Genomic DNA, 56,240 nt, shown 5'->3' with positions numbered 1-56,240 from the left:
GGGGCCCAGCTCCGGCAGGCGGAACGGGGCGCCGTAGTTCTCCGCCACGTACAGGCGCGAAGGCCCGTCCACCGCCACCTTGAACACGATGCCGCGCGGCACCAGCACGATCTGGCCAGGCGCTGCTTCCAGCACGCCCATCTCGGTCGTCACGCGGATGGCGCCCTGCTGCGGCACCAGCAGCATCTCGCCATCGGCATTGACCAGCGCACGCCGCTCCATCGAGCGGTTGATGAGCACCAGGTGCGCGGCCATGCCGCTCTGCGTATCGGCGTCGCCGTTGACGGCCACGGTGCGGATGCCGTCGATGAAGTCGGTGGGCTGGTCATCGCCCGGAATCGCCACCGGATGCCAGCGCATCGGGTTGGGCGGTGCGTCCACACCCTCCTTCGCGCCGGTTTTCCAGTAGGCATGCGGCAGCGGCTCGAAGCCACCGGTGACCACCGACGGCTGGCGCCGGTAGACCCAGCTTCGGCGGTTCTCGTGGCGCGGCGCGGTGAAGGCGCTGCCCGAGATCAGCTCGGCATACAGGCCCAGGGCCACCTGCTGCGGGCTGTTGCGGCCCTGCGGCAGCGCGCCGGCCACCGCCTCGGTGGCGAACTGGTTGCCGAAGCCGCTGAGGTAGCGCAGCGGCGATGCTTGTTCACTCATGGATGTGCCTCGTGGAATCAATTGCGGTCACTGCGCCCTGGCGCGCCACGGCCAGCGCCTGCTTCAGCACCGCCATCGATCCGATGTGGTTGGCCAGCAGCAGCACCAGCCGGGCATTGAGCGCATGGCTCTCGGCCTCGGGCAGGTCGCGGTGGATCTCGATCAGCGCCTCGTAGAAGTCGTCGGGTGCGTCCAGGTGCGGCTCGGTGATCAGGGCAGCGGTGTTCATGCGGCGCTCCTTTCGGTCTGCGGGTCCACCATGCGGCCCAGCGCGCGGGCGCGCGCGGCCAGCACGGCGGTGGCGGTGGGCGCGCGCCAGCGGGCGCACACGTGCTGGTCGGGGCGGATGAGGTAGGCGCTGCCCGGCGTGGCGTCGTAACGCTGCCAGGCCAGCGCGGTGGCCTCGCCCGCCGGCACGGCCAGCAGGCCCAGGTCGGGCAAGTCGCGCGCCCAGCCGGGCACGCTGCCGAACACCAGCAACGTGAAGCCGCTGCCCAGCCCGCGCAGCAGCCAGCGACCCTCGGGCAGCGGCGCATCGGCGGCCACCGCGCCGGGCCGCATCGCGCCGGCGAAGGTGTCCACGTCCGGCGTGTTCAGCGATGAGCCGTCCAGCGTGGCCGGCACCGACAGCCGCCCGCTGTTGACCAGCTTGCGCGCAAACGGCTGCGTGCGCGCCAGCTGCAGCACCGCATCGCGGAACAGCCGGCTCACCGCGCTCTTGGGCGTGATGAAGTCGGTGGCGCGGGTGGAGTGGAGGATGTTCTCGTCGGCCGCGTATTCACGCTCGGCGCCATAGCTGGCGATCAGCGCATCGGCGCCCTCGCCCGCTTCGCCCTGCAGCACCGCGGCCAGCTTCCAGGCCAGGTTCTCGGCGTCCTGCACGCCGGAGTTGGCGCCGCGGGCGCCGAAGGGCGACACGCCGTGCGCCGCATCGCCCGCAAACAGCACCCGCCCGTGGCAGAAGCTGCCCATGCGCCGGCAGCCGAAGGTGTAGACGCTGGCCCACTCCAGCGTGAAGGGCACGTCCGGCCCCAGCAGCCTGCGCACCAGCGGCACGATGTTCTCGGGCTTCTTCGCCTCGTCGGGGTCGGCCTCCCAGCCGAGCTGGAAGTCGATGCGCCACACGTCGTCCGGCTGGCGGTGCAGCAGCACGCTCTGGCCGGGGTGGAACGGCGGGTCGAACCAGAACCAGCGCTCGGGCGGCTGCTGGCGGCCGGTGATCTTCACGTCGGCGATCAGGAAGCGGTCCTTGAACACACGGCCGGTGCTGCTCTGGCCGATCAGCTCGCGCACGGTGGAGCGGCTGCCGTCGCAGGCGGCCACCCAGTCGGCGCGCAGGCGGTAGGGGCCGTCGGGCGTGTCCACCGTCAGCAGCGCATGGTCGGCCTGCTGCTCGATGGCGCTCACCGCGTTGTCCCAGCGCAGGTCGATCAGCGGCAGCTGCGCGGCGCGCTCGGCCAGGTAGCCCTCGACGTAGTACTGCTGCAGGTTGATGAAGGCCGGGCGCTCATGGCCGGCCTCGGGCAGCAGGTCGAAGGCATACACCGGCTCGTTGCGCAGGAACACGCGGCCGACGTTCCAGGACACGCCCTTGTCCACCATCGGCTGGCCGCAGCCCAGGCGGTCGAAGATTTCCAGCGTGCGCTTGGCAAAGCAGATGGCACGCGAGCCGACGGACAGCTGGTGGTCGTTGTCCAGCACCACGACCGGCACGTTGCGCTGCGCCAGGTCGATGGCCAGGGCCAGGCCCACCGGCCCGGCACCCACCACCACCACCGGATGGCGCGCCGGCTCGGCGGCGCTCTGGTCGGCATGCCGCCGATACGGGAACTGCAGGGTCTGGAAGTCCATGGCCTTGTCCTCGTGGTCGTGCGGTGCTCAGCCTTCCAGCGTCTTCCACATCTGGGTGTCGCGCTCGGCGGTCCAGATGCGCGGGTCGGGGTACTGCGTGGCCTCGTCGTAGCAGCGGGTGACGTCGAAGGGCATGCAGTGGTCGAAGATCACCCAATGGCCGTACTTGGGCTTGAGCGCCGCGTAGGTCTGCTTGTAGACGGTGTTCAGGTCCTGGCCCGCGGCCACGCCGGCCTGCACGTTGGCCCACACGTCGGCGATGAAGTCGCGCGTGCCGGCCAGGCCCTGCTGCACCGCCTCCGGCGTGGTGAGCGCGGCGCCGCGGCCGGGCACCAGCTTCTGCGGCTGCAGCGCGGCCAGGTTGTCCAGCGTCTGCGGCCAGTCCTTGAAGTAGGCGTCGCCGGCATAGGGCGTGGCATCGAACTCGACCAAGTCGCCGCTGAACAGGATCCTCTGCTGCGGCAGCCAGGCCACGGTGTCGCCCTTCGTATGGCCACGGCCCAGCTGCAGCAGCTGCACTTCCAGGCTGCCCAGCCACAGCGTCATCCTGCCGCTGAAGGTGATGGTGGGCCAGGTGAGGCCGGCCGGCACGCTCTCCACGTTGCGGAACAGGCGCGGGAAGCGGCCGATCTCGCTGGCCTTGTCCTGCTCGCCGCGCTCGACGATGAGGTCGCGTGTGTCCTGGCTGGCGATGATGTGCTCGGCACCGTAGGCGCTGGCGCCCAGCACGCGCACCGCGTGGTAGTGCGTCATCAGCACGTACTTGATCGGCTTGTCCGTCACCTCGCGGATGCGGCGGATCACGTCCTGCGCCATCACCGGCGTGGCCTGGGTGTCGAGCACCATCACCGCGTCGTCGCCAATGATCACGCCGGTGTTCGGGTCGCCTTCGGCCGTGTACGCATAGGCGTTGTCGGACAGCTGGGTGAAGCTCACCTGCTTTTCTTCGAGATCGGCTTGCGAGGCGAAGGCTTTGCTCATGGTTTGACCTTGGTTAACGAGTTCAACGATGTCTAACTGATTTGACTGTAGTCAATCCGTTAGATAATGTCTAACTCATTCGCATAAGTAGAAACACGAGCATGGACGACGCCGACGAGGGACGCGGGCCGCGGGGCATCCAGAGCATCGAGGTGGGCGGCCAGCTGCTGCTGGCGCTGGCCCATCACGGCCGGCCGATGCCGCTGAAGGACCTGGCGCGCGAGGCCGGCATGGCACCGGCCAAGGCGCACCCGTACCTGGTGAGCTTCGGCAAGCTCGGGTTGGTAGAGCAGGAGCCGGGCAGCGGCCGCTACGGCCTGGGCCCGCTGGCGCTGCAGCTGGGGCTGATCAGCCTGCAGCAGTACGACCCGGTGCGGCTGGCCACGCCGCTGGCCGACGAGCTGGCGCTGGCCACTGGCCACACGGTGGCGCTCGCGGTGTGGGGCAACCGCGGGCCGACCATCGTGCGGGTGGCCGAGGCGCCCTCCCCGGTGCATGTGGCGATGCGCCACGGCACGGTGATGAGTGTGCGCGGTACCGCGTCGGGCTGGTTGTTCGCCGCCTTCCATCCGCGGGCGGAAGTGGCGCCGCTCCTGGCGGAGGAAGCGCCGGCGCCGGGTTTCGAGGCGCAGCTGGAAGAGGTACGGCGGCGCGGCCTGGCACGTGCGGTGGACTTGTCGCTGCCGGGCGTCAGCGCCCTGGCGGCGCCGGTGTTCGACGGCCGCGGCGCGGTGGTGCTCAGCATCACCGCAATCGGCCCCAGTGCCACCTTCGACAGCGACTGGGACGGCCCGCTGGCGACGGAACTCAAGCGCGTGGCCGACGGCCTGTCGCGCCGGCTGGGCTGGCAGCCCGGCTGAGCCGGGCGCAGCCGCCTCAGGCCCCGCAGCCCGGCCTGAACCCCGGCGCCCGAGCCTCGGCCGGCGCTGCCCTCAGCACCTGCGCCCGCATCGCCTGCAGCTCGGGCAGCAGGTAGCCGGCTTGGCGCTCGCGGGCCAGCGCCAGCGCTTCTTCGAGCGTGGCCAGCGCCTGCGCGTGCAGGCCCAGCCGCAGTTGCGCCTCGGCCAGGAAGGACAGGAAGGTCGGCTGCACGCTGGGCTGCACCACCGCCGAGGCGGCGACCGCTTGGGCGATCGGCTGCAGGCCGCCGGCATCGCCTTCCTGCGTGCGACACCAGCCCTGCAGCAGCGCGCCCACCGCCTGCCACAGCGCCAGGTCGTGGCGCTGCGCCACGGCCAGCAGCGCCTCGCACAGCGGCCGCGCCGGGCCGGGCTGGCCCAGGTGGCGGTGGGCCACGGCGGCCATGGCCAGGGCGAAGGCCAGCGTCTGCGCGTGGTCGAGCCGCCGGGCCGCGGCCACCGCGCGGGCAGCCTCGGCCTGGGCGGCCGCGGCGCGGCCCTGCAGCGCCAGCGTCCACGCCCGCAGCGCGCGGGCGGCGATGCCGCCATGCTCGCCGAAGCGCAGCAGCAGCGGCTCGGCGGGCAGGTGCTCGCCGGCCTCGGCCGCAGCCTGCAGCACCGAGTCAGCCTCGGCCAGCCGGCCCAGGAACAGCAGGTTGTTGCCGCGGGCGTAGGCGGCCTGCAAGGCGGCGGCCTCGTCACGCGCGCGGTCGGCCTCGGCGGCCAGTTCGTCCGCCAGCCGCAGCGCGGGGATGGGCTCGTCCGGCCCGCTGCGGCTGCCCAGCCACAGGCCCCACAGGGCCTGGAAGCGCTGGGGCTGCGCACCGTCCGGCGGCAGGCTGGCCAGCGCCTGCTCGAAACAGCGCCGCGCGGCGCGGCTGCCGTAGCCCTGCAAGGCCAGCAGGCTGGTGCCCAGCTGCAGATGCAGCGGCGCCAGCAGGCGCTGCCGCAGCGCCGGCGGCGCATCGTCTGCCGCCAAGGCCTGCAGGCCCAGCGTGAGCAGGTGGCGCGCCTCGGCATGCGCCGACTGGCTGGCCGCGCGGCAGCCGGCCTGCCACCAGTAGTGCGCCGCCGCCGCATCGCCGCTGGCATGCAGGTGCCAGGCCAGCAGCGCCGGCTCGTTGGCCACGCGGCGCGGAAACAGCCGCTGCAGTGCATCGGCCGCGCGGGCATGCAGCGCCTGCCGCTGCATCGTGCCCAGCGATTCATAGGCCGCATCGCGCAGCAACGCATGGCGGAAGTGCCAGTGCGGTGCTGGCGCCGGCTGGATGAGGCCGCCGTCGGCCAGCGCCTGCAGCGCGGCCGGCCGATCGGCCTGCGCCCGGCCCTCGTCGGCCACCGCCCACAGCAGCGGCTCGTCCCAGCGGCTGCCCAGCACTGCCGCGCACTGCGCCAGGCGACGCTGCGCGGGCGGCAGGCGCTCGAGCTGCTCGGCCAGCAGGTCCCACAGCGTGGCCGGCACACGTTCGTGCGGTGCCTGGCACAGCGAGCGGGCCAGCTCCTGCGCAAACAGCGGCACGCCTTGCGCCCGCGAGAGCACCTGCCGGCGGGCTGCGGCGCCTTCGGGCGCATCAGGCAAGGCGTCGATGAGCTGCGCCATGCCGTCGTCGCACAACGGGCCCAGCGCCAGCACCTGGACGCCCGGCGCCAGCTCCGTCGGCGGCGGCCGCCGGGAGCTGAGCACCAGCAGGCCGGGGCCGCGCCGGGCGGGCGGCTGCGACAGCCACAGCGCGAGCATGGAGCACAGGGAGGCATCGGCCCAATGCAGGTCCTCGATGACCAGGAGATGCGGCCGGCCGCACAGCAGGCCCTGGTACAGCGCGATCCACAGCCGATGCAGGCTGCGCTGCTCGGCCGCGCCCGGCGGCTGCAGAGCATCGCCGCCCATGCGCTTGCCGGGCCACAGCCACTGGGCCAGCGGCGCGGCGCCCTCGCCGGGCTCCAGCCCGGCGCGCTGGAGCAACCGTTGCAGCGCGGCCCGGGCCTGCGCCTCGGTGCGGCGGCTGCCCAGGCGGCGCCGCAACGCGTCCACGGCCGCATGCCAGGGGCTGTGGCGCATCTCGGGCCGGCATTGCAGGCGCAGCACCGGCACGGCCGGGCGCGGGCCAGCCACCGCCACCTGGTGCTCCAGCGCCTGCAGCAGGCGCGTCTTGCCCAGGCCGGGCTCGCCCTGCAGCCAGACCGCCCGGTACTGCGTCTGCGCCGCCGTCCAGTGCGCCAGCAGGCCGTCCAGCTCGGCCTGCCGACCCACCAGAGGCGGCAGCGCATCGGCCGCAGCCGGTCGGCGGCGCGGGCCCGCCAGCAGCAGGCCGCCGTGGGCCGCGGTGGCAAAGCGGTGGTAGCGCTGGCTCTGTGCCTGCAGCGCGAGGCTGACCAGGGCGGTGCCGGCCCGCGCCGCCACGGCCAGGCGCCGGGCCTCGCGCGACAGCGTGCCCATCACGTCCGGGCTGGCCTGCCCCGGCGGCGCATGCACCCAGCCCACATGCAGGCCCAGGCGCGGCAGCAGCAGGCCATCGGCGGCGCCCAGCGCCATCAGCGCCAGGGCGCCGTCCAGCGCAAGGCGGGGTGCCTGGTCGGTGGCCGCCGGATGGCCGAAGAAGGCCAGCAGCTCCCCGGCCTGGGCATGCAGCACGCAGCCGCCGTGGGCCTGCAGCAGGGCCTGGGCCCGCGCCTGCAGCCCCAGCAGGCGGGCAGCGAGCGCCTCGACATCCGCCGCTGCGGGGCTGCCGGTGGTGGGTCCCACCACCTCCCATTCGCACACCAGCGCCACCACGCGGCGGCGCTGCGCCGGTGACGGGGCCGGCGGCGCCGGGGCCAGCGCGGCGGGCTGGCGCAGCGCCGCGGCCAGGGCCTGGGTCTCGGGCTGCGGATCGACGCCGAGCTCCTCACGCAACCGCTGGCTGAACTGCCGGTGCAGGGCCAGCGCCTGGGCCGGCTGCTGCGCAGACAGGGCCTGCATCGCGCAGCGCAGCGCCGGCTCGCACCAGGGGTCCAGCGCCAGGGCGCGCTGCGCGCAGTCCAGCGCGCTCGACAGCTCGCCCTGCCGCAGCAGCCAGGCGGCCAGTGCCACCAGGTGCTCCAGCGCCTGGTGATGCAGGGCCTGCCGGCGGGGCGTCAACCAGGCGTCGAAGCCCGGGGCGTCGTCCAGGTGCACGCCATGCAGCAAGGGGCCGCGGTACAGCGACACGGCCTGCCGCAGGGCCGCCAGGCGGCGCGGGCCGTCGCTGGCCCGGGCGGCGGCTTCGGCCTGCTCGAAGGCCAGGCAGTCGATCTGCCAGGGCAGGCCGGTGGCCAGGGCGATGCGCCGGCGGTCGGCGGGCAGCACGGTGCCGATGGCGGGCGCCCACAGGGGGGCCAGGCTGCGCTTGAGGTCGAACAGGGCGCGGCGCAGGTTGGCCAGCGCCTGGGCGGGCTGCGAGTCGGGCCACAGCATGGTGGCCGTGGCCTCGCGCTCCAGCGGGGTGCGCTGCAGGCACAGCAGCGCCAGCAGCGCGCGGGCCTTGTCGTAGGGCAGGATGACCGGGTGCCCGGCAGCGTCCAGCAACTCGAAACCGCCGAGCAGTTGCAGCCGGGGCACCGCGGCAGCGGACGGAACAGGACGCATGGGCGGTACGGGTGGCCCACCCAGTATCCGTGCTGCACAGCAGCATCGCGCCGTGAGCGCGGCGGCGAAAATTTGCGCCGCCGCGCCGGGCACAAGGCGGTCAGTACATGTCGAACATGCGCTGGATTTCCTTCGGATCGCTGGTCTTCGTCAGCGCCAGCATCAGCAGGATGCGCGCCTTGGGCGGGTTCAGCGTGTCGCCGGAGATGGTGCCGAACTTGTCGTCGTCGAACTCCATGTTGCGGGTGATGATGCCCAGCGACGCACGCGGAGAGCGCACCACCGCCACCTTCCTGGCCACCGCATCCAGGATGCCCGGCTGCACCGCGGCGCTGACCGAGGCGGTGCCGGCGCCGGCATGCACGATGCCCTTGGCGCCGGCGGCCACCAGCGCGTCGATGGCGGTGCGGGAGTCGTCCTCGTAGCCGAGCACGATGTCCACCTTGGGCAGCGAGGTCAGGCCCGTGACGTCGAACTCGGTGGCGGTGGTGTGCTTGCGCGCGGCCGGCTTGTAGAAGTGGGTCTTGCCGTCCACCACGAAGCCCAGGTAGCCGAACACCGGTGCCTTGAAGGTGTCCACCGTCATGGTGTCGGTCTTGTGCAGGTCGCGTGCGCCGATGATCTGGTCGTTCATCACCACCATCACGCCGCGGCCGTGCGCGTCCTTGCTGCCGGCGGTGATCACGCTGCGGAAGATGTTCATCGGGCCGTCGGCGCTCATCGAGGTGCCCGGCCGCATCGCGCCCACCATCACCACCGGCTTGCTGCTCTTGACCACCAGGTTCAGGAAGTAGGCCGATTCCTCCAGCGTGTTGGTGCCGTGGGTGATGACCACGCCGTCCACGTCCTTGCTGGCCAGCAGCACGTTCACGCGCTGGGCCAGCTTCAGCAGGATGTCGCCGGTCATGTTGTGGCTGGCCACCTGCGCGATCTGCTCGCCAGTGACGTTGGCCACCTTGCTCAGCTCCGGCACCGCGGCCAGCAGCTTGTCCACCGGCGTGACGGCGGCCTGGTAGCCGGCGTACTGGGTGCTGGACACGCCGGCGCCGGCGATGGTGCCGCCGGTGGCCAGGATCTTGATGTTGGGCAGGGCCGGGTTGGCGGCCGGGGCCTGCGCCAGGGCAGGCTGCACGGCGGTGAGCAAGGCGCTGAAGGACAGCATCGGCAGCAGGGCAAGCAGTTTCTTCATGGTGTGTTCCGGTGGGTGGAAACGGGGCTCGTTTGAGCCTCGTCATGGTCCCGCCGGGACGCCGGGCTGACCATTTCTCCATCCGCCGCCGACTGGCGCTGTTTGCTGCCACCGCTGCGCCGGAAAGCGCCACCCGCCCCTAGACTTCCGCCGTCACCCCCCGCACGCCCCTGCCCTTCCCGCCCCGCCATGCCCCGCCTGCCCACCATCGCCGTACCCGCCACGCATCCCGGCCTGGCGGCCAACCTGCGGCTGCTGTGCAGCTTCAAGCCCTCGATCAGCGACGTGGCGCGGGCGCTGGACCTCAACCGCAGCCAGCTCAACAAGTACCTCAACGGCAGCTCGCAGCCGCGGCCGGCGCTGCTGCGCAAGATCGGCGACCACTTCGGCGTGGAGGTGCACGAGCTGCTGATGCCGGCGGACGAATTCGCCGCGCTGATGGGCGTGCGCAGCGCCGCGCGGCCGGAGGCCAGCCGCCGGCTGCAGGCCCACCTGGACCGGCTGCTGCAGGAGGCCGATCCGCGCGGGCGGCAACTGGTGGGCAGCTTCTTCGAGGTGTACCAGTCGATGTCCACGCCGGGCCATCTGCTGCGCACGCTGATCGTGTTCGAGCTGCAGGACGGCGCAGTGGTCTACAAGCGGCTGGAGCGCGTAGGCGCCCCGGGCGGGCGCTGCCGCCGCCATTATCGCTACCAGGGCATCGCGATGATGCTGGGCGACCGCATCATCCTCACCGACTACGAATGCGGCCTGCGCATCGAGCTGACGCAGACCATCCTCTACCCCGACTACGCCCGCTCGCTCAACACGCTGATGGGCGTGAAGGTGGGCATTTCCGCCAACCACCAGCGCACGCCCTGCGCGGCGCGGGTGCTGCTGGAACGCACCCCGCCGCGCGCCGGCCTGCTGGCCAACCTGCGGCGCTGCGGCCTGTATGCGCCCGACGATCCCGCCATTGCGCCGCACATCCGGCAGGCGGTGGACAACTGCAGCTCGGGCCCGCACCACTTCCTGGCGCCCACCGGCGCCTGAGGGCCCGCGGCGCGCTACAGCCCGCCGATCTGCCGGGCGGCCAGCGCCTCGCGCGCGCGGTCGATGGCGCCGGGCTTCACCCGCCCGGCCATGGCCAGCGCCACCGGCTGCCGCAGCAGGGTGGCGAAGGCGCCGCTCACGTCGGCGGCGGAGGCTGCGTCCAGCGCATCGGCCCGCTCCCGCGGGTCGCGCACCCGGCCGAGCGACAGCAGGTCCAGCGCCGCCCGCTCCAGCCGGCGCTGCGGCCGCTCGGCATCCAGCAGCTCGCGCACCGTCAGCTGCTTGCGCGCGCGCTGCAGCGACAGCGCCTGCACCTGCTGCGCATGCGCGGCCAGCAGCGTGGTGACGGCTTCCAGGTACTCGTCGACCCGCTCCGGCGCCATCGACGCTTCCACGATGAACTGGCCGCAGTGCTCGTACACGTCGGCCGAGCAGGAGCAGTAGTACGCGATGCCGCGCCGCTCGCGGATCTCGTCCATCAGCGGCGAGCTCATGCCCTCGCCGAACACCGCCGCGGCCAGCACCGCCGCATGGTGCGGCTCGGCCAGCGCGGGGATGGGAAAGCCCAGCACCACGTGCGTCTGGCTGGCGCCGCTCTGCCGGCGCGCGCCCAGGCCGCCGATGTGCCGCGGCGGGGCCACCAGGTTGGGCGTGCCGGCCGGCAGGCTGCCGAAGGCGGCCTCGGCCGCTGCGGCCAGCTCCTCCAGCCGCACGTCGCCCGCGGCGGCCACCACCATGTTGGCGCCGGTGTACTGGCGGCCGACGTAGCCCAGCAGGTCGTCGCGGCTCAGCGTCTCGATCACGCGGCGCGCACCGATGACCGGCAGCGCCATCGGATGGCTGCCGAAGCAGTGGTGGTCGAACAGCTTGTAGGCGGTGCTCACCGGGTCGTCGTCGTCCTCGGACAGCTCCTGCAGGATCACGCTGCGCTCGCGCGCCAGCTCGGCCTCCGGGTAGGTGCCGTTGCGCACGATGTCGCCCAGCATGGAGACGAAGCGCGGCGCGTCGGCGGCCAGGCCGCGCATGTGGTACGCGGTGTGGTCCTTGTCGGTATGGGCGTTCACCTCGGCGCCCAGCAGCTCGGCATCGAGGTTGATCTGCTGGCAGTCGCGCGTGTGCGTGCCCTTGAAGGCCATGTGCTCCACCACGTGGCTGATGCCGTTGCTGCGACGGCTCTCGTGCAGGCTGCCGGTGCGCACGAAGATGCTGACGCTGGCCGTGGGCGCATGCGGCAGCCGCAGCGCCAGCACGCGCACGCCGTTGGCCAGCGTGGCCACCTCCACGCTGCTGCCGTCGTCGACCGCTGCGGAATGTGCCATCAAGCCTCTTTGCGCACGCGCTCGATGAAGGCCTGCAGCAGCCGCGTGAACTCGGCCGGCGCTTCCTGCACGCTGAGGTGGCTGGCCTGCGGCAGCACCTCCAGCGCGGCGCCCGGGATGCGCTCGGCGATGGCCTGCGCCATCTCGGGCGTGGCGCCGGCATCGCGGGCACCGGCGATCACCAGCGTGGGCACGGCCACCTGGTCCAGCTGGCCCAGCCAGTCCACCGCCATCACCGCGGTGCAGGCGGCCGCATAACCGGTGGCCGAGGTGCGCAGCAGCGTGCCGCGCAGGGCCTCGGCCTGCGCCGGATGCGCCTGCCGGTGGTCTCCATGCAGGTAGCGCTGCACCACCATGTCGGCCACCGCGGCCATGCCGCCGGCCTTCACCGCCTCGATGCGCTGCACCCAGGCGGTCTTGGCGGTGTCGGGGTATTGCGCGGTGGTGTTGGCCAGCACCAGGCCCCTGACCAACTCCGGATGGCGGATGGCCAGGCCCTGGGCCACCATCGCGCCCATCGACAGGCCCACGAACAGCACCGGCCCGCGGCCCCATTCGCGGATGACGCGGGCGGCGTCGTCCACCATGTCGTCCAGGCTGAAGGCGGCATCGGGCACCGCCGAGCCGCCATGGCCGCGGTGGTCGTAGCGCAGCACCGGGTGGCTCCTGCCCAGCTCGGCGGCCAGGTCGTCCCACATGTGCAGGTCCAGGCCCAGCGCATGGCTGAGCACGATGGGCAGGCCGGTCTCGGTGCCCTGCAGCGCCACGCGCAGCTGCGGCTGGCTGAAGGTGTGGTGCAGCTGCACCCGCGGGCCGGTGGTCAGCGGCGCGGGCTCGGGCAGCAGGCCTTCCTTCTTCAGGATGTCCATGGTGATCTTGAAGGCGGTGTTGGCCGCCGGCACGCCGCAGTAGATGGCGCCCTGCATCAGCGTCTCCTTGATCGTCTCCAGCGGCACGCCGCCGCGGATAGCGGCGCCGCAGTGCAGCTCGAATTCCTCCCAGCGCGCCAGGCCCATCGTCATGCCCAGCACCAGCAGCCGGCGCGTGGTGTGGTCCAGGCCCGGGCGGCCCCAGATGTCGTTCCAGGCGAAGCGGGTGATCAGGTCCTGGAACTCGGCATTGAAGGCGGTGGCGCCGGCGGTGGACTTGTCCACCCAGGCGTCGCCCAGCACCGCGCGGCGGTTCTTCAGGCCGCGGTCGAAATCATCCTGGCGAGCACTCATGCTTGTTCCTGCTGTGTAGGGTCGGTGGGGGATGCCGCATCGGCAAAGGGTCGGGCGGCGGCGAGCTGCGCGGCCAGCGGCTGCAGCCGGGCCAGCTGTTCCTGCGTGCGCCGGGCGGCCGGCTGCGCCGCGTGGTCGGGATCGAACAGGCGGTCGATCTCCGCGGCGGGCACAGCCTCGCGCAGCCGGGCATCGGCCTGCACCGCCTGCTGCACCAGCTCGCGCAGGTGGCGGCCCTCGGCCATCACCTGCTGCGAGAGCTGCTCCAGCAATCGTTGTGCCTCCGGCTTGCCGATGGCGCCGGCCAGCCGCGTGGTGCAGGCCTCGGCGCTCACCAGGCCCTGCAGCGCCTCGATGTGGCCCCGCATGCGCTGCGGATGCACCTGCAGGCCGGCGGCCGCTTCGGCCAGCGCATGCACCGCGCCATGCGCGCTGATGAACAGGCCCGCCCATTCGGCCAGCTCCGCCTGCCAGTTGCCCAGGCCGCGCTCATGCTCCTGCCCCATGGCGCCGAGCAATGCGGCCACGCGGTGCGGCGTGCGCTGGGCGGCGGCCAGCGCCACCATGCTGGCCACCGGATTGCGCTTGTGCGGCAAGGCGGTGGAGCCGCCGCGGCCGGCGCCGGTGGGCTCGGCCAGCTCGCCGATCTCGCCCTGGCTCATCAGCGACAGGTCGCGCGCGAACTTGCCCAGCGCACCCACCAGCACGCCCAGCTCGCAGCCGAGCGCCACCCAGTCGTCGCGCTGGGTGTGCCAGGCGCCCTGCCACGGCGGCAGGCCCAGCTGGGTGGCCATGTGCTGCGCCACCGCGGGGCCGTGTTCGCCCAGCGTGGCCAGCGTGCCCACGGCGCCGCCGAACTGCAGCTGCAGCGCACGCGCGGCCTGCGCATGCAGCCGTTGCTGGCAGCGCACCAGCGGCGTGGCCCATTCCAGCACCTTGAAGCCGAAGCTCACCACCGAGGCCGGCTGCATCAACGTGCGGCCCATCACCGGGGTGCCCGCATGCTGCGCGGCCAGCGCCAGCAGCGCGGCATTCAGCGCGGAGAGGTCGTCGTCGATCAGCGCCAGCGCACGGCGGGTGAGCAGCACCATGCCGGTGTCGATCACGTCCTGGCTGGTGCCTCCCCAGTGCACTACCTGGGCGGCCTGGGCATCGAACAGCGCCACCGTGTCGGTCAGGCGCTTGACCAGCGGGATGGCCAGGCTGCCGGCGCGGCCGCTGGCGGCCACCAGGGCCGGCACGTCGTACAGCTCGGCCCGGCACACGCCGGCGATCGCGGTCGCCGCGGCCTGCGGGATCAGGCCCACCGCGGCCTCGGCCCGTGCCAGCGCGGCCTCGAAGTCCATCATCGACTGGATGACCGACGCCTCGCCGAACACGGCCAGCATCTGCGGCGTGGACAAAAAGCCTTCGAAGGCGAAACCCGACATGCCTGCTGCTCCTGCGGCCGCCCCTGCGGCCCTTGTGCGCGGCCGATGCTAGCCCCCGCCGCGGCCGCGCCGTGCGCAGAGCGCACAGGGCGCGCCGGGATCAGGCGTTGGCGGTGCGGCGGCCCCGGCGCTGGATCAGCCGCGTCATGTTGCCCAGCGAGAGCTGGTGCGCATTGATCAGGCCCAGGATGCCGCTGCGGTGCAGGTCCAGCACCTTGTCGTCGGGCAGCGCGGCGAACTTGGCTTCGTCGATGGCCAGGAAGCCGTCGACGGTGAGCTTGTTGCCGTCGGGCAGCGTGGCGTCGAAGCGCATGTCGCGCAGCAGCTCCAGCTCCACCAGCTTCTGGCCCACCAGCCGGGTGCGCTGCACCTCCAGCTCCAGCTTCTCCAGGAACTGCTGCATCTCCGTCAGGTAGGCCGTGGGCTTGCCATCGGCCTCGAACAGCGGCGTGCCCTCGGTCTCGGAGAAGCCGGGCCATTCGCGGGCGATGCACACGGCGTAGTTCTGCTCGTTGAGCTGCGCCATCGCGAAGGGATAGGCCCGCAGCACCGCGGGCACGTAGTCGGCCTGCCACCGGGTGCCGTCGGCAAACAGGTTCTCGTCCGGCGTCAGGCCGAACACGGCCACCGGCGCGATGTCGGGCTTCTGCGTCTGCGGGTCGGTGCCGGCGCGCACGAAGACGATGGGGTATTCCTTGCAGGCGTCCGCAAACTCCACCGCGGTGAGGAACATGGAGTTCAGCGCCGCGGTGTGCGAGACATCGGCGTAGTCCTGGCGCACGCGCAGCGTGCGGTGCTGGTCGCGGTCCAGCGCAACCGGGTTCTTGTGCAGGGCAGGATGGATCATTCTTCGGTCTCTTCTTCAGATGGGGGCAGGCGGCTCACCAGCACCTTGTCGACACGCTTGCCATCGAGGTCGACCACCTCGAACAGCCAGCCGTTCCACTCCACCTTGTCGGCGGTGCGGGGCAGCCGGCCCAGCAGCAGCATGATCATGCCAGCCAGCGTGTTGTAGCGGCCCCGGTCCTCCTCGGGCAGCTCCTTCAGGTGCAGGCGGTCCTTCAGCTCGGGCACGGGAATCAGGCCGTCCAGCAGCCAGGTGCCGTCGTCGCGCGGCACGGCCCAGGCGTCCTCGTCGGTGGGCGCGCCGAACTCGCCGGTGATGGCCTCCAGCACGTCGCGCACGGTGATCACACCCTGCACCTCGCCGTATTCGTCCACCACGAACACCAGCTCCGCGCCCGAGGCGCGGAAGTGCTCCAGCAGTTCCATGCCCGACAGCGTCTCCGGCACGAAGACCGGCGGCGCCAGGTGCTCGGTGAGCGTGGCCGACTGGCCGCGCGCCAGTGCCGGCAGCAGGCTTTGCGCCGACACCACGCCGATCACGTCCTGCATGCCGCCGCGGCACACCGGGTAGCGGGTGTGGCCGCCGCTGGCCATCTGCGCCAGCGTGTGCTCCATCGGCGCATTGACGTCCAGCCATTCGATCTCGTTGCGCGGGATCATCATCGAGCCCACCTGGCGGTCGTCCAGCCGGAACACGTTGCGCACCATCTGGTGCTCCTGGTGCTCGATGATGCCGGCGTCCAGGCCCTCTTCCAGGCTGGCGGCGATCTCCTCCTCGGTCACGCTGCGGCTGGGCCCGGCCTTGATGCCCAGCAGCCGCAGCATGCCTTCGGTGCTGAAGGACAGCAGCGCCACGAAGGGCCGGGTGGCGATGGCCAGCCACAGCATCGGCCGCGACACCAGGCGCGCGATGCGCTCGGGGAACATCTGCCCCAGCCGCTTGGGCACCAGTTCGCCGAAGATGATGGTGGCAAAGGTGATCACCATCACCACCAGCGCGGTGGCGGTGATGCCGGCCACGCGCTCGGGCATGTCGAAGCGCTGCAGCATCCACTCCGCCAGCGGGCCGGCGAAGGCCGATTCACCCACGATGCCGTTGAGCACGCCGATGGAGGTGATGCCGATCTGCACCGTGGACAGGAAGCGCGTGGGATCGTCGTGCAGCACCATCGCCGTGCGGGCGCCGGGTTCGTTGCCCTCCACCATCACCTGCAGCCGGGCCTTGCGGCTGGAGGCCAGGGCCATCTCCGACATGGCGAACAGCCCGTTGATCAGGATGAGGCAGACGAGTAACGCGATGTCCATTCAAGAAAATGCCGCTGTGCGCAGACGCAGCGGCACCGGGTAGCAGGGCAGCCCAGCGTAGCAGAATCACCCCATGCACTACCTCATCGGCGACCTGCAAGGCTGCTGCGACGCGCTCGAGCGGCTGCTCGACGAGATCGCCTTCTCCCCCTCGCGCGACCACCTCACGGTGCTGGGCGACATCGTCAACCGCGGGCCCCGATCGCTGGACACGCTGCGCCGGCTGCATGCGCTGGGCAGTTCGGCCGAGGCGCTGCTGGGCAACCACGACCTGCACCTGCTGGCGGTGGCGCACGGCATCCGGCCGCTGCACCGCAGCGACACGCTGGGCGACATCCTGGCCGACCCGAAGCGCGCGCAATGGATCGAGTGGCTGCGCCAGCGCCCTCTCGCGCTGATGGACAGCGGTTGGCTGTGCGTGCATGCCGGCGTGGTGCCGCAGTGGGACGCCGCCACCACGCTGGCGCTGGCCGGCGAGGTGGAAGCCATGCTGCGCGGCCCCGACCTGGCCGCCTTCCTGGCGGCGATGTACGGCAACGAGCCGCGCCGCTGGCACGAGGACCTGGCCGGCCACGACCGGCTGCGCTTCGTGGTGAACGTGCTCACGCGCATCCGTTTCTGCACCGACGATGGCACGCTGGACTTCAAGACCAAGGACGGCGCCGGCGCCGCCCCGGACGGCCACCATCCCTGGTTCGACGTGCCCGGCCGCGCCACGGCCGGCGTGAAGGTGGCCTTCGGCCACTGGTCCACCCTGGGCTTCACCCAGCGCCCGGATCTGCTGTGCCTGGATTCGGGCTGCGTCTGGGGCGGCGCCCTCACCGCGATGCGGGTGGACGGCGGGCGGCATGAAGTGCATCAGGTGCAGTGCGCGCAGGCGGCCCTGCCGGGGTGATGCCCGCTTGAGCGAGAATGCCGCCCGGGCGACCAAGGAAGCGTGGCAGAGTGGTCGATTGCACCGGTCTTGAAAACCGGCGGCTCGCAAGGGCCCGTGAGTTCGAATCTCACCGCTTCCGCCGGAATACTCTGTCTGTACGGCGACAGTACGCGACAGACAGCACACCTAAGTAGTTGATTTGACTGCTTTTTCTCCTGATCCCAGACTGCTACGCCGTGACATACGGTGCCGATAGCGCGACAGCAAATGCAGCGCTAGCCGGCGGACAGACTGGCGGACAAGGAAATCCCACATGCCACGCAAGCGCCTGCCGGCGCGACTGCACTTGCTTTCGGTGCGCGCGGTTCAAACCGCCGGTGACGGCGACCATTCCGACGGCGGCAACCTGATGCTGAGAGCACGTGGCGGCAGCGCCACATGGGTGTTCCGCTATACAGCGGCAACCGGCAAGCGCCGCGAGATGGGCCTCGGCCCTGTTCACCGATCCAACCCCGCCCAGACCGGTCTGTCGTTGACCTGCGCCCGGGAACTGGCCGCGGAGGCGCGCACCCTACTGCAACGCGGCGTCGACCCCATCGACGAGCGTGACCAGCGTCGAGTTGTGCAGCGCGAGGCCGTAGAGCAGGTGAAGGCGGCCAAGACGCAGCAGGCAATGACTCTGGCCCGCGCAGCGCGTGACTACCACCAGCGCGTGATCGAGCCGAGCCGCACGCCTAAGCACGCGGCGCAGTGGATCAGTAGCCTGGAGAATCACATGCCGGCGGCGCTGTGGCACGCGCCGGTCAGCACCATCACCGCACCAGCGCTGCTGACCGCGCTGACAGCGATCCAGCCGCACGAACGTGCGCGCAACTTGACCGCCGATGCCCGGCTTCAAGAGACGGTGCAGCGCATCCGCCAGCGATTGGACGCCGTCTTTGAGGACGCCAGTTTCCACGGCTGGTGCAGCACAAACCCCGCAGCCGCGGTCCGGCGCAAAGTGCGTGAGGGCATGCCTCGGCGCGAACGGGGGCAGTTCGCCGCCTTGCCCTACCGCGAAGCGCCCGAATTCATGTGCCGGCTGCGTGCTGCCGAAGGCGTAGCGGCCCGAGCATTGGAGTTCGCGATCTTGACGGCCGCCCGAACCAGCGAGGTGATAGGCGCCACCTGGCAGGAAATCGACCTCGACACCGCGCTGTGGGTAGTCCCCGCGGCGCGCATGAAAGCCGGCGAGGATCACGCGGTTTACCTGACGCCTCGCGCGGTGTCGCTACTGCGTGACCTCCAGCAACTCGGCAAGGCCTACGTGTTCCCCAGCCCGCGGCTCGACGGCGGGCCGCTCTCCAACATGGCGCTGCTGGCCGTGCTTGGCCGCATGGGCGAGCGCGAGCGGACCACCGTGCACGGCCTGTGCCGAGCGACGTTCAGCACTTGGGCCAACGAGACCGGAGCGGGTCGGCCCGATGTCATCGAGGCGTGTCTGGCCCATGAAGAGGGCAACCGAGTGCGCCGCGCCTACAACAGAGCCGGCTTCGCCGACGAGCGGCGCACGCTTCTGCAGGCTTGGACCGACTTTTTGAGCACCTGCAACGTGGTGACCATGCCACGGGCGAAGTAGCTCGCACTCAGGCCATCAGGCCAGACAGACATCCGCCACTACAGCGCCGGGCTGGTGGCGTTCGGCCAGGACCTGCTCCTCGAATCTATCGTTGTGTGTGCAGCGCTGTGCAATGCGTTGCATAAGTGCCCCTACTCGCAGGCACATGGCACGGCCCCGCAGCACCGCGGCACCGCGGCACTGCAAGTCGAGGTGGGGCGGCTGGCGACTCAAGGGTCTTTAGTTTCATGCCACAGCGGCTTGCGAAGATGACGCTACGCGAAGCTGACCAGCATGGCCCTAAACAAAGTTCCAGCAAGCACCATCGCCGCGGCCACCTTGCCCCACCGCCAAGTTGTGAACCAGTAACGGTGATTCATCCAAACGGCGCGGCGAAGGCGTCCGAAACCGATCAATATTGCCAGTGAAGCAACGAACGGCTCTACAAGCTCCACAGGCTGCGATAGTTGCCGCAGGAGCACCACCCACACAAACGGCAATGCGACCGCATCAACGGCCGCGAGCAGTCGCCGGCCGGGCCAGTCTCGTGCGTCCGGCCGGGGTTCACGAGTCAAAAGCAGCCACATACGCTCTCCATCCTGCCTCTAAGGGTGCGGGTTCGCCACCCATCGGCCAAATCGTGCTGGCAACTCAGCATTAACGACGTCGGCCTAACCCTGCCGCCAGGCGTGTTGTGCACCGACTGCCCGCCTTCCTTGTTAATAGGCGCAGTTGGCAGCGAGATCAAGCCCTGCTCCTCAGCACCTACACTGCCCGATACTTAGGAGTGAGTTCCGCAGTGAAGTCCAGTGCGCCACGCCACCCTCGGTTTACCGGGATCAACACTTCAACCGTCGTCCGCCGACCGTGCTTTTCTGCAACCGCTTTGTTCTGTATGCCGCTTGACACGGGCCAACCGACTTCATAAAAGCTCGCTACTACAGCAGCATAAAATGAGGCGAATATGACGCACGACGATGACGAAGCAGGCACGTTCTCTCGTTCCTCAACCACTGCTGAGCCTACAGGGCGCCCTGCAGAACTTAGCCAGCCAACATGGTTCGAGGTTGACGACTTCAGTAGCTACACACTCGTCATCGATGCGAGAACTCCCCGGGAGTTTGCCGCAGACCATGTTCCTGGCGCAATAAATCTACCGGTAGTTTCCGACGCTGAGTTCGCTGAAGTCGGCACTCTGCATGCAGTCAACCCACACTCCGCGTACCTTGTGGGTGCGAGATACGCCCTTCACAACATCGCGACTCATCTGGAGGCTAGGATCTCGCGATATGGGCGAGACGCTAGGTTCCTCGTGTACTGCTTCCGAGGCGGGAAGCGAAGCAAGGTGTGGGCCGATATGCTTCGGAACATTGGCTATCGCACAGACGTTGTCAAAGGCGGTTGGAAGGCGTACAGGTCATGGGTCAGAGCTGGATTAGAGTCCGCACCCGCAAAGTACCGTTATCGCGTCATCTCCGGTTTGACGGGATGCGGGAAAACGCTTCTCCTGCAAGAGTTGAAGGCGCAAGGTGAGCAAGTGCTTGATCTTGAAGACTTGGCTGCACACCGCGGATCTCTGATCGGAGCGTTGCCGGACCGTAGTCAGCCAACACAGAAGATGTTCGACAGCAACCTGTTTTCACTGCTGCGCTCCTTCGATATAAGGCGCACCGTCTGGGTGGAAGCAGAAAGTAAGAAGATTGGGCGACTACAGATTCCGCAGAGCATCTACGAAGCGATACAAACTTCGCCTTTGGTAGAAGTAACGAGCCCGATGGAGGCAAGGATCCGAGTTCTTCGCCAGACTTATCCGAACTACGTGTTAGACCCCGAGTCCATGGTGCGCCAGCTGGCCCCCCTTAAGCCGTTGATTGGCAACGAAGAGTTGCAGTGCTGGCAGCAGCTGGCAAAGACACATCAAGTTGACAAGCTGTTCGAACGCGTGCTGGTCGCACACTACGACCCAAGCTATGTGCGAAGCAGTCGCAAAGGTTCGCGACCATATAGCTCTGAGCACCTCCGACTTGACCCCACAGATACTAACCAGTTGCGCGACGCGGCCTCAAGTTTGACATCGGCGAGCAACACCTAAAGCGACTGTTTCTCGAAATGCTGCGGCAGGCACACCAGCCGCCAGCCTTGCGGTTCTACATGGCGTAGAGGATCGACCTTCCACGACCTGAGTGCAGGAAGCAACAGCCATCTCCAAATAGGCGGCACAAACGACGTCAGAAGCAGCAGCACATAACCAGCCGGCAGCCTGGGTGAGCCGCGATAGGGGACGACGCGGTAGTACGGAAGCCGGGACTCCTGATGGTGAGCATGGTGGAGCGCCAAGTTCAACATTAGCCAACCCTGGAACTGGCATCGATCCTCCCAAGCGTACCGACCTTGGTCAGCGTCAGCGACGCTGTCCACGCCCAATCCCCAGTGTTGAAGATAGGTCACCGCCTGTACGCCAAAGTGAAGGGCAACAGCAACACCAAGATAAATCAACAGACCGTGTAATCCAGCGGCCCAAAGGAAGCCCACGGCTGTGAAGGACGTCAAGGCCAATGCTTCCGCTGCACCGCCTAAGAGGATGCCCCGGCCTCGGCGCCTGGCTTGTAGGGCATTGTGCTCGACTGTGGACCGCCAGACACGCACGGTGCGGCGCATGGTAAAGCGCCAGACAGACTCATCGAGGCGCGGCCATTCGGCCAATTCAACATTGCCAGATGTGCTGTGATGCATCAAATGCTCATGAAGGAGCAGTGGGTAGCCTGCTATCGCGGCAAGAGCCTGACCGAGGCGGCGTCGTTGTGTGCTTTGATGGATCAACTCGTGCGCAACAACCACAGCGAAGAAGCAGCACGTCCACAGACTAGCCCCGTACCAGAACCCAAGCGATCCCGGCACGCCATCGCGGCTCAGAAGCACGATCGAGGTCACCGTCGCCAAGGTGGCGAACACGGCGTAAACGATCGGGAGCCGATCAAGCAAGCCCGCCGTTCGCTCACTCCATAGAACGGTTCGTTCCGGCACGTTCCCCGTCAACGATCTTAAAAGAGGACCCACGCCGAAGATCACCGCAAACGCTAGCCAAGGGATGTTCCAAAGCTGTCCCGTGAGTAGCAGGGTAAAGGGAGAGAACACAAGGATGTAGCCGACTGCCCTCATGACGCCTCCTACACAAGCCCGAGTCTGGCGGCGACGCTTGCCGCGTGTCGTCGCTGGGGAACGCCTAGCTTTGCGTTAAGCCGCTGCCAGCGCGTGTTGATCGTCGGTTCGCTGACACCAAGCGTCACTGCAACGGCCTTAGTGCCGTGTCCTGCCATCTCAAGCCTCAGCATATCCAGATCCAGATCACTGAGGCCAATCTTGCGAACTGTAGAAGCACGAATGAAGCGACTCCACCAGTCATGAAGCTCGACCGAGAGCGCACGAGCCAACACTCGCACCTCATCAAATCCCACACCGTCAAACCGACCAACCGTCTGAGATCCAAGCGCCAACATGCCAACTCGCGCGCAGTGGCCTACTGAAGGCGCTGGTGCAATGCACACGGACACCATTCCATATTTTCTGGCGAGTTCGACAGCGGCATGCTGCTCGGAAGTTTGAACGGAGATCGCAGTCGCCGGTACTGGCTCGCTATGTGTAGATGCATAGACAAGCCAAGGGTCAGTTGAGTAGCGGCATCGCAATTTGTACTCCAAACACCATCGAGCATCTGCCGCCAGCATGAAGTAATAGCTCTCGTGTGACTCTTCGTCTCTTAAGTAGCTTACAAACACAGCCTGTTCGGCTCCTAATTGACCGGCAGCATCAACAAACAGGCGATGCACGTCGGGCGGACTCTCACAGCCGTTGATCTGCCGAACGATCTCTAAGATCCGGCGCACATCACATGCGGCCTCAATCGAATGCGCTTTGATCATTGAGCAGACCTTCCACGACGTGACGTAGTCTCACGTATAAGTGCGGATGGCGGTATCGCATCTCATCTGCCGCATGCACGCTCTCGAAGCTGTCGATGTCGCAGAAGCGCATTAAGTATGTGAACGTTCGGAGACACCCAAGGGCCTCTTCGCGTTCAACTAGTACAACGCCATCAGCGCTATTGACTCTGAAGGTCAGAGCGCCGTCATCGCTAGTCAGCGAAAGCTGCGGTTGGCAGTCACTCGCTGCTGGCTGGCATTGATGCAGTCGGTTCTTCATGATTGGCTAACGCTCGTCCGCACGAGTGACACACCAAGCCGGAGAAACACTTCCCCTCCCTGGCGCTCGTCCACGTGAAGGGCGACTCTTCATCGCAACCATCGCACAGCAAGATCAGATAGCGAAACTCTGATAGGCAGCTAGGGCACTGCGTCCAATCAGACCGGCCCCTCGACATGACCTCGAACGCATCTTCTTTGGGTGCGCCGCACCGCGGACAAGGGACGGAAAAGTCAGCCATATAGCACCTCGCAACCTGTCAGGTGGCAGCGCACTGTATTGAGAACATCGTCTCACAGCGTTCCGGACGCAGCTACGAAGCTAACGTATGCCTGCCGAGCCCGCACGCACAATTTCTACCAGAGAAATCAGCAAGTTGCAACAACATGCAACGCCATGGGCCGCTGTTTGCCGCGTCGCCTGTCCAGTCATTCGCTGCAGGCTGCGATCAGCTCGCGATCACGCCTCATCCACCGCTGAAATTTTCCGCTTTTTCATATGCTGATGAGTCACTGCAAGTGCCTATATTGAACGCATACATTTGCCCAACACGAGTAACGGCCATGCATGTCGATCCAAATAACGTTTCGCATGACTCATCTCTCCGCTATTTCACTGGGGAGAACACTGAAGCCATCCGTTGCATTCGGACCCCGTTGAGCAATCACATCAAAAGCAAAGGTCTGGACCGCTGCGTCCACAAAAGAAAGCGTTCGCCCCCGTCGGAAGTTGCTTCAACCAACAATGCTGACTGTAGGACCTAGCAGGGTCATCTCCTGCCTTGCTCAGAGGCCACACCTCCAGCCGCCTAAAGATAGCTCATCGTTTTCGCTTCGCTATGTCGTACGGCTACTAGATGCAACCGCTTCTCCAGACGGAACTTCAATCGGCGACTTATCAGCAGATTGCGTCCCTTGCGGCCAGAGAGTTCGTTCTGAAGGAATGACTTATGCAATCGCAGATCTCAACCTCATTCAGATTCCATTCTTCGCCGCCGCTGAAAGCAGCGGTGTCTCTTGTGGGACTTACCCTTGTTTTCCCGTGCCTCGCCGTCGACGGCTGTCTCGTCCTACTCTGCCTGGCCGCACCCAGCTGGCAAGCGATCCCGCAGTGCGTTCCGCCCGTCCGCCAGCTGTTTCGCGACCTGGCGCTCGGCAGGCCGTTCCCCACGTGTGCCATGGCTGGCGCTGGCAACAGCGCCGCACACCAGTGGGCGAGTGCACCGGACTTCTGCCCGCCGCAGTACGTCTCGTCGTTCGACACCGAGAACAGCACGCAATACGACTGTGCCTTTGAAGGCGCGGTGTCGGTGTCCATCCGCGGCGAGCCGTTTGTGCGCACCTGGTGGCGCCGTGACGGTGAGGCCGTCAGTGAGTTCAGTCCCGCGGCCCAGGCCCAACTGGGTTCTTGGAACCGCCGCTTCGAGGACGACTACGCGGCTTGGGTGGCCGCGCAGCCACCTGTTGTCCCCGACCCAACGGCACCGTGAGACGACCATGGCCCCCACTTGGCTCGTCCCTCTACTGCTGACGTGTGCACCCCAGGTGCACAGCAGCACGGCACTGGCGTTGCTGCGCACGGAGAGCAGCTTCAACCCCTGGGCCATCGGCGTGGTGGGCGGCGCCCTCCAGCACCAGCCCCGCAACGCCGCAGAAGCGCTGGCGACCGCGCGTGCCCTGCACGCCGCCGGCTGGAACTTCAGTGTCGGGCTCGGGCAGATCAACGTGCGCAACCTGCCCCGCCTCGGCCTGTCACTCGACACCGCCTTCGAGCCCTGCCGCAATCTAGCGGCCATGCAGACGGTCCTGCTGGAGTGTTTTGGCAAGGCGACTGTCCGCGATGCGGGTTCGCCTTCCCTTGCTTCTACGCAGCAGGCCCTGCAGCGCTCGCTGTCCTGCTACTACAGCAGCAACTTCTCCACCGGTTTCCAGCACGGCTACGTGCACCGCGTCCGCACCGCTATCCGGGCATTGCCGGCCACCTCCCCTGTCCCGCCTTTCTTCCCGAAGGAGCCATCATGAGCCGATCTGTCCGCTGCGCCCGCATCGCCAAGTTCGTCGTCCTGCCAATGGTGGCCGCCGCCGTGCGTGCCCAGGGCTTCGACAAGGTCAACACCACCGTCGTCAACATCAACACCATTCTGGTGACCATCTCGGTGGCAGTGGTCACCATCGCCATCATCTGGGCGGGCTTCAAAATGATCTTCCAGGGCGCCCGCCTGTCCGACGTGGCCAATGTGCTGATCGGCGGCACGCTGGTCGGTGGCGCCGGCGCCTTCGCGGCCTACATCGTCAACTGAGGCCTCGCCGTGAACGCCGAGGTCATCTACAAGGGCGCCACGCGTCCGGCCATGAAGCTGGGCATCCCGCTGGTGCCGCTGGTGCTGGTGCTGGGCACCGGGTTCCTGCTGATGCTATGGGGCGGCCTGCTCCTCAGCGGCTGGATCGCGCTCGGCGTGGCGCTGGCCTGGGTGCCGGCGTTGGCGGCCATGCGCCTGGTCACCGCCCAGGACGACCAGAGTTTCTGGCAGGCCTACCTGGCGCTCAAGCTGCGTTGGCCGCAGCGCAACCAGCGCTTCTGGCAGTCGCGCAGCTATGCACCCACCCTTTACCGGGGAGCCCGTGATGCTTACCGCCGCTGAGGGCCCGCAGCGGCCCGCCCCACGCCGAGTGCGGCGCCGGCCGGTGTCCCACGTCCTGCACCCGCGTTGCTGGCAGCAGGCGCAGGTGGAGAACCCGCTGTCGCGTTTCATTCCCTTCTCTTCGGTGCTGACGCCCAACGACGTGCTGACCCGGGGCGGCGACTACCTGCGGGTCTGGCGGCTGGACGGCATCCCGTTTGAGTGCGCCGATGAGCCGGTGATCGCCGAGCGCCACGAGGCGCTGTCCAGCCTGCTGCGCAACCTAGCCGGGGGCCACTGGGCCGTCTGGACGCACCGGCTGCACCGGGTGGTGTCCGACCGCCTCGCCGACCCGGCCGAGCCTGGGTTTGCGCAGGACCTCTCCCGTGCCTACCAGGACCGCCTCGGAGCCCGGCGCATGATGAGCAACGAGCTGTACCTGACGCTGGTCTACCGGCCCACCGTGTCCCGAGTCGGCCGCGCCTTGCAGTTGACCCAGCGCACCCGCGACGCCATCGCCCGCCAGCAGGCCGACGCCCTAGTCGAGATGGCCGAACGCTCGGCGCTGGTCGAACGCGTGCTGCGCAGTTTCGGGCCGCAGCTGCTCGGTGCCCGGGAGCACCAGGGCCGGCTGTACTCTGAAGTGGCCGAATTCCTTGGCTACCTGGTCAATGGCTGCTGGCGCCCGGTGCCGCTGGCCGCCGGGCCGCTGTACCGCACGCTGCCGACTACCCGGCTGTCCTTCGGCGGCGACAAGCTCGAGCTGCGCCACGGCGGTATCCGCCGCTACGCCGCGCTGGTGGACATCAAGGAGTACGCCGACGCCGTGGAGCCGGGTGTGCTGAATGCCCTGCTCTACGAGGCCAGCGAGTTCATCGAGACGCAGAGCTTTTCGATCTTGCCGCGGCGGGATGCCCTGCGGGCGCTGACGCTGCAGCGCGACCAGTTGATCGCCAGCGACGACGTCGTGGCCACTCAAGTGGCCGACATGGACGCGGCGCTGAACGACCTGGGGGATGGCCAGTTCTGCATGGGGGAGTACCACTACAGCCTGGTGGTGTTTGGCGACGATGTCGCCGACGCCGGCCGCCGGGCGGCACAGGCCATCGGGGCGGTGGGCGAATCCTCCAGCCTGCAGATGGCCCCGGTGGACCTGGTGGCCGACGCGGCCTGGTTTGCGCAGTGGCCGGGTAACTGGCAGTGGCGGCCGCGGGAGGCCAAGCTGTCGTCGCGTGCGTTTGCGGCGTTGGCCAGCGGGCACAACTTCGCCCGCGGCAAGCGCGACGGCAACCCGTGGGGTGAAGCGCTCACCTTGCTGCGCACACCGTCCGGTCAGCCGTTTTACCTGAACTTGCACAGCAGCCCGGCCGGCCAGGACAGCAGCGACCAGGCCCTGCCGGGCAACACGCTGATCATCGGCTCGACCGGGGTGGGCAAGACGACGTTAGAGATGTTCCTGCTGGTGCTGACGCGCAAGTGGACGCCCGCGCCGCGGCTGGTGCTGTTCGACCTGGACCGGGGCTGTGAGATTGCGATCCGGGCGCTCGGCGGCCGGTACCTGCGCCTGCAGGCCGGGCAGCCGACCGGGCTTAACCCGCTGCAGCACGAGGCGACGCCGGCGCGGCTGCAGGCCTGGGCGCAGCTCGTACGCACCTGCCTGCATACGCCGGCGCTGCCACTGCTGCCGGCCGACGAGCGGGCCATTGCGGAAGCCGTCAAGGCCGTCGCCAGCATGCCGGCGGCGCTGCGGCGACTGTCGACCGTGCGACAGAACCTGCCCAAGGCGGGCGCCAACAGCTTGTACGACCGCCTCGGACGGTGGTGCGCCGGCGGGGCACTCGGCTGGGTGTTCGACGAAGCGGACGACCAGCTGCAATCGCTGCACGACGCACCGATCCTGGGCTTCGACACCACCGACTTCCTCGAGCTGCCGGAGGTGCGCACGCCGGTGATGATGGTGCTGCTGCAAGCGATGCAGGAGCGCATCACCGGCGAGCGGCTGATCTACGTCATCTCTGAGTTCTGGAAGGCGCTGGACCACGAGGTCTTCAGCGACTTCGCGAAGCAGCAGCAGAAGACCATCCGCAAGCACAACGGGTTGGGGATCTTTGACACGCAGAGCCCCTCGGACGTGCTCCGGCAGCCCATCGGGCGGACCATGGTCGAGCAGAGCGTGACCAAGATCTTCCTGGCCAACACCGATGCGGTGCGCGAGGAGTACATGGGCGGCTTCGGGCTAAGCGAAGCAGAGTTCGAGATCGTACGCAGCTTGGGCCAGCACGGCGGCCGGCGCTTCCTGTTCAAGCAGGGAACGACCAGCGCCGTCTGTGAGCTCGACCTCACCGGCCTGAATGACCTCATCACCGTGCTGTCGGCCACCACCGAGCACCTGGCACTGCTCGACTCGCTGCGTGAACGCCATGGTGACGATCCGTTTCAGTGGCTTCCCGCGCTTCAGCAAGAGGTTCACGATCGTCGGCTGCGCATCGTCCGGAGGGTCGCATGAACACCACCGCAGTTGTCACCGCCGTGGCCAGCCTGCTGCTGGCCGCCACCGCCGCCACAGCCCAGTTTGTCAAGGGCAACGAGGCCGTCAAGATCCTGCCGGATGGCAGCCGGCGGGTGGAGACGCCTCCCCAACCTGCTGACACTTTGATGCCTCAGCCATGCCCAGCCGCTCGTCCCGGTTGCTCTGGAGGTGGATGGCGGATGGTGGAGACGCAGAATGGAATCGAAGAATGCACCGAGCTGTACGCGAGGCCGACCACGTGCCGGTCATCAACATTCGGGTTGGAGAAGAGAAGCCGACTTTGGATTGTTAAGTCTGGCGGCATTTGGCTCCAGTGCCAGCATCCGAACCTGCAGAGCAGATGCGTCAGCACTAAGGCGCTGCCTTACTCCGCCGTGCAATAACGGATCTACGTTCATGTTTACTTGGCTTGGAATCCAATTAGATGTGGTTCTGGACGGCTTCGTGCTAGGTGCAGTGAGCTCACTCATGACCGGCGTCCGACCAGTTGCATTGACTGGAATGACTCTGTGGATCGGCTTATATGGCTGGGCCATTGCGCGCGGCGAAGTCAACCAAGCGATACCCAGCCTGCTTTGGAACGTGTTCAAGGTTGGCATCATCCTTTCGCTCTCGCTGCAGTCGGGTCTTTACGTCCAAACCATTTCTGACGCTGCCAACGGGCTGGCGTTGGGCGTCGCCACAACTTTCCTCCCAGCAGCGGCAGATGCCTCAGCCGTCACTTCACCGTACGCACTGATCGATGCGTTCACTGAGAGGGCCTTGCAACTCATTCTTGAGCTGTTGAAAGACGCAGGCATCTTGCGACTTGACCTTGTCTTGGCATCGATTCTCACTGCACTAGGAACGATCGTGTTCCTGTGTGTCGCGCTCTTCGTCGTAACGCTTGCCAAGCTACTCATGGCTTTTGTCATTGCGGTAGGGCCGCTCTTCGTACTTTGCCTTGCCTGGCGACCAACTGCCCGCTTCTTCGACAGTTGGCTGTCGGTCGTCTTGAACACCGTTGTGCTTGGCTGGTTCGCATTCTTCGCGTTAGGACTAAGCATGTACCTTGGCGAAACGATTGTTCAGGCCGTGCGAGACCAAGGCGGCTTTCTCGGACCCACCTTCAACGTCGTCGCTGAAACCCTCAAGTATTGCGTCGTCATGGTGCTGATGGCCATCATCTGCTTCCAAGCGCCGGGCCTGGCCGCCGCCCTGACCGGCGGTGCCCCCGTCCAGCAGGGCCTACAGATGGTGCAGAACGCCATGATGATCGCCGGCCTGCGCTCGATTTCGCACGCCCGCAGTCCCTCTGCCGCAGCCGGTCAGGGGGGCACCGTGCGCGCCGGCGCCGGCCTGCTCGGGCACGCCAGCGCAGCAGCGGCCTCCGCCGTCTCGCGCACCCCCGCCTACCGCCGCGCCGCCTTGCGCGGCCAGTCCTGACCTTCGCTGCCACCAAGGAGCTTGCCATGTTCTGCCTGCGTCGATCCCTCGCCCGCCTGTCGTTTGCCATGGCGGCAGCTGCCCTGCTTCCCCGGCCCGCGGTCGCCCAAGGCATCCCCGTCATCGACACGGCCAACCTGGCCCAAACCATCCAGCAGGTGGCCAACGACATCACCAGCATCCAGAACCAGGTACAGCAGATCACCCAGTTGCAGGCACAGATCAACAGCCTAAACGGCATGCGCGGCCTGGGCACCATCCTCAACAACCCGCTGCTCAAAAACTACGTGCCGCCGGAGGCTTACAACGTCGTCAACGCCGTCAACGTCTCCGGCTACTCCGGGCTGAGCGCCACCGCCAAGGCGCTGCGGGACGTCGGCATGGTCTACAACTGTGCCGACCGCACAGGTGACGCCCGCCTGGCCTGCCAGTCCACTTTGGCGCAGCCCTACCAGCACAAGGGCTTGCTGCAGGACGCCATGCGCTCGGCCGCTGGCCGTCTAAACCAGATCCAAGCCTTGATGGGCCAGATCGACGCCACCACCGATCAGAAGTCGGTCCAGGAGATCCAAGCCCGCATCGGCGCCGAGAACGCCTTGCTCGCCCACGAGCTGTCGCAACTGCAGATGCTCCAGGGCCTGGCCGACAGCGAGGAGCGCATCGCCCGCTCGCGCGAACGCGAACGCCAGTACGAGATGCTGAGCCGCACCGGCCGCATCGCCGACTACCTACCCTGAACCGAGGCCCCCATGACCACCGTCCTGAGCCCAGGCGCCGCCGCCGCATGGTCGGATGACACCGGCGTGGCGGATGAAGCGCCCCTGCCGCGTCGTGCCGAGACTACGTCCCACCCTGCGTCAAGAGAACTGCCTGACACCGACGAGCTGTTCGCCCGCAACCGTGACTGGGAAGTCGACCGCGCGGTGCTGCTGGAGCGCTCCGAGCGGCGCGCCTGGCGGGTGGCTATGGCCGGCGGACTGCTGGGCCTGCTCGGCATCGCCGCGGTCTTCGTGCAAGGCCCACTGCGCCAGGTCGTCGAGATCCCGATCGTTGTCGACCGGGTCACCGGAGAGACCACCATCCAGCAGCGGCTGGCCGAGGAGACCATCCCCTCGCTCGACGCCCTCGACAAACACAACCTGGCCACGTTCGTGCGGGCCCGGGAAGGCTACAGCTGGATGTTCCTGCAGCGCGACTTCGACCAAGTCGCGCGCATGGCGGTGCCCACCGTCTTTGCCGACTACAACCGACAGTTCGAAGGCGAGGCCGCCCTGCACAAGAAGCTGGCCGCTACCGAGGAGTGGCGCATCCAAGTCATCGGCGTGCGCTTGTCCCCCGCCGGGCGCCGCGGCAACCGCGGCGACGCCACCGTCACCTACGACAAAGTCGTGCACCGCAGCGACCGCCAGACCCCGGAGATCAGCAGCCGCCATGTGGCGAGTGTCGTCTTTGAGTACCAACCCAAGGTGCTCGCCAATGAACGCGACCGGCTGGAGAACCCCTTGGGTTTTGTCGTGACCGCCTACCGGTCGGACCCCGAGCTAACAGCGCCGGCCGCCGGAGGCAAGCCATGACGCCACGCACATGGACCTGCTGCGCCGCGCTGCTGACCGGCCTGAACGCCTCGGCGGATCCGCGGCTGCGCGACGTGTTCTACGACCCGCAGGTGGTGCTCACCGTGCCGGTGCAACGTGGCGTCGTGACCTTGATCGTGCTCGACGATGGCGAAGCCATCAGTGAACTGGCCGCCGGCCTGGGCGGCGACTGCAGCAAGCCGGACGCTGTCTGGTGCATCGCGGCCCAGCCCGGCGGGCGGCACGTGTTCGTCAAGCCCAAGAGCGATGCACGGGCGCCCAACACGGTGGCTGTCGTCACCGACCGGCGCGTGCACAACTTCCGCCTGCAGGTGGTCGACGACAGCCGCCAGCTGCCGGTCTACCGCCTGACCGTGCGAGCGCCCTTGCCGCCAGCACCGCCGCCGCAGCCCGCAGGCGCAACCACGCCGGTGCCCTTGGCGCCGAGCCGGCTCCCACCGCTGCCGGCCCCCGAAACACTGGTCGCCGAGCGACTGGCTGCCAAGCCGTTCGTGCGCAACACTGCGTACTCCCTCGCCGAAGGCGCCGCCTCTCAGGACATCCTGCCGTCGTTGGTCTTTGACGACGGCCGCTTCACCTACCTGCGCTTTGCAGGCCACCGCGAGGTGCCGGCGGTGTTCCAAGTGCTCGGCGATGGCCGCGAGAGCCTGGTCAACGCCCGTATGGAAGACGACCTGCTGGTGGTCGACCGGGTGGCCCGGCGCCTGACGCTGCGCGCGGGCACGGCGGTGGTGGGGATCTGGAACGACGCGTTTGACCTCGACGGTGTACCGCCCGAGGACGGCACCACCGTGCCGGGCGTGCAGCGACGGCTCAAGGCCGACGCTGAGTCTCCAACAGCCCACGGCAAGGCCCACCGCCCTGCCTCTCCCGGAGCCGGCCATGACTGACCTTCCCCCGCGCCCGGATCCAGATGACGAAGCCCCATCACCGCAGCCGCCTTCGGCATCGGCCCCAAACACGCTGACCCCATTGCCGGGCGAACCCGGCATCCCGCACGTGGCGACGACGAGCCCGCTGCGCATCTCACGCAAGAGCCTGTTTGCGCTTGGGCTGCTGCTCGTCACCTTGGCGCTCGGCGCCGGGGTCTGGCTGCACCGCTGGCTGGACAGCTTCCAAACGCCACGCAGCCCCGCGGCACCGACGGTCAGCCAACAGCCGTCCGCCGCCACCGCGCCACCTCGCCGGCTGGACCTGTCAGCGCCCGCTGCGTCCGCATCGCTTCCACCCGCGGCCGCGCCGGTGCCGCTCGTTCCGGCCCTCGACCCCAACGCGCCGCTGGCCGAGCCGATCCCCGTCCGCCGCACCGGCCCCTCCGGCGGCGCTGGCGGCGGCCCGGTGCCCATGGCGCCAGAAGACGCCCCCGTGCTGCTGCTGACCAGCCGGCCTGGTGCCGTGGCCAACCTGACGCCCGCCCCCGCGTCTGACGACCCGATGGCCGCCACCCGCCAGCGCCTGGACGGCTACCAGCGGCAGCTGCAAGGCCTGCTGCAGAACTTGGAGACCAGCGCAGCGCGCGCGACCGCCAGCCCGGCGTCCGCCGGTGCGGCCAGCTTCGCCAGCGACAGTCCAACTCCCGCCGCCCGCCCGGCTTCGCCCCGCCCCGGCTTGCTCGGCGGCGCGCTGCCCACATCCTCGACGCCGCGTGTGGCAGCCACGTCGCTTGGCCAGCGCAGCCTGACCCTGCCCAAGGGCACCGCTTTCACCTGCGCGCTCAAGACGAAGGTGGTCAGTGCCAACGCCGGCCTCGTCGGCTGCCAGGTGCAGCGCAACGTCTACAGCGACGACGGCCGGGTGCTGCTCATCGAACGCGGCAGCCACCTCGACGGCGAGTACCGCGTCGCCGGCGTGCGACCGGGCACCACCCGCATCCCGGTGATCTGGACCCGCGTGCGCACACCGCTGGGTGTGCTGGTGGACCTGGAGTCGCCTGCCACCGGCCCGCTGGGCGAGTCCGGCCTGGAGGGCCACGTCGACAACCGCTGGCGCGAGCGCATTGGCGCCGCGATGCTGGTCTCGCTCATCGACGACGCCATCGAAGTCGTGGTGCAGAACCAAACCGACCAGCGGGGCGGTGAAACGGTGGTGCTGGGCTCGACCACCGACCGCACCAGCGAGCTCGCAGAGAAGGTGCTCGACAGCACGATCAACATCGCGCCGGTCATCACCCAGCACCAAGGCGCGATCGTCGGCATCTACGTCGCGCGCGATGTTGACTTCTCCAGCGTCTACAAGCTGCAGCCGGAGGCCCGATGAACTGCTTCACAACGCCTCAGGACACAACGCCACGGGACACCGCTGCGGCGGCGTGTCCGACCCCGGCCACCACCGCCACCCCCTCAACCTGGTGCGGCGACGCCACCTCGGTCATCACCTTTCTTCAGCCGCTGCGCATGGCGCTCGACGCCCCCGGTGTGTTGGAGGTCTGTGTCAACCGACCGGGGGAGCTGCTGGTCGAGACCCAGCACGGCTGGCAGGCCGTCGCGGCACCGGCGATGACGTACGACCGCTGCCTGGCGCTGGCCACCGCGGTGGCCACCTTCTGCGACCAGCAGATCCATGCCGAGCGGCCACTGCTGGCGGCCACATTACCCACCGGTGAACGCGTGCAGGTGGTGATCCCACCGGCCGTGCCGCGGGGCACGGTGTCCCTCACCGTGCGCAAGCCGTCGGCGGTGACCAAGCGGCTGGACCAGCTGCACCACGAGGGCCTGTTCGACCGGGTGGCCACCGGATCCGACGCACGGATTTCCCCGCTCGAGCAGGAGCTGCAGGGCTTGCAGGCCGCCGGGCGCTGGGCCGACTTCCTGCGACTGGCGGTGCGCTCGCGGCGAACCATCGTGGTCAGCGGCCGCACCGGCTCCGGCAAGACCACCTTCATGAAAGCGCTGATTGAGGAGGTACCCCACCACGAACGCCTGATCACGATCGAGGACACGGCCGAGCTCACCCTGCCCGAGCACCCGAACGTCGTGCACCTGTTCTACAGCCGCAATGTGCCCGGACACGCGGTCACTGCCCGCAGCCTGCTCGAAGCCAGCCTGCGCATGAAACCCGACCGCCTGTTCCTGGCCGAGGTGCGGGGCGAAGAGTGTTTTTCGTTCGTGCGGCTGGCGGCGTCCGGTCACCCCGGCAGCATCACCAGCGTGCACGCGGGCAGCTGCGCGCTGGCGCTGTCCCAGATGGCACTGATGATCCGCGAAAGTGCGGCCGGTGGTGGCCTCAGCCTGCCGGAGATCCACGGCCTGCTGCACACGGTGATCGACGTCATCGTGCAGTTCGACCGCGATGTGCACGGCCGGCATGTGGCCGAGCTGCAGTACCGGCCGCGGGCCCAGCGCGGCCTGGGAGCGCTGGCGTGAGCGACGTCGCCGCGCTGCCGATGTCGGCCTGGCCGCGCAGCCGGCAGCTCGCGGCGGCCGTGTTCATGGCGCTGACGGTGCTGGTCCTGGCCGCGGGTGCGCTGCAAGCGGCCGGCATGGTTTTCCTGCTGCTGAGCCGGGAGGACCCCCGCCAGGCCGGCTGGGCCAGCATCCTGGACTACTGGCAGCACTACGGCGCCGACACTAGGCTCCGGCCACGGCTGCTGCTGGCTTCCCTGCTGCCCGGCGCCGCTGCCGTGCTGCTACCGATCGCGCTGGTGATCGCCGCCCGGCCCAAACGCGCCTTGCACGGCGCAGCCCGCTTTGCGACTCCCTCGGAGGTCGCCCGTGCGGGGCTGACTGGCGCCCGCTCCACCATTGGCCCCAGCATCCTCATTGGCCGCCACCGCGGGCGTTTCCTAAGCCTGCCGGGGCAGCTGTCGGTGATGCTGTCGGCGCCGACCCGCAGCGGCAAAGGTGTCGGCGTCGTGATTCCCAACCTGCTGAACTGGCCCGACTCGGTCGTCGTGCTGGACATCAAGGGCGAGAACTACGACCTGACGGCCGGTTATCGCGCCGAATGCGGACAACAGGTGTTTGCCTTCTCGCCGTTCGACGACAACGGCCGCAGCCACCGGTGGAATCCGCTGTCGGCGGTGCGGACCTCGCCGCTGCACCGGGTGGGCGACCTGCTGACCATCGGGCAGGTGTTTTTCCCGAACGACGGCAGCGGCACGTCGTCGGAGGCGTTTTTCAACGACCAGGCACGCAACCTGTTCCTGGGGCTCGGGCTGCTGCTGCTGGAGACTCCCGCCCTGCCCCGCTCCATCGGTGAGATGCTGCGCCAGTCGTCCGGCCAGGGCCAGCCGCTGAAAGACCACCTGAACGGTGTGATCCACCAGCGGCGCGAGCAGGCAACCGCCCAGTTGCCGGCCTTGTCCGACGAGTGTGTCGACGCGCTGCAGCGGCTGCTGTCCAACTCGGACAACACGCTGTCCAGCGTGGTCGCGACCTTCCATGCGCCGCTGACGATCTTTGCGGACGTGGTGGTCGACGCCGCCACCAGCGGCGACGACTTCCGGCTGCAGGACCTGCGGCGCCAGCGGCTGTCGATCTTCGTGCGCATCCCGCCCAACCGCTTGTTGAGCGCGCGGCCGTTGCTGAACCTGTTCTTCTCTCAACTGGTGAGCCTGAACACCCAGCAGCTGCCGCAACAGGATGCCAGCCTGACCGTGCAGTGCCTGCTGGTCAACGACGAGTTCACCGCCATGGGGCGGGTGCCGGTGATCAGCACCGCGGCGGCTTTTCTGGCGGGGTACCACCTGCGGCTGCTGACCGTGGTGCAGGCGATGTCGCAGCTCGATGCGGTGTACGGCGACAAGGAAGCGCGGACCTTTGCGACCAACCACGGGTTGCAGATCTTGTTCGCGCCGCGCGAGCAACGGGACGCGGACGAATACAGCGCGATGCTGGGCACCTTCACCGAGCGGGCGACATCCCACGGGCGCAGCCGGTCCTTCAGCGGGCGCAGCTCCAGCAGTGTCAGCCGCAACGAGAGTGAGCAGCGGCGGGCGCTGCTGCTGCCGCAAGAGTTCAAGGAGCTGGGCAGCGAACGGCTGGTGGTCGTGTGTGAGCACTGCAAGCCGATCCTCGGCGAAAAGATCCGCTACCACCAGGACCCGGTCTTCCTCGCCCGGCTCCGCAAGCCGCCCGTCGTGCCGGCCATGGACCTGGACCTGCACCTGGCTCAGGTGCAGCGGCGCATCCGCGTGTTGCCGGACGAGTTGGGTGCCAACGAGACGTTGGACGTGAGCCGGCTGGCCATCGACCACCAGGCGCTGCCGGACTGCTTCAACGGCACGGAGGAAACGCTGGCGCATGCGCTGTTGTCGCTCTTCGACATGGCCATCACCGAAGGCGGCGCCGTCCAGGCCGAGCCGGACGACGACGGTGTGCTGCCGGACGCCCACGTTGAACCGTTGGTACAGCCGGCCGACCGTGCTTTGCAAGGAGAGATGCCATGAGATTGCTGATGCCCTGTGTGCTGGCCGGTGGCCTGCTGGCCGCTTGCAGCAGTCCGCCGTCCCTGCCCACCGCCGACGATGCCCCCCGCCGGCCGGCCAACCGGCCCGACGCCGTTGAGCTGCAAAGCTGCCGCCATGAGCTGCACAACAGCCGCATCGAGCTCAGTGAGTCGCGGCAGCAGGTGCTGCAGCAGACCACGCGGCTGGTGCAGTGGGCGCAGCAGCCGGTGGCCCTGCCGGCGGTACCGCAGGGCAACACGGTGGTGACGGTGCGCTTTGCGTTTGGCAGCAGCCAGGCGGATTTGCCGGCAGGACTGCTGCAAGGGCTGGTGCCCCTGGCCCGGCAGGCGCCGCTGATCGTGCTGCGCGGCCGCACGGACGGCACCACCGACAGCTTTGCGGAAGCGCGTATCGCGCGGGAACGGGCCCATGCCGTGCGCGACGTGCTGGTGGCCGCGGGCATCGAGCCGTCGCGCATTCGCACCACCTATCAGCCGGCCGGTGACCACGTGGCTGACAACGACAGCCCCAGCGGCCGCGACCTCAACCGGCGGGTGGAGATCGAGCTGTACCGGACGCTGCCGGTGCCGGTCAGCGCACAAACACTGACCGCCATGGCGTCTGCGCCGTAGACCAGCGACCTCCCGAGCCCGGTCCTTTGTCTTCACTTCTGACGTGAGGTTGTCATGGACGATGCGCCCCTTCCTTCTCGCCCGGCCGCGGCCGGTGGCAGCGTCGAGCCCGCCAATCGGGCGACGGTGGCCAAGGCCCGGTTCCAGACCCCTGCCGAACCTGCCACTGAACGCTTCGAGCTGCGCGACCCGTTTGCGGATGTGCTGTACCACGCGACGCGCTGGCCGGACATCGTGGCCAAGGCGGAGCAGCTGGGCAGCCGGCGCTTCACGGCGATCGATGCGCAAGGCCATCGCAGCACGGTCGACAAGGTCGACGGTCAGTGGCACCGGGGGCCACAGCGGGACGCCGTGCCGACCCGGCCGCCGCCCCTGGCCACCACACGCGATGAGATCCCCGATCTGGTGGCGGCGGCCGAAGCGAGGGAACGGGGTCGCGCTGCGCCGCAGCAGGGCAACACGCCTGACCCGTCGCCATCGCCCACGGCCGAAGCCCCTTCCGGATCTCGCCCGAGCAACCCGCTACCCCGCATCGATGCCGATGCCGACCGCAGCGTGCGCTTGGCGCAGTTGGAGGCGGCCTTGAAGGACCGCTACGTCATCAAGCGGGCGCCGATGACCCTGGGTGATGTGACGGTGGGGCGTACCGAATACCGGTTTCGCGGCGACACCACCCGGGTCGCCTTCACCGAATCCACTTTCAAGCTGTCGACCGACACCAACAGCCCGTCGGTGGCCCGGTCGATGATCGATGTCGCTGAAGCCCGCAACTGGCGCGCGTTGCGCGTGTCTGGCAACGAGGAGTTCAAGCGGCTGGTGTGGCTGGAAGCGTCCGTGCGCGGAGTGAAGGCATTGGGCTATGAGCCTACTAAGGCCGACCTCGACGTGTTGGCCAAGGAACGCAGCGCCCGCCAGCGCAACCACATCGAAGCGGCCCCCCAGACAGCGGCGCAGCCCGGTACCACGCCGGATGCCCAGAAAGGCAACAGCGGCCGCGGTGGCGGTGGCCGCAAGGCGGTGCTGGCCGCCATCGATGCCATCCTGGTGGCCAAGAACGTGCCGGAGGCCCGCCGCGAGGCGGTGCTGGCCGCGGCCACCGAGCAGCTGGCGCAACGCACACGCGCCGGTCCGGCGCCCAAGGTGGCGGTTTATGACCGCGAAGCGCCGTCGCAACGGCCGGTGGTGGCACCGCCCGAGCGCAGCCGCGGGCGGGACCGCACGAGCCCCGCGCGCTGAAGTCGAGCACGGCCATGGCGCTGCCCGACGACGTCCCGCGGTACGCCCTGGGTGACGAGCTGGTCAGCCCGAGGTCGGTGGGGTTTGAGGAGGCGCTTGCCAAGGGCCACCTGCGCCATGTCCGCCCGCGCTGCTTGTGCCAGCCGGGGGGCGTGCCGATGTACATCGCGCGCCTGGGCGACGGCTTCATCGTCAAGCGCATGCCGTTCACCGGCCACTGCCACGCGCCGGACTGCGGGTCGTACGAACCGCCCCTCGAGATGTCCGGCCGCGGCGAGGTGGCACCGGGTATTCGCGAGGACTTAGCCACCGGCTGTACAGCGCTGAGGGTGGACTTTGCGCTGTGTCAGCGGCCCGGGCGCGCGGCGCCGATGACGGCGGGTGAGCCTAGCGGCAGTGCGCGCAGCCCGGGCAGCCGGCTGACGTTGCGCGGGGTGCTGCACTACCTGTGGGAGCAGGCGGAGCTGAACCGCTGGCATCCGGGCTTCGAAGGCCGTCGGCAGTGGGCTGCGGTGCGCCGGCTCTTGCTGCGGGCGGCGCAGACGACACTGGTGGGCGGTCAGCCATTGGCGCAACGGCTGTACGTGCCCGAGGTCTTCAGCGCCGAACAACATGAGGTACTGGCGCAGCGCCGACGCCAGCAATGGGCCAGCGCCCTGCCCCGGCCTGGGCAGCCGCAGCCCCTGCTGCTGGTGCTGGCAGAGCTGAAGCAGTTGCTGCCGGCGCGTTACGGCCACCAGGCGGTGCTCAAGCACTTGCCCGACATGGCTTTTGGGCTCGATGCGGCGCTGGCACGGCGGCTGACCCGGCGCTTTGAGGCGGAACTAGCCAGCTGGAATGCGGACAACCGCTTGCACCTGGTGCTGCTGGCCACCGCAATATTGTCGGAGCACGGGCTGCCGAGTCTCGTGGAAGTCACGCTCATGTTGACGACCGCGGCCTGGTTGCCGGTGGACAATGCCTGGGAAGTGGAGCTGCTGAACACACTGGTGCACGAGGGACGTCGTTTCAGCAAGCCGATGCGATATCACCTGGCAGCGGCTGAACGGCTTCCCACGGCAGTGCTGGCGGACACCGAGACGCCGCCCACACCGTTGATCCTCGTCGACGGGTCGGCCAACAACGCCGAGGCTGATGACAGAACCACCTGGTGTTGGTCACCCCTGGACTCGTGCATGCCGGCGGTGCCACCTCGCCGAACGGGGTCCGCGCGACCCGCGTGGTCACCCCTGCAAGAGGGGGAAGCTCGCGGCAGGAGCCACTGGCACACTGCACACCCATGAGCGCCGACTGACCATGGAACCGGTGCCAACCCACGACAACAGCACGCCAGACGGTAGGGTTGAGTGCTGGTCTGCCCGCATCCGGGGTCGGGTGCAAGGCGTAGGCTACCGTGACGCCTGCGTGCAGGCTGCGCGGGCGGTCGGCGTGACCGGCTGGGTGCGCAACCGGAAAGACGGCTGGGTCGAGGTGCAACTGCAGGGCTCGGTGGACCAGCTGCTGGCCATGCGTTGTTGGCTGGGCGACGGGCCGCCGCTGGCCGAGGTTCGCAACATCGCGTGGCAGCCGGCCGAAGCCGAGATGACGCCTGCTGCCGCTTTTGAGCGCCGACCCACGGCTTGAGCGTCAGGACTGCAGATTACGGGCGTTCGATTGAGCGATAGGCACAGCAGGCGGGCTGCGCGATGCTGGGCACCGTTGTGGTGAGGGAGAAAACGATGGCCTTGATCCGATGTCCTGCATGCACCGATGTGGTGAGCTCTTTGGTGCGGTCGTGCCCGAGTTGCCACAGCCCACTGCGCACCTCGACGGCCATCAAACCTGTCCAGCGCCCACCCGGTTGGCTCACCACCCCGCGCAAGGTCCCGCCGTCGGTGCAGCGGGTGTCGCACTTCCCGACGCGGGGTTAACCCCGGCGGTCAGGCGTCGACCAGGAACGACTCGAGCGAGCTGCCGTTGGCCAGGGCCGACTTCAGCCAGTTCGGCCGCAGCCCGCGGCCACTCCAGGTGTTGCCCGAGGCGTCGCGGTACTTCACGGGCCGCTTGCTGACAACGCCCTTGGCGGCTGTATCCGGTCGGCGGCCCGGCGTGCGGCCGCGGCGTGCGGGCTGATCCGCGTTGTCAGTGGCGGTGCCACCGCTGGACGTTGCCACATCGCCGTCGGCACCACCGGACGTCGACTGCCGGCCGCCCGTGGCAAAGTCCTCCAGCGACTTGCCTTGCTGCAGCGCCTCCCGCAGCCAGCGCGGACGGGGGCCACGGCCGCCCCAAACGTTGCCCGTTCCGTCCGCATACGCAGCTTCGCGTGCGGCGGCCGACTTGGCCGGGCGGCCCCGCTTCTTGGCAGCAACACGGGACGTGGTGCCAAACAGGTCACGCTCCGTCAGTTCGTAGGCGGTAATCGCTTCGCGGATGCGGGCCACCACACCGGCCTTTTCTTCTTCACGCAGCGCATTGGCTTGGGCTTGCAGCTTCTGAATCTCGGCTTGCAGATCAGCGAACGACTTCTTTGCCATTGAAGTTCCTTTAAATCTAGATGCAGCGAGTATGCCGCAATCTCTAAATGTAGGGAGGCTAAATCTTGGCTTAACAGATTGCCACTCGGAACGTACGCCACAGGTCGAGAGCTTTCAGCGAACTACAGCCGTGACGCGGATACAGCGACTTGCCCATTGGGCGTCCTTTGAATCCACTTAGCGCAGGAACGAAACCTCAATTTTGGTGCGTTGGCGACACATCTACAAGGAGATCGAATGGCCACTGCAAAGAAGTCCACACACGCCAAACCCTCGATCCTTCGCAACACCGCCACGGCCAAGATGCCCCCGAGTACGCAGCTACGGCCCGACCGCTTCCGCGCAGTAGCGGCGCTGGGCGTTCCCCTCATGGGACGCGCGCCGATGCCACCGAGCAAGCTTCTTCCACAGACAAAAGGATCTGTCTTTTTACGCGCTGTACTTTTCCGAGCCTGGTTCGGCAGCAAGTGAGTTCGAACGGGACGTTCGAGCCACGTTGCTGGAAGTCTTCTACTCCGCGTCAGGTGATGCCGGTTCTCGCACTGACCCTGCTACACCCAATCCGTTTGGGATGGTGAGCCGCACTGCAGGCCTGTTGGCCAAGCTGCCAGAGCCAAGCGGACCATTGCCTTGGCTACTGCCTGCCGATATGGCTGAATTCGTCGTTCGACCCGCTGCACAAGCTGGATTGCTGCGTGGTCAGCGACGGCGGCGGCGCGCTGGTGGTGGTGCGGCCCGAGATCGCCCGCAGCCTGAAGCGGCAGCTTCGAGTCCTCCGGATTCAGGGGTGGCTTGGACTACTACCGCAGGCAGGACAGGAGATGGGCGCAGTAAGCTGCATTCGAAGGCCTTCGAGTCGAGATTCCCGCTCTCTATCTCGTGGGTGAACGGGGCCAATTGTCATTGTTGGATTGAAACTGCCCTGCCGCGACTGGAAGACAGCACCGATCTGCGTCCCGCGGATGCGTCGCCACTGCGGCTCCCGCAGCGCAGCCAAATCCTGGCCCTGAAAAGTGGATGCTACCGGCCAGCTGTGCCGTCCGGCGGTCTGGCAAGCCCAGCATCGCGAGCGCGACGGTGCACTTGCCCGAGCCGCGGCCAACGATTCACCTGCGCTGGCAAAAGCCGCGCAGAATGAAGCGCTCTCGGAAGCGCCCTGGTTGAGCGTCGACACCTGCAGGCCCGGCACATTGCGCAAGATGTCGACGCCCTGCTGAAGCGGCGACTTCAGCAGGATCTAATCCCCACCCAAGATGACGGTGGACGATGGCAGCGAGGCCACCGGATTGCGTTTGCTCGAGACGACGACGGTGCCCGATTGCAGCGTGCGCTCGGAGTCGTCCTGTGCCACGGTGACGGGTTGCTGCTGCGCCAAGACCCACATCGGCATAGCGCAAGCCAACGCAGCAGTTACGCCGGATAAGCGAGAGGGGTGCGATGCGTAGTCAGCGGGTCTTGGCCCATGGCAGCAGGGCGGGCGGACCCCAGGGCTCATGCGAAGGCTGCAACACCGGCGCAGGGGCCGGCGGGGGTGCCGGTGCCGGTGCCGGTGCCGGTGCCGGTGCCGGTGCCGGTGCAGGTGCCGGTGCAGGTGCAGGTGCAGGTGCAGGTGCAGGTGCAGGCGCGGGCGAAGGCGCCGGGGCCGGCGATGGCACGGGGGCCGGCGGCGGTGCCGGGACGGGCGGCGGAGGTAATGGTGGCGGCGGTGGCGTCACCCGCGCCAGGATGGCGGCCTGCAGCTGCGCCTCGGTCAGGCCGTGCTCGAACACGATGTGCACCGGCTGCGAGGCCACGTACTTGGCCTGCCCGCCGGCCTGGGCGGTGGACCACACCTCCAGCGTCACCCGGTAGGCGCCCGCCGGCACGTTGCCGACGGCATGGCAGGGCGTGGCGGCGGTGCTGTCGGCCACCGCGCTGATCAGCCAGTCCAGGTGCGCATGCACCGTGCCGCCGGCGCCGGTGCGGGCGATGGCGGCGGTCAGCGGCCCGATGACCCCGGCGGCCGAGAAGCGCGTGCCGCGCTGCCACCAGCCGTATTGCTCGGCCCACGACGCGGGGTCGCGGATGTAGTTGCGCAGCAGCTCGGGTGGCACCGCGCCGAACAGCGCGATGCTGACGCCCGCCGGTGCCGGTCCCCAGCGTCCGCTGGCCGGGCTCCAGTGCAGCAGTGTGCCCACGGCCCGGTAGTGCAGTTCCTCGGCCGCCAGGAAGTGGCCCCCGAACGCCTGGAATCCCGGATCGTCGGTGGCGCAGCTGCCACCTTCGAAGTCGCCGAAGTACCCCGGGAAGATGCGCCAGCCGGTCTCATGGTCGAGGGGCAGCCGGTCCAGCCCGCTCAGGTCGCCGAAGAACTCGGTGCTGATGCGGCTGCCCGCCACGGGGCCGGCGCTGGTGCGCAGCTCGATGTCGAAGTGCACCGCATGGGCCGGCAGCGCCAGCCACAGCACCGCAGCCGCTGCGCATGCGATGGCACCGCGTTCCCACGGCGAGCGGGGTACCGCAGGCCCGCGGTGCACGGCGCTCAGCGCGCCTGGCGGCGGCGTGCCACCGCGCCCACGGCCACGATGCCCGCCAGCATCAGCGCATAGGTGCCGGGCTCGGGCACGGCCGTCACCAGCGATTCGACGGCCAGCTCGAAGTTCTCCTCGCTCACCCCGTAGTTGAAGGCGATGAGGAAGGGTGCCGACGCGGTGTAGACGGGCGACGTCAGCTGCATCGTCAGCAGGTAGGCGCCTTCGGTGCCCAGGGGGTTGGTGCCGAAGGTGAGGTGGGTGTGCACGTTGCCGCTGCTGTCCACCCGCGCGACGAAGGCACTGCTGCCGGCCTGCACGCCGGTGCCAGTCCAGCGGGTTTCCTGGCCGGCTGCATCACGCGCGGTGATGAAGTCGCCCGTGGCCGCCGCGCTCCAGGCGCTGCCGGTCCAGTACTGCAGCATGCCCACGCCGGCAAAGCTCAGGAAGCTGTTGGGCTGCAGCGTGGCGCCGCCCTGCGTCTGGAAACCGGGGTTGCTGGTCTGGTAGTAGACGAACTGGTCGCCGAAGGTGGCCTCGTACAGCTTGGTGCCGTCCAGCGTGGTCTGGTAGCCACCGCCGGCCACCAGCTGGCCGCCGGAGGCGGACACGGCGATGTCGCCGGCGTGTTCGTGCGGGTCGGCCGCCAGGGCGGCGGCCGGCACCAGGCTGGCCGTGGCCAGCAGGCCGCTGAATGCGATGCGATGGAACATGTTCACTCCTGAATGTTGATGCAACACGGTTGCACTTTACATGAAAGCGCAACTCAGTTGCATCTATAGTCGCGACCTCCACATCGCTGAAACCCGTCGTCATCGTGCCGTCACTGCAGTCTGCTGCAAGCCCGCTTCCGCACCTGCCGGTCTGGCTGCTGCTGGCCGTGCTGGGCGGCCCCTTGGGGGCACAGGTGACACAGGCGCAGCAGCCTGAGCAGGCCCAGCCGGAGGCTGCGCAGGCGCCCAGCCGCATCACCATCACCGGGCAGCGGCAACCCGTGGCGCCCGCGGCTGCCGAACCGCAGACCACGCTGTCCGGCGCGGGCCTGCGCAACCGCCAGGCCGCCACGCTGGGCGCCACGCTGGAGCAGGAGATGGGCGTGGGCAATGCCAGCTTCGGCCCCAACGTGGGCCTGCCGGTGGTCCGCGGCCAGGGCGGCACCCGCACGCGCGTGATGCAGGGCGGCCTGGGCACGCATGACGCTTCGTCGGTCAGTGCCGACCACGGCGTGATGGTGGAGCCCGCACTGGCCGAACGCATCGTGGTGCACCGCGGGCCGGCCGCCGTGCGCTTCGGTGGCAATGCCATCGGCGGCGCGGTGGAAGTGGACGAACAACGCATCCCGATGCGGCGCCCCGCCCAGGCGCGCGGCCGTGGCGAATCGCGCTTGGGAACCGACGGCGGCATGGCGATGCTGCGGCTGGACGGCCCGGCCGCCGACACCCTGGCCTGGCATGTGGATGTGCACGGCCGGCGCAGCCCACGCACCCGCATCGCCGGCTGGGCGCTGGACGAAGACGCCATCCGCGAGCAGTTCCAGCTGGTCAACGGCCGCAACAGCCATGGCCGCATCGACAACAGCGACGCCCGCAGCGAGGGTGGTGCAGTGGCGCTCAGCCGTGTGACGGGCAGCGGCGCGCTGGGCTTGTCGGTCTCGCGGCTGCAGCAGCATTACGGCCTGCCGCCGGGTGCGCATTCGCATGCATCCGGCACCATCGGCGTGGCGCCGCCGCCCGAGGAGGTGCGCATCGCTGCCACGCAGCGGCGGCTGGACCTGCAGGGCGAGTTCGATCTGGAGGCACCCCACTTTCCGCAGCTGAGGGTGCGCGCCGCGCGGGTGGACTACAGCCATGACGAGACGGACCAGGGACGCCTGGGCAGCCGCTTCAGCAATCAGGTGAGCGAGGGCCGCATCGAGCTGGACCATGCACCTGCGCGCCACCTCAGCGGCACGTGGGGGCTGCAGCTGCAGCACCGGGTGTTTTCGGCGCTGGGCCCGGAGGCCTTCGTGCCCCGCACCCAGGTGCGCAGCCTGGGCCTGTTTGCCATCGAGCGGCTGGAGCACGGCCCCTGGCGGCTGGAAGGCGGCCTGCGCGTGGAACACCAGGAAAGCCGTCCCCCCGACAGCTTCCCGGTGCCCGCGCTGGGCGGCGACGTGCCGCTGCAGACACGGCGCTTCACGCCCGGCAGCGGCTCGCTGGCGCTGCAGCGTGCCTACGGCGGCGCGGCCCAGCCGGGCGGAGCCGACGACACTGCGGCGCTGCCCGGTGGCCGCGTCACCCTCACCCACTGGCGTGCCAGCCGCGCGCCCGACGTGCAGGAGCTGTATGCCGGGGGCCCGCACATCGCCACCCGCAGCTTCGACCTCGGCAACACCGGGCTGGACATCGAGAAGCTCATCGGCTGGGACCTGGGCTGGCAGCATGCCCACGGCCGGTTCAGCGCCAGCGCCAATGCCTGGCGCTACCGCAGCGACAGCTACATCTACCAGCGCAGCCTGGGCTGGTTCTACCGGCCCGAAGAAGGCAAGGCCACCTTGCTGTGCGTGCGCCTGGACCACTGCCTGCCGGCCACCAAGTACCAGCAGGCACCGGCCGAGCTGCACGGCTACGAGCTGGAGCTGGGCTGGCAGCTGCCGCTGCCCACCCTGGGCGACCCGCGGCTGAGCTTCTTCTCGGACGCGGTACGCGCCCGGCTGAAACCCGGCGGCGACGTGCCGCGCATGCCGCCGCAGCGCTACGGCCTGGCGCTGCAGGTGGCTCAAGGGGCGTGGCTCGCCGACCTGCGTGCCACCCGCGCCCGCGCCCAGGCCCGCCCCGGTGACAACGAGACCGCGACCGACGGCTGGTTCCAGCTCAACGCCAGCCTGCGCTGGACCCACACGCTGGACGACGCCCGCACGCTGACCTGGTTCGTCGTCGGCCGCAACCTGGGCAACCAGGAGGTGCGCAACAGCGCTTCCTTCATCCGCAACTACGCGCCCGAGCCCGGCCGCACGCTGCAGGCCGGACTGGAGATGACGCTATGAACGCCCGCCGCCTGCTGTGCAGCGTGGCACTGTCCTGCTTGCTGGCTGCGTGTGGCGGCGGGGACGGCCGCGGCGAGGACAGCCTGGGCGCGCCGCAACCCGCGCAGCGCTGCGACGGCTGCGCCGCCGGCCGCCTGACGGGCACGGTAAGCACCGGCCAGCCGATGGCCGCGGTGCCGCTGCGTGTGATCGACGGCCGCGGCCGCGAAGCGGCGGGCCAGAGCGACGATGCCGGCCGCTACGACATCGACGTGAGCGGGCTCGCCGGCGCGCTGCTGGTGCAGGCCCTGGTGCGCAGCGGTGGCCAGGCGCAGTGGCTGCATGCGGCGGCATCGGGCACTGAAGCAGGACAGGTGGCGGTCAACGTCACCCCCATCACGGAGCTGATCGTGGCCGAAGCCCTGGGCGGCCGGCCGGCCGACCTGCTGCAGGCCGGCCGCGCTGAATTCGCGCGCATCGACGCCAGCCTGGCCGACAGCGAGACGCGCATCGAAGCCGTCCTGCGCCCGCTGCTGGATGCAATGGGCGTGGCCGCATCCATCGACCTGCGCACCACGCCGATGCCGCAGGCCGCCGGCCTGGCGCAGGCGCTGGCCGCGCTGCAGGTCACGGCGGTGGAAAGCGGCTACCAGCTGCGGCATGGCGCCAGCCCCGCGGCTGCGGTCCAGCCGCCCGGCGAGCTGGTGCAGGCCGATGACCAGGCCGTCATCGTGCAGCCCGGGCGCGCTGCCGGCGCCGCTGCGCTGCCTGCACCCACGCCGCCAGCCCTGGCCGCCTGGCAGGCCGGCCAGGCGGCGCTGCCGGCAGTGCAGCAGCGGCTGCAGCAGCTGGCGGACGCCTTCGCCCCGGCCATGCCGCCGGCCGAAGCACTGCTGCCCTGGCTGGCCGAAGGCTTCATGCATGCCGGCCTGGACGCACCTACGTATGTGGCCCAGGTGCTGCGCAGGCAGGACGCCATCACCGAGGGCGGCTATAGCCTGCTTGGCGTGGGCTTCGATCAGCTGCGCCTGCTGCAGGTGGCCGATGAAGGCCGGCGCCTGTTGATCGCCTTCCGCGTGCAGCCGGCTGCGCCGCAGCCCGCCTGGGACGAACGCATGTGGTTCCGCCTGGGCCCTGCCGGCTGGCAACTGGCCGGCGATGGCCTGGGCGCCCGCGTGCGGGTGCGCCATGCCGCCGTGCTGGGCCCGCGGCCGCAGCCGGCGGAAGAGGTCCGACGGCTCACTGGCGCGGTGTGCGCCATCGGAAGCGTGCTGCTGACCGACAGCCTGCGTGAGCGATGCGCCATCGAGGGCGGCCTGGCAGGCGTGCCAGCCCCGGGCTGGCTGGACCTGGGCAGCCCCGACGAGGCGGGCTTCGGCCTGCGGGCGCTGTACCGCTCCGATGCGGACACGCCCGCGCAACGGCTGGCCGAGCATGCCGCGCACAGCCGGCTGCTGGGCCAGCCCAGCGCGCTGGTGCGCAACCATGTGCTGTTCGAGGTCGATGCCTGGCAATCCGACCCCCGCGCCCGCCAGGTGCGGGTGCAAGGCCCCGGCCTGTCCGAGTCCGGGCTGCGGCTGTACCGGCCAGCACCCGGCGCCGGCACGGCCAGCTTCACCCTGGATCCGCAAGGCGGCGAGCCCTGGCAGGGGGTGCAGGTGGGCCACTGTGCCGCTGAGCAGGCGGGCGACGGCGCGCCTGTGCAGGCGCAGGCGCAGGAGGGCTGTGCCGCCGGCTGGCAATCGCTGGCCACCGGAAGTGGCTACCGATTCACGCTGATGGACGCAGCGGGTCAGGCGCTGCACACGCTGGTGGCCCGGCTGCCCGGCGCGCCGCCGGACGAAGCCGCTCTGCACCTGCAGCAGGCCCGCCACTTCGCCCGCTGGAGCCTGCAGGGCCAGCCGCTCGCCCAGCCCACGCTAGCCCGCCTGCTGGGCGCGCCACTGGCCGACGGGGCAGGAGATGCGCTCGTGCTGTCCCAGACCTGGTCGCCTCCGCAGGACCCACAGCACCAGGCGCTGTGGGTCGACCTGGCATGGCATCGCGCCCCGCTGCCCCCGGCCACCGGCGAAGCTTCCGCCGTGCGCCAGCGTCGGCTGCTGCCTGCCGCCGGTCCGGGCGCGGCCGCCGGTGCGCTGTGGGAAGCGGCGCTGCCCGCGCGTGACGGCCAGCGCACCATCTGGCTCAGCGTGGTGATCACCGCCAGCGATGCGCTGGGCAATCGCTACCTTCATGCGGTGTCGCCCGACAACCCGTATTGACCGGCGACAAAACCTGCAGATCTGCCTGGCGGCGTGCGCTTCTACAATTTGGTCATGCCGACGACCAAGCCAGCGCGCGCCAGGCGCGACCACCAGCCAGCCCAGCAGCGGGAAGAGCGGCTGGCCGCCTATCGCCAGCGCCTGGCCGAAGCCGGCATGCGCGTCACTGCGGCCCGGTTGTCGGTGATGGACATGGTGGAGAGCGCGCGCGCTGCGCTCAGCCATGCCGACATCGAGGCCGCGCTGCCCGAGCCGCTGGACCGGGTGACGCTCTATCGCACGTTGGACGCGCTGGTGGAAGCCGGCTTCCTCAGCCGGCAGGTCGGCGCCGACCGGGTGAGCCGGTTTGCGGCGATGGGCGCCTCGACGCAGGCGCATGATGAACATGCGCACTTCCACTGTGACGACTGCGGCAAGGTGTATTGCCTGCCGGCGCGCACCCCGCGGGTACCGTCGGTGCCCGAGGGATTCGAGGTGGAGGGCGTCGACCTCCATGTGCACGGCCACTGCGCGGCCTGCAAGCCGCGCCCGCGGGCGCGTTAGCGCATGCCGCGCCTGCCGGCGCCGCAGGCCCGCTCAGCCGACCTTGCGGCGCCGGGCCATGCCGGCCGCTGCGGCCAGGCCGATCAGCATCAGCGCCCACGTCTGCGGCTCGGGCACAGGGGCGGCCACCGAAAAGTCGTAGGCAAAGCTGCCGCCCGACTGAACGGCGCTGTTGCCGCCTAGGTTCACCAGCGAAAACTGCGCGCTGTAGACACCCGGTGCCACGTTGGCATCCGCATGGAAGGTGGGCAGGAAATTCAGGCTGCCGCTATCACCCAGCGTGAACACGCTGCCCACGCCGGCTGCAAACGCGTCCATTTCGTTGCCGATGGCCACCTTCAGGCCGCTGCTGATGCTCTCCAGCTTCAGGCCCACCACCACGTCGCTGAAGGCGGCGTTCCAGCGTCCGGCGCTACTGTTGTAGAGCACCCCGGCGGCGGTGCCCAGGCCGGACAGCGACTGGATGGATGCGCCGCCCAGATAGCTGTAGTCGGCCGCAGGCGCACCGGCAGCCAGCGGCTGGCTGACCCAGCGGCCGGCGTAGGCGCCGCTGCCGGCCTGCAGCGCGATCGATGAGGTGGCCTCGTCCACGCGCGACGACGGCTCGGGCAGGCGGTTGTTGGCGCTGGTGGGCTGAACCACCGGTGCGGCAGCGGTGCCCGTGTAGCTGTACGCGCCGATGCCGTGGAAGTGGTTGCCGTGGTCCAGCAGCAGCGTCAGCCGGCCGGCATTGGGATTGGCCAGCCCGGCGAAGGTGCCCGAGGCCACCGTCTGCAGGCTGTCCACGCCGATGTAGTAGCCGATGCCTTCGGCTGCGCGGATGCCGCTGGCCGCGGCGCTGCCGCTGAAGGCCAGCAGGCCGGCCATGCCGGTGGCCCAAACGCTGTGGCGGGTGATCGTGTTCATGGGTACTCCGTCCTGTTTGATGGAGCGCGCATTATGCAACTCAGTTGCATTTGTGGGTCATGCCGGCTGCGTAGCGGTCGCACATGCTTGCGCCGCGGTCCTACTGGCCTTGCGCCGGCTGCCGATGCGCTGCGCGCGGCTTGGACCGATCGTCGCGAGAACAATGTCGCACCCATGCCCACCACCGGCACCCGCCCGCCGCTGCCGCCGCAGATGCGCCACGGCCGAGACTTCCGTGGACCCATCGCACCCTGGAATCCCGTACTTGTCGCTGGTCTTCAAGACCTTGGCTTGGTAGTAGAAAGTGCGCGCGACCACCCTCCGTTTGAGATGCTGGCCACCTTCATACGCCCTGCGCTGTGAGGCCGTACTTGCCTCGATCAGGACGGCTGCGCGCTTGGCACCGGCCGGAGCAGCGCCTTCAGTCCCTGTGGCGGCGCTATGACATGGCCGTGGGGACGTGTGATGGCGAGCTCACGTGTCTTGCGCATTCGCTAGGACCGCTCCGTGCATCAGCTGCCAGGCTGACGGTGCCGGCGCAGATGGATGGCACGCGAAAAACGCAAGGTGCGCTGGGGCCACCTCTGGTGGTGCGCCGGCACAGCTTCGAGCGCCGCGGCCGAACAAGCCGAAGGCATTGCATCGAACTGCTCTGGCGCCAGCCCACGATGCGCCGGCCGAACACGTCCACTACAAACGCCACTTAGACCCAGCCCTGCCAGGTCGAGACGTAGGTGAAGTCCGAGACCCACAGTTGATTGGGCCGCTCGGCACGTAACTGCCGGTTGACCCGGTCCTGCGGGCATGGTGCCTTGGGGTCAGGAATGATGGTGCGCACCGCCTTGCCTCGGCGCACGCCCTGCAGGCCCTGCCGGCGCATCAACCGCTCGACGGTGCAGCGGGCCACCACTACGCCTTCGCGGTTGAGCTGACGCCAGACCTTGTCGGCCCCGTAGACCTGCATGTTGGCCTGCCACACGCGCTGGACCTGCGGCACCAGGCCCGCGTCACGCTGCGCACGGCGCGAGCGTATCGCTGGGTTGCGCTTGCGGGCCGCATGGCGCCAATACGCAGACGGGGCGATCTGCAAGGCTTGGCAGATCGACTCGACCCCGAACTGCTGGCGATCCTGGTCGACGAAGTCCTTCAGGACTTGATGCGGCGGTCGAGCACCGCCTGGGCGAAAAACGCACTGGCCAGCTTCAAGATCTCGCTGGCCTTGCGCAGCTCACGCACTTCGCGTTCGAGGTCCTTCACGCGTTGGGCCTCGCAGCCAATCTTGGGCGCGATGGACTCGATAGCCGCCCACAGCGACGGGTACTCCCCTCGGTGCTCTTGCACCATCCTCACCGCGCGCTCACGCACCTCGGGCGAGAACTTGTTCGACTTGTTCATGGCTCAATCCTCTCAGAGCGTTGAGCCTCCCCAGAACCCGGGGCTGTTCACCGTGCGCTTGGGAGCGTTCAACGCGCCGCACAGGCCAACGCTTGCTTTAGGTCAGTGACTAGCTTAGACGCCGAGTCGGTCCCAACAGACAGTCGAACAATTCCCTCCTGCACTGCGCAGTGGACCCGCCGCATCTGCTCAGCGGCGGGGTAAAACGCGGCCAGACTGTGCGTTCCGCCCCAGCTCGCGCCGATTGCAAAAACCTGGAGCGCATTGAAGAAGGCGTGGATGCTGGATCGGTCCTGGAAGCGTGGCACGAATGACAGCACGCAGCCGCCACCCCGGAACGAAGTGGCCCACCGCGCATGGGCTCGATCTCCCAGACGCGGCGGAAACAGGACCTCGCGCACGCTTTGGTGTTCGGCAAGCTCGGTGGCCACTTGCAGGGCAGCCGCAGTCTGATGCTCATAGCGCAGCTCAAGGGTGTCCATACCACGCATCGCGAGAAAGCAATCGTCCGGACTGACCGCCTGACCGAGGACGCTTTGCGTTGTGCGGAAGCGCTCGTACAGCAATCTGTCGTTCGTCGCGACCGTGCCGAGCAAGACGTCGGAGTGCCCGCTAAGGAGCTTAGACGCAGCTTCGACCACGACATCGATCCCTATGTCAATCGCCTGAAACCCCATTGGCGACGCCCAGCTGTTATCCAGAACCGTGACAACGCCCGCCGCCTTGGCGACACGCACGATGGCCGGAATGTCCTGCATCTCCATAGTGATAGAGCCGGGCGACTCCATGAAGAGCAGCTTTGTATTCGGGCGGAACGAGGAAGCGATCTCACCACCCGCTGTGGGTTCGAACGTCTCAACATGCACGCCAAGGCGCTGCAAGTAGTCACGCGCGAAGGTGCGCAAGGGACCGTAAGCGGAGTCCGCGATGAGAACATGATCTCCGGCGCTCACGAGGGCGAGTGCCACCAAGCACAGCGCAGCTTGACCCGAGGGCGCAGCGACGCAATGCTCCGCACCTTCCAAAGCAGCCACCCTCGCCTCAAACTCGCGAGTCGTCGGCGTGCCGGTCACGCCGTACGTGTAGCCGTCGAACAGCCGTTCCTTGCGGGACGTGAAGTCGTCAATGCTGTCGAATAGCACCGTGGACGCTCGCCACACTGCGGGGGACAGACTGCGAAACTCTGGCTTGCTCATTCCGGCTTGATTCCAAGATCGGCCACGACGCGGGACCACTTCGTCGCCTCTGCGCGCACGAAGGCCAGGGTCTCGTCAGGTGACCGGCTGCCTAGGTTGATTGCCAGGTTCGAGATCCGATCCTTCACCCGCTTGTCGTTCACGGATGCTGCGGTCGCCTTGTAGAGCGTTTCAAGGACCGGCTTCGGAATCCTGGCCGGGGTCACCAGAGCCCACCATTGACCGAAGTCCATTCGCGTCAGCTTGAGCTCGGTGGCACACGGCACGTTTGGCAACTGGGGAACGCGCTTGTTGCCGGTGACCATCAACGGAACGATCTTGCCGCCAGCGAGAAGGCTACTCGCACTGGCCAGCGTGCAGATGTGACCAGCGAGAAGCCCGCCGGCCACATCGGTCAGCGCCGGCGCCGAGCCCTTGTACGGAATCATCTGAAACTCAACCCCCGTTTCCTTGGCGAACAGGCCGGCAGCGAGGTGGCTGATGCTTCCATTGCCACTGGTCGCAATGGCAAAGGTGGGTGTCGACTTCTTCGCATCGTCGAGGAACCGCTGGTACTGACCCGGCTTGTACTTCTGGGCATCGACGAACAGGATCAGCGGGGAGTCTCCCAGCATCGACACGGCCGCCGTGTCGTTCATGATGTCGTAGCTCATCCTTTGGAAGATCGACGGCGCGATAGCGTGCGCAAGCTCGATGACAGCGGTGGTGTATCCGTCGGCAGGCGACTTGACCATGGCGTCGATACCGAGGCGTCCGGACGCGCCTGGCCGGTTATCGATGACGACGGGTTTTCCCAGGAGATCGTTGAGGTTCTGGCCGACCGCGCGGGCAAGCACGTCCGTGCTGCCACCTGTGGCCCAAGGCACAACCAGCTTGATGGCTCGGTCGGGGTATGTGCCATTGGCCCAAGCACCAGCCGCCGGCAACACAGTGGATGCCGCACCGGCGGCCGCACCAGACAACACCTGGCGTCGATTCATGAGCATCTTCATCACGTAGTCCAGAGTTCAAGAAGTCAGTCAACCCAGCAACACATACAGGATGGCGCTGGGCACGTGGAAGAACTCTAGAATCGAGACCAATGCGGATCAATGATCCAACACGCAGCCTCTATGCGCAAACCTGATGGCTTTCCGATGAACTTTCGTCAAGTCGAAGCGTTCCGAGCTGTGATGGTCACCGGCTCAGCTTCGCGTGCCGCCGACCTCCTGCAAGTGACGCAGCCCGCCATCAGTCGTAGCATCCTGGAGCTCGAAAAGGCCACCGACTTCAAGCTGTTCGACCGGGTGCGCGGTCGCCTGGTCCCGACGGCCGAGGGCCAGCTCTTTTTTCGTGATGTCGAAAACACCTTTGAGGGCCTCGACCGGCTGCGCAGCAGCGCTGCTCGCATCCGCGACTTCGGGACCGGCGACATCCGCATCGCCAGCCTCGCTGCGATGGGATCCACCCTGGTACCTCACGCGCTGCGCCTGTTCCGCGAGAAGCACCCCTCCATCGCGGTGACGCTACAGGTCACGGGGTCTGCTACGGTCCGAGAGTTGGTAATGAGCAGTCGCTTCGACGTCGGGCTGGCCGCCGACGAGATCGACGTGGCCGGCCTCGAGCACCAGTTGTTCGCGACGCCGAAGGCCGTTTGCGCGATGGCAACAGGACATCGCCTGTGCGAGCGCTCCGTCATCAAGCCGGAGGACTTGCACGACGAGGCCTTCATCGCGCTCTCGCCTGAAGACACCGTCCGTGCCAAGCTGGAGAAGGTGCTCAAGACCCATGGCGTACGCCCAAAGGTCGTGGCGGAAACGCCGAATTCGTCGACCGTCTGTGCGTTGGCGATGGAGGGCCTGGGCGTCGGTCTCGTGAATCCATATGCGACCGATGGCTACGCGGCACGAGGCGTGGTCTTCCGCCCGTTTTCAGCGGCGGTGCATTTCCGGACGCTACTGATCTTCAGGCCCGACCTGCCCAAGTCACGCATCGTGCGCGACCTCGTGGCGTGCATGCTTGAAGCGCGCAATAGCCGCGCCGAGCGTTTGGGCACCTGATCTAGGCACCTGGCCTGCGTCGGAACCTCTCAGGTCTATTGCCTACTTCGTCGCCCCAGCGGGTGCCTCGCCTCGTCGCCGCCCTCGCCGCGTGGATTGTGCCACCCCGGACCCGGCACCGGTCCATGTCATCACGCATCTCGCCGGCATCATGTGCAGCTCAGCCGACCCCGGCGTGTCCGCTGCGGTCGCAACGTCAAGAAGTTGAACGGGACTGGCCATTAACGGCGTGGCTCTGAGTGGCGGTTCCATGAAGCATCCCGAGCAGTTGGCGGCGTCATGCGTTCTGAAAGCCGAAAGTTGGGTATCCGCTGCATGAATGCAGCAAGCTGACGAGCCAGGTCGCGATCCTGAGGGTCCCCTGATCGGACAAGAATCTGCCCGACGTGGGCCAAGGCTTGGCGTGCCAAGACATGGGACGGGGCGGCACACGCCAAGCGATTCGAACCGTCCCTCCGTAGCCGCTGCTGCACCCAAGCCTGCCGTCGCCATAGCGGCTCATCACGCCCGCGCACACCACGTGTGGCAGCACGCGTGGCCTCTGCCTAAACGCCCCAAGCAAGCAGCTTCTCGGCAAAGGTCTCGCGCCAACGCTGCAGATCCGCCTTTCGCGGATTCAGCCGTCGTCAATGATTCGACTTCGCTCTCACGCTGAGATGGACAGGCGGATGGGCTTAATGGCCGTGCAGCACCAACACGTACTTGTGATCGGCCAGCTCGGCCTGGGCAAACTCGCGGGCCGCTCGCTGCACGATGGACGGGTCGGTGCCGCGCGGCATCGACAGCATGATGTTGTAGGCCTCGCGCCGCTCGGCGTGTTCGGCGATGTGACTACCGCCTCAGCGCCACTCGTCTAACAGCAGTTCCAACTCCTCTCGGCCTCGTACTGCGTCGCCCCGTTCGTCCTCCATTGGCAAGCGACCGTGCTTGCTGATGTAGTGAAAGTGCGCCGTGATGGCTCGCATACCCCTTCCACCTCTGGTGACCTTGACCATGACCTGCGCAGCTCGACTTTGCACCAGCGCGGCAATGCGCTGGCGCAACGCTCGGTTCCAAACTGCGGTCGGCTTCGCTCTGTGGGTCTGATAGCGCCGCTACGTACCGCGTGCAGCTCGAACGGTGTAGGCGACGAGCCCAGTACTCAATGCCGCTGCGCACAGGCGCGCCAGTCAGTGGGCGCAAAACCTCCTTGGCAACGATCATCACCGTGCGGGTAGACAACCAGCTCGCCGAGTTACGCAGCAGCGCGGCCCCAAGCACTTCACACAAGCGCAAAGACTAGACCGTTTGGTCAGTCAGGCGCTCTATATTGGAAGTCGCCTGCGACCGTGCCACCGGGGCCTTCGGTGCTCGTCACACGGTGGACCTCGCTGCAAGAGTGCTCTGCACTACACGACCATGACTACCAGCTTGAACATCCACGAGTACCTGAACAAGACCTC

The 56,240-nt window shown here is 68.3% G+C and carries 48 protein-coding genes, 1 tRNA gene, 2 pseudogenes and 1 other annotated feature (1 of these 52 running past the window's edge); of the genes and pseudogenes, 28 read left to right on the top strand and 23 right to left on the bottom strand.

The window, feature by feature from the left end:
- The 4 genes in view from hmgA to VO99_RS13765 are tightly spaced (at most 27 nt apart) and all read right to left on the bottom strand, a layout consistent with a single transcriptional unit that may run on beyond the window.
- Window positions 1-651: the 5' portion of a homogentisate 1,2-dioxygenase gene (hmgA, locus tag VO99_RS13780; RefSeq protein WP_046113452.1), read on the bottom strand. It extends 663 nt beyond the left edge of the window; the window shows 651 of its 1,314 coding nt (coding positions 1-651); its start codon is at window positions 649-651; its stop codon lies off the left edge, out of view.
- Window positions 644-880 (bottom strand): DUF2783 domain-containing protein, encoded by a 237-nt coding sequence (locus VO99_RS13775; protein WP_046113451.1) that lies wholly within the window; start codon window positions 878-880, stop codon window positions 644-646. The genes hmgA and VO99_RS13775 overlap by 8 nt, the downstream gene beginning before the upstream one ends.
- Complete coding sequence (locus VO99_RS13770; RefSeq protein WP_046113450.1) at window positions 877-2,502, bottom strand: FAD-dependent oxidoreductase; 1,626 nt, start codon at window positions 2,500-2,502, stop codon at window positions 877-879. Before VO99_RS13770 ends, VO99_RS13775 begins: the two co-directional genes overlap by 4 nt.
- A gap of 27 nt (window positions 2,503-2,529) precedes the next feature.
- Complete coding sequence (locus VO99_RS13765) at window positions 2,530-3,483, bottom strand: MBL fold metallo-hydrolase (protein WP_046113449.1); 954 nt, start codon at window positions 3,481-3,483, stop codon at window positions 2,530-2,532.
- 101 nt (window positions 3,484-3,584) lie between these two features.
- On the opposite strand from VO99_RS13765, the gene VO99_RS13760 reads away from it, so the two are divergent.
- Entirely contained in the window at window positions 3,585-4,343 is a 759-nt protein-coding gene (locus VO99_RS13760) for an IclR family transcriptional regulator (RefSeq protein ID WP_046113448.1), read from the top strand.
- Between the two features lie 16 nt (window positions 4,344-4,359).
- On the opposite strand, the gene VO99_RS13755 is transcribed toward VO99_RS13760, so the two are convergent.
- Together VO99_RS13755 and VO99_RS13750 are read right to left on the bottom strand one after the other, a co-directional pair.
- Window positions 4,360-7,959 (bottom strand): ATP-binding protein, encoded by a 3,600-nt coding sequence (locus VO99_RS13755; RefSeq protein WP_046113447.1) that lies wholly within the window; start codon window positions 7,957-7,959, stop codon window positions 4,360-4,362.
- Window positions 7,960-8,086: 127 nt separating this feature from the next.
- Window positions 8,087-9,175: a type II asparaginase gene (locus tag VO99_RS13750; RefSeq protein WP_198156942.1), complete on the bottom strand. Its 1,089-nt coding sequence runs from the start codon at window positions 9,173-9,175 to the stop codon at window positions 8,087-8,089.
- Window positions 9,176-9,364: 189 nt separating this feature from the next.
- Here VO99_RS13750 and VO99_RS13745 point away from each other — a divergent pair, with 189 nt between their 5' ends.
- On the top strand, window positions 9,365-10,207 hold the full coding sequence (locus VO99_RS13745; RefSeq protein ID WP_046113446.1) for a helix-turn-helix domain-containing protein: 843 nt from the start codon (window positions 9,365-9,367) through the stop codon (window positions 10,205-10,207).
- Window positions 10,208-10,221: 14 nt separating this feature from the next.
- Here VO99_RS13745 and VO99_RS13740 read toward each other — a convergent pair whose 3' ends face one another.
- The 5 genes from VO99_RS13740 to VO99_RS13720 all read right to left on the bottom strand — a co-directional run bounded on the left by VO99_RS13740 (window position 10,222) and on the right by VO99_RS13720 (window position 16,330).
- Window positions 10,222-11,526, bottom strand: a complete 1,305-nt coding sequence (locus VO99_RS13740; protein ID WP_083440589.1) for a M16 family metallopeptidase — start codon at window positions 11,524-11,526, stop codon at window positions 10,222-10,224.
- Complete coding sequence (gene pcaCD / locus VO99_RS13735) at window positions 11,526-12,749, bottom strand: bifunctional 4-carboxymuconolactone decarboxylase/3-oxoadipate enol-lactonase PcaCD (RefSeq protein ID WP_046113445.1); 1,224 nt, start codon at window positions 12,747-12,749, stop codon at window positions 11,526-11,528. Before pcaCD ends, VO99_RS13740 begins: the two co-directional genes overlap by 1 nt.
- Window positions 12,746-14,179: a lyase family protein gene (locus VO99_RS13730; protein WP_046113444.1), complete on the bottom strand. Its 1,434-nt coding sequence runs from the start codon at window positions 14,177-14,179 to the stop codon at window positions 12,746-12,748. The genes pcaCD and VO99_RS13730 overlap by 4 nt, the downstream gene beginning before the upstream one ends.
- Window positions 14,180-14,279: 100 nt before the next feature.
- On the bottom strand, window positions 14,280-15,026 hold the full coding sequence (locus tag VO99_RS13725; protein WP_046113443.1) for a SapC family protein: 747 nt from the start codon (window positions 15,024-15,026) through the stop codon (window positions 14,280-14,282).
- Entirely contained in the window at window positions 15,023-16,330 is a 1,308-nt protein-coding gene (locus VO99_RS13720; protein ID WP_046113442.1) for a hemolysin family protein, read from the bottom strand. Before VO99_RS13720 ends, VO99_RS13725 begins: the two co-directional genes overlap by 4 nt.
- Window positions 16,331-16,403: 73 nt before the next feature.
- Here VO99_RS13720 and VO99_RS13715 point away from each other — a divergent pair, with 73 nt between their 5' ends.
- The 3 genes from VO99_RS13715 (at window position 16,404) to VO99_RS13705 (ending at window position 18,825) form a co-directional block, all read left to right on the top strand.
- On the top strand, window positions 16,404-17,225 hold the full coding sequence (locus VO99_RS13715; protein WP_046113441.1) for a symmetrical bis(5'-nucleosyl)-tetraphosphatase: 822 nt from the start codon (window positions 16,404-16,406) through the stop codon (window positions 17,223-17,225).
- Between the two features lie 36 nt (window positions 17,226-17,261).
- Window positions 17,262-17,346: transfer RNA gene (locus VO99_RS13710), tRNA-Ser, on the top strand.
- A gap of 174 nt (window positions 17,347-17,520) precedes the next feature.
- Window positions 17,521-18,825 carry a tyrosine-type recombinase/integrase gene (locus tag VO99_RS13705; RefSeq protein WP_052736324.1) on the top strand — a complete coding sequence of 435 codons (1,305 nt, stop codon included), beginning with the start codon at window positions 17,521-17,523 and terminating at the stop codon, window positions 18,823-18,825.
- Window positions 18,826-19,079: 254 nt separating this feature from the next.
- Here the strand turns inward: VO99_RS13705 and VO99_RS13700 are convergent, their stop codons facing one another.
- A complete protein-coding gene (locus VO99_RS13700; protein ID WP_046113440.1) occupies window positions 19,080-19,391 on the bottom strand; it encodes a hypothetical protein in 312 nt (103 codons plus the stop codon).
- 377 nt (window positions 19,392-19,768) lie between these two features.
- On the opposite strand from VO99_RS13700, the gene mnmH reads away from it, so the two are divergent.
- Entirely contained in the window at window positions 19,769-20,896 is a 1,128-nt protein-coding gene (gene mnmH, locus VO99_RS29525) for a tRNA 2-selenouridine(34) synthase MnmH (protein ID WP_083440588.1), read from the top strand.
- Here the strand turns inward: mnmH and VO99_RS29520 are convergent.
- On the bottom strand, window positions 20,893-21,963 hold the full coding sequence (locus VO99_RS29520; protein ID WP_083440587.1) for a fatty acid desaturase: 1,071 nt from the start codon (window positions 21,961-21,963) through the stop codon (window positions 20,893-20,895). The two genes, mnmH and VO99_RS29520, sit on opposite strands and share 4 nt — an antisense overlap.
- Window positions 21,964-21,971: 8 nt before the next feature.
- Complete coding sequence (locus VO99_RS29515; RefSeq protein WP_083440586.1) at window positions 21,972-22,724, bottom strand: helix-turn-helix transcriptional regulator; 753 nt, start codon at window positions 22,722-22,724, stop codon at window positions 21,972-21,974.
- A 1,229-nt stretch (window positions 22,725-23,953) separates the two neighbouring features.
- Between VO99_RS29515 and VO99_RS13690 the strand changes: the two genes are divergently transcribed.
- The 17 genes from VO99_RS13690 (at window position 23,954) to VO99_RS13615 (ending at window position 40,051) form a co-directional block, all read left to right on the top strand.
- A complete protein-coding gene (locus VO99_RS13690; protein WP_046113439.1) occupies window positions 23,954-24,493 on the top strand; it encodes a hypothetical protein in 540 nt (179 codons plus the stop codon).
- Window positions 24,494-24,500: 7 nt separating this feature from the next.
- Entirely contained in the window at window positions 24,501-25,025 is a 525-nt protein-coding gene (locus VO99_RS13685; protein ID WP_046113438.1) for a lytic transglycosylase domain-containing protein, read from the top strand.
- A complete protein-coding gene (locus VO99_RS13680; protein ID WP_046113437.1) occupies window positions 25,022-25,303 on the top strand; it encodes a TrbC/VirB2 family protein in 282 nt (93 codons plus the stop codon). Before VO99_RS13685 ends, VO99_RS13680 begins: the two co-directional genes overlap by 4 nt.
- A gap of 9 nt (window positions 25,304-25,312) precedes the next feature.
- The gene (locus tag VO99_RS13675) at window positions 25,313-25,645 is read left to right on the top strand and encodes a VirB3 family type IV secretion system protein (protein WP_052736322.1); all 333 of its coding nucleotides are present in this window, start codon (window positions 25,313-25,315) and stop codon (window positions 25,643-25,645) included.
- 85 nt (window positions 25,646-25,730) lie between these two features.
- Complete coding sequence (locus VO99_RS13670; RefSeq protein ID WP_232315361.1) at window positions 25,731-28,130, top strand: VirB4 family type IV secretion/conjugal transfer ATPase; 2,400 nt, start codon at window positions 25,731-25,733, stop codon at window positions 28,128-28,130.
- Window positions 28,127-28,537, top strand: coding sequence for a hypothetical protein (locus VO99_RS29510; RefSeq protein WP_083440584.1), 411 nt, complete (start codon window positions 28,127-28,129; stop codon window positions 28,535-28,537). Before VO99_RS13670 ends, VO99_RS29510 begins: the two co-directional genes overlap by 4 nt.
- 13 nt (window positions 28,538-28,550) lie before the next feature.
- Complete coding sequence (locus VO99_RS13665; protein ID WP_046113436.1) at window positions 28,551-29,579, top strand: TrbL/VirB6 family protein; 1,029 nt, start codon at window positions 28,551-28,553, stop codon at window positions 29,577-29,579.
- A gap of 26 nt (window positions 29,580-29,605) precedes the next feature.
- Complete coding sequence (locus VO99_RS13660; RefSeq protein WP_083440583.1) at window positions 29,606-30,316, top strand: TrbJ/VirB5 family protein; 711 nt, start codon at window positions 29,606-29,608, stop codon at window positions 30,314-30,316.
- Between the two features lie 12 nt (window positions 30,317-30,328).
- Window positions 30,329-31,153, top strand: coding sequence for a VirB8 family type IV secretion system protein (locus VO99_RS13655; RefSeq protein WP_046113435.1), 825 nt, complete (start codon window positions 30,329-30,331; stop codon window positions 31,151-31,153).
- A 74-nt stretch (window positions 31,154-31,227) separates the two neighbouring features.
- Window positions 31,228-32,064, top strand: coding sequence for a TrbG/VirB9 family P-type conjugative transfer protein (locus VO99_RS13650; protein ID WP_232315360.1), 837 nt, complete (start codon window positions 31,228-31,230; stop codon window positions 32,062-32,064).
- Window positions 32,057-33,430, top strand: coding sequence for a type IV secretion system protein VirB10 (gene virB10, locus VO99_RS13645; RefSeq protein ID WP_046113433.1), 1,374 nt, complete (start codon window positions 32,057-32,059; stop codon window positions 33,428-33,430). The genes VO99_RS13650 and virB10 overlap by 8 nt, the downstream gene beginning before the upstream one ends.
- Window positions 33,431-33,567: 137 nt before the next feature.
- Complete coding sequence (gene virB11, locus VO99_RS13640) at window positions 33,568-34,536, top strand: P-type DNA transfer ATPase VirB11 (RefSeq protein ID WP_232315359.1); 969 nt, start codon at window positions 33,568-33,570, stop codon at window positions 34,534-34,536.
- Window positions 34,533-36,560, top strand: coding sequence for a type IV secretory system conjugative DNA transfer family protein (locus tag VO99_RS13635; RefSeq protein ID WP_046113432.1), 2,028 nt, complete (start codon window positions 34,533-34,535; stop codon window positions 36,558-36,560). Before virB11 ends, VO99_RS13635 begins: the two co-directional genes overlap by 4 nt.
- Entirely contained in the window at window positions 36,557-37,192 is a 636-nt protein-coding gene (locus tag VO99_RS13630) for an OmpA family protein (RefSeq protein WP_046113431.1), read from the top strand. Before VO99_RS13635 ends, VO99_RS13630 begins: the two co-directional genes overlap by 4 nt.
- 54 nt (window positions 37,193-37,246) lie before the next feature.
- Entirely contained in the window at window positions 37,247-38,428 is a 1,182-nt protein-coding gene (locus VO99_RS13625) for an LPD7 domain-containing protein (RefSeq protein ID WP_046113430.1), read from the top strand.
- A gap of 14 nt (window positions 38,429-38,442) precedes the next feature.
- Window positions 38,443-39,711, top strand: a complete 1,269-nt coding sequence (locus tag VO99_RS13620; protein ID WP_052736321.1) for a DUF1173 family protein — start codon at window positions 38,443-38,445, stop codon at window positions 39,709-39,711.
- A 13-nt stretch (window positions 39,712-39,724) separates the two neighbouring features.
- Entirely contained in the window at window positions 39,725-40,051 is a 327-nt protein-coding gene (locus VO99_RS13615; protein ID WP_083440581.1) for an acylphosphatase, read from the top strand.
- Window positions 40,052-40,067: 16 nt separating this feature from the next.
- Here VO99_RS13615 and VO99_RS30255 read toward each other — a convergent pair whose 3' ends face one another.
- Together VO99_RS30255 and VO99_RS30830 are read right to left on the bottom strand one after the other, a co-directional pair.
- Window positions 40,068-40,244, bottom strand: coding sequence for a hypothetical protein (locus tag VO99_RS30255; RefSeq protein ID WP_157039563.1), 177 nt, complete (start codon window positions 40,242-40,244; stop codon window positions 40,068-40,070).
- A gap of 103 nt (window positions 40,245-40,347) precedes the next feature.
- Entirely contained in the window at window positions 40,348-40,944 is a 597-nt protein-coding gene (locus VO99_RS30830) for an H-NS family nucleoid-associated regulatory protein (protein WP_052736320.1), read from the bottom strand.
- A 668-nt stretch (window positions 40,945-41,612) separates the two neighbouring features.
- Here VO99_RS30830 and VO99_RS31970 point away from each other — a divergent pair.
- Window positions 41,613-41,741: pseudogene (locus tag VO99_RS31970) on the top strand (thiolase domain-containing protein); the annotation flags it as partial.
- 440 nt (window positions 41,742-42,181) lie between these two features.
- On the opposite strand, the gene VO99_RS31300 reads toward VO99_RS31970, so the two are convergent.
- The 3 genes from VO99_RS31300 to VO99_RS31295 all read right to left on the bottom strand — a co-directional run bounded on the left by VO99_RS31300 (window position 42,182) and on the right by VO99_RS31295 (window position 44,167).
- Window positions 42,182-42,334, bottom strand: a complete 153-nt coding sequence (locus tag VO99_RS31300) for a hypothetical protein (protein ID WP_232315358.1) — start codon at window positions 42,332-42,334, stop codon at window positions 42,182-42,184.
- A gap of 55 nt (window positions 42,335-42,389) precedes the next feature.
- Window positions 42,390-43,391: a hypothetical protein gene (locus VO99_RS13605; protein WP_052736319.1), complete on the bottom strand. Its 1,002-nt coding sequence runs from the start codon at window positions 43,389-43,391 to the stop codon at window positions 42,390-42,392.
- A 74-nt stretch (window positions 43,392-43,465) separates the two neighbouring features.
- The gene (locus tag VO99_RS31295) at window positions 43,466-44,167 is read right to left on the bottom strand and encodes a PEP-CTERM sorting domain-containing protein (protein ID WP_046113595.1); all 702 of its coding nucleotides are present in this window, start codon (window positions 44,165-44,167) and stop codon (window positions 43,466-43,468) included.
- Window positions 44,168-44,271: 104 nt separating this feature from the next.
- Here VO99_RS31295 and VO99_RS13595 point away from each other — a divergent pair, with 104 nt between their 5' ends.
- Genes VO99_RS13595 through VO99_RS13585 form a run of 3 tightly spaced genes read left to right on the top strand, consistent with a single transcriptional unit; the run spans window position 44,272 to window position 49,262 of the window.
- The gene (locus VO99_RS13595; protein ID WP_046113429.1) at window positions 44,272-46,479 is read left to right on the top strand and encodes a TonB-dependent receptor; all 2,208 of its coding nucleotides are present in this window, start codon (window positions 44,272-44,274) and stop codon (window positions 46,477-46,479) included.
- Window positions 46,476-48,719 (top strand): hypothetical protein, encoded by a 2,244-nt coding sequence (locus VO99_RS13590; RefSeq protein ID WP_046113428.1) that lies wholly within the window; start codon window positions 46,476-46,478, stop codon window positions 48,717-48,719. The genes VO99_RS13595 and VO99_RS13590 overlap by 4 nt, the downstream gene beginning before the upstream one ends.
- Before the next feature lie 54 nt (window positions 48,720-48,773).
- A complete protein-coding gene (locus VO99_RS13585) occupies window positions 48,774-49,262 on the top strand; it encodes a Fur family transcriptional regulator (RefSeq protein ID WP_157039562.1) in 489 nt (162 codons plus the stop codon).
- A gap of 33 nt (window positions 49,263-49,295) precedes the next feature.
- Here the strand turns inward: VO99_RS13585 and VO99_RS13580 are convergent, their stop codons facing one another.
- From VO99_RS13580 to VO99_RS13560, 4 genes and pseudogenes are all read right to left on the bottom strand, one after another.
- Entirely contained in the window at window positions 49,296-50,168 is an 873-nt protein-coding gene (locus VO99_RS13580) for an all3515 family Zur-repressed PEP-CTERM protein (RefSeq protein ID WP_198156941.1), read from the bottom strand.
- Between the two features lie 637 nt (window positions 50,169-50,805).
- Window positions 50,806-51,563, bottom strand: a pseudogene (locus VO99_RS13575) (IS3 family transposase); the annotation flags it as partial.
- Window positions 51,244-51,360, bottom strand: a sequence feature (AL1L pseudoknot). (Overlaps the previous pseudogene by 117 nt.)
- 68 nt (window positions 51,564-51,631) lie before the next feature.
- Window positions 51,632-52,759 carry a trans-sulfuration enzyme family protein gene (locus tag VO99_RS13565; protein WP_046113426.1) on the bottom strand — a complete coding sequence of 376 codons (1,128 nt, stop codon included), beginning with the start codon at window positions 52,757-52,759 and terminating at the stop codon, window positions 51,632-51,634.
- A complete protein-coding gene (locus VO99_RS13560; protein WP_083440579.1) occupies window positions 52,756-53,751 on the bottom strand; it encodes a Bug family tripartite tricarboxylate transporter substrate binding protein in 996 nt (331 codons plus the stop codon). The genes VO99_RS13565 and VO99_RS13560 overlap by 4 nt, the downstream gene beginning before the upstream one ends.
- 144 nt (window positions 53,752-53,895) lie before the next feature.
- Between VO99_RS13560 and VO99_RS13555 the strand changes: the two genes are divergently transcribed.
- Window positions 53,896-54,798: a LysR substrate-binding domain-containing protein gene (locus VO99_RS13555; protein WP_046113425.1), complete on the top strand. Its 903-nt coding sequence runs from the start codon at window positions 53,896-53,898 to the stop codon at window positions 54,796-54,798.
- Window positions 54,799-56,240: the final 1,442 nt, after the last annotated feature.

The organism is Aquincola tertiaricarbonis (genome assembly GCF_000969605.1).
Classification (GTDB): Bacteria; Pseudomonadota; Gammaproteobacteria; order Burkholderiales; family Burkholderiaceae_C; genus Aquincola; species Aquincola tertiaricarbonis.
This window is presented reverse-complemented; position numbering and strand designations above follow the sequence as displayed.

What these genes read in the sequence shown, in the direction of transcription:
- virB11 (WP_232315359.1), top strand. Translation starts at nt 33,568, where the DNA reads ATGGCGCTCGACGCCCCCGGTGTGTTGGAGGTCTGTGTCAACCGACCG.
- VO99_RS13730 (WP_046113444.1), bottom strand. Translation starts at nt 14,179, where the DNA reads ATGTCGGGTTTCGCCTTCGAAGGCTTTTTGTCCACGCCGCAGATGCTG.
- VO99_RS13760 (WP_046113448.1), top strand. Translation starts at nt 3,585, where the DNA reads ATGGACGACGCCGACGAGGGACGCGGGCCGCGGGGCATCCAGAGCATC.
- VO99_RS13655 (WP_046113435.1), top strand. Translation starts at nt 30,329, where the DNA reads ATGACCACCGTCCTGAGCCCAGGCGCCGCCGCCGCATGGTCGGATGAC.
- mnmH (WP_083440588.1), top strand. Translation starts at nt 19,769, where the DNA reads ATGACGCACGACGATGACGAAGCAGGCACGTTCTCTCGTTCCTCAACC.
- VO99_RS13565 (WP_046113426.1), bottom strand. Translation starts at nt 52,759, where the DNA reads ATGAGCAAGCCAGAGTTTCGCAGTCTGTCCCCCGCAGTGTGGCGAGCG.
- VO99_RS31300 (WP_232315358.1), bottom strand. Translation starts at nt 42,334, where the DNA reads ATGCCGATGTGGGTCTTGGCGCAGCAGCAACCCGTCACCGTGGCACAG.
- VO99_RS13665 (WP_046113436.1), top strand. Translation starts at nt 28,551, where the DNA reads ATGTTTACTTGGCTTGGAATCCAATTAGATGTGGTTCTGGACGGCTTC.
- VO99_RS13630 (WP_046113431.1), top strand. Translation starts at nt 36,557, where the DNA reads ATGAGATTGCTGATGCCCTGTGTGCTGGCCGGTGGCCTGCTGGCCGCT.
- VO99_RS13685 (WP_046113438.1), top strand. Translation starts at nt 24,501, where the DNA reads ATGGCCCCCACTTGGCTCGTCCCTCTACTGCTGACGTGTGCACCCCAG.
- VO99_RS13680 (WP_046113437.1), top strand. Translation starts at nt 25,022, where the DNA reads ATGAGCCGATCTGTCCGCTGCGCCCGCATCGCCAAGTTCGTCGTCCTG.
- VO99_RS13590 (WP_046113428.1), top strand. Translation starts at nt 46,476, where the DNA reads ATGAACGCCCGCCGCCTGCTGTGCAGCGTGGCACTGTCCTGCTTGCTG.
- VO99_RS13775 (WP_046113451.1), bottom strand. Translation starts at nt 880, where the DNA reads ATGAACACCGCTGCCCTGATCACCGAGCCGCACCTGGACGCACCCGAC.
- VO99_RS13690 (WP_046113439.1), top strand. Translation starts at nt 23,954, where the DNA reads ATGCAATCGCAGATCTCAACCTCATTCAGATTCCATTCTTCGCCGCCG.
- VO99_RS13620 (WP_052736321.1), top strand. Translation starts at nt 38,443, where the DNA reads ATGGCGCTGCCCGACGACGTCCCGCGGTACGCCCTGGGTGACGAGCTG.
- VO99_RS13580 (WP_198156941.1), bottom strand. Translation starts at nt 50,168, where the DNA reads ATGAACACGATCACCCGCCACAGCGTTTGGGCCACCGGCATGGCCGGC.
- VO99_RS13740 (WP_083440589.1), bottom strand. Translation starts at nt 11,526, where the DNA reads ATGGCACATTCCGCAGCGGTCGACGACGGCAGCAGCGTGGAGGTGGCC.
- VO99_RS13625 (WP_046113430.1), top strand. Translation starts at nt 37,247, where the DNA reads ATGGACGATGCGCCCCTTCCTTCTCGCCCGGCCGCGGCCGGTGGCAGC.
- VO99_RS13585 (WP_157039562.1), top strand. Translation starts at nt 48,774, where the DNA reads ATGCCGACGACCAAGCCAGCGCGCGCCAGGCGCGACCACCAGCCAGCC.
- VO99_RS29515 (WP_083440586.1), bottom strand. Translation starts at nt 22,724, where the DNA reads ATGATCAAAGCGCATTCGATTGAGGCCGCATGTGATGTGCGCCGGATC.
- VO99_RS13615 (WP_083440581.1), top strand. Translation starts at nt 39,725, where the DNA reads ATGGAACCGGTGCCAACCCACGACAACAGCACGCCAGACGGTAGGGTT.
- VO99_RS13555 (WP_046113425.1), top strand. Translation starts at nt 53,896, where the DNA reads ATGAACTTTCGTCAAGTCGAAGCGTTCCGAGCTGTGATGGTCACCGGC.
- VO99_RS13725 (WP_046113443.1), bottom strand. Translation starts at nt 15,026, where the DNA reads ATGATCCATCCTGCCCTGCACAAGAACCCGGTTGCGCTGGACCGCGAC.
- VO99_RS31295 (WP_046113595.1), bottom strand. Translation starts at nt 44,167, where the DNA reads ATGTTCCATCGCATCGCATTCAGCGGCCTGCTGGCCACGGCCAGCCTG.
- VO99_RS29510 (WP_083440584.1), top strand. Translation starts at nt 28,127, where the DNA reads ATGAACACCACCGCAGTTGTCACCGCCGTGGCCAGCCTGCTGCTGGCC.
- VO99_RS13765 (WP_046113449.1), bottom strand. Translation starts at nt 3,483, where the DNA reads ATGAGCAAAGCCTTCGCCTCGCAAGCCGATCTCGAAGAAAAGCAGGTG.
- VO99_RS13770 (WP_046113450.1), bottom strand. Translation starts at nt 2,502, where the DNA reads ATGGACTTCCAGACCCTGCAGTTCCCGTATCGGCGGCATGCCGACCAG.
- VO99_RS13560 (WP_083440579.1), bottom strand. Translation starts at nt 53,751, where the DNA reads ATGAAGATGCTCATGAATCGACGCCAGGTGTTGTCTGGTGCGGCCGCC.
- VO99_RS13705 (WP_052736324.1), top strand. Translation starts at nt 17,521, where the DNA reads ATGCCACGCAAGCGCCTGCCGGCGCGACTGCACTTGCTTTCGGTGCGC.
- VO99_RS13745 (WP_046113446.1), top strand. Translation starts at nt 9,365, where the DNA reads ATGCCCCGCCTGCCCACCATCGCCGTACCCGCCACGCATCCCGGCCTG.
- VO99_RS13715 (WP_046113441.1), top strand. Translation starts at nt 16,404, where the DNA reads ATGCACTACCTCATCGGCGACCTGCAAGGCTGCTGCGACGCGCTCGAG.
- VO99_RS13660 (WP_083440583.1), top strand. Translation starts at nt 29,606, where the DNA reads ATGTTCTGCCTGCGTCGATCCCTCGCCCGCCTGTCGTTTGCCATGGCG.
- VO99_RS30830 (WP_052736320.1), bottom strand. Translation starts at nt 40,944, where the DNA reads ATGGCAAAGAAGTCGTTCGCTGATCTGCAAGCCGAGATTCAGAAGCTG.
- virB10 (WP_046113433.1), top strand. Translation starts at nt 32,057, where the DNA reads ATGACTGACCTTCCCCCGCGCCCGGATCCAGATGACGAAGCCCCATCA.
- VO99_RS13700 (WP_046113440.1), bottom strand. Translation starts at nt 19,391, where the DNA reads ATGTGGCTGCTTTTGACTCGTGAACCCCGGCCGGACGCACGAGACTGG.
- VO99_RS13750 (WP_198156942.1), bottom strand. Translation starts at nt 9,175, where the DNA reads ATGAAGAAACTGCTTGCCCTGCTGCCGATGCTGTCCTTCAGCGCCTTG.
- pcaCD (WP_046113445.1), bottom strand. Translation starts at nt 12,749, where the DNA reads ATGAGTGCTCGCCAGGATGATTTCGACCGCGGCCTGAAGAACCGCCGC.
- VO99_RS30255 (WP_157039563.1), bottom strand. Translation starts at nt 40,244, where the DNA reads ATGGCCGTCGAGGTGCGCAGTGGGCTGTGGCAACTCGGGCACGACCGC.
- VO99_RS29520 (WP_083440587.1), bottom strand. Translation starts at nt 21,963, where the DNA reads ATGAGGGCAGTCGGCTACATCCTTGTGTTCTCTCCCTTTACCCTGCTA.
- VO99_RS13720 (WP_046113442.1), bottom strand. Translation starts at nt 16,330, where the DNA reads ATGGACATCGCGTTACTCGTCTGCCTCATCCTGATCAACGGGCTGTTC.